At 40.3% G+C, this 57,671-nt stretch carries 57 protein-coding genes, 1 tRNA gene, 1 riboswitch and 2 other annotated features (2 of these 61 cut by a window edge); of the genes, 56 read left to right on the forward strand and 2 right to left on the reverse strand.

Annotated elements, in window-relative coordinates; all coding sequences use genetic code 11:
* The 12 genes from mutM to BCM40_RS06400 form a co-directional block, all read left to right on the forward strand.
* Positions 1 to 800 carry the 3' portion of a bifunctional DNA-formamidopyrimidine glycosylase/DNA-(apurinic or apyrimidinic site) lyase gene (gene mutM, locus BCM40_RS06345; RefSeq protein ID WP_065526669.1) on the forward strand. It extends 70 nt beyond the left edge of the window, so the window shows 800 of its 870 coding nt (coding positions 71–870); the start codon falls outside the window, past its left edge; the stop codon is at positions 798 to 800.
* 9 nt (positions 801 to 809) lie between these two features.
* The gene (gene coaE, locus BCM40_RS06350; protein ID WP_065526668.1) at positions 810 to 1,415 is read left to right on the forward strand and encodes a dephospho-CoA kinase; all 606 of its coding nucleotides are present in this window, start codon (positions 810 to 812) and stop codon (positions 1,413 to 1,415) included.
* A gap of 100 nt (positions 1,416 to 1,515) precedes the next feature.
* On the forward strand, positions 1,516 to 2,535 hold the full coding sequence (locus BCM40_RS06355; protein ID WP_065526667.1) for a glyceraldehyde-3-phosphate dehydrogenase: 1,020 nt from the start codon (positions 1,516 to 1,518) through the stop codon (positions 2,533 to 2,535).
* 315 nt (positions 2,536 to 2,850) lie between these two features.
* Positions 2,851 to 3,234, forward strand: a complete 384-nt coding sequence (gene speD / locus BCM40_RS06360; protein WP_008432245.1) for an adenosylmethionine decarboxylase — start codon at positions 2,851 to 2,853, stop codon at positions 3,232 to 3,234.
* Positions 3,235 to 3,347: 113 nt separating this feature from the next.
* Positions 3,348 to 3,824 (forward strand): transcriptional regulator NrdR, encoded by a 477-nt coding sequence (gene nrdR, locus BCM40_RS06365; protein WP_008432247.1) that lies wholly within the window; start codon positions 3,348 to 3,350, stop codon positions 3,822 to 3,824.
* Between the two features lie 11 nt (positions 3,825 to 3,835).
* On the forward strand, positions 3,836 to 5,212 hold the full coding sequence (locus tag BCM40_RS06370; RefSeq protein ID WP_065526666.1) for a replication initiation and membrane attachment family protein: 1,377 nt from the start codon (positions 3,836 to 3,838) through the stop codon (positions 5,210 to 5,212).
* Positions 5,213 to 6,148: a primosomal protein DnaI gene (gene dnaI / locus BCM40_RS06375; RefSeq protein ID WP_065526665.1), complete on the forward strand. Its 936-nt coding sequence runs from the start codon at positions 5,213 to 5,215 to the stop codon at positions 6,146 to 6,148. It begins immediately after the preceding gene.
* Positions 6,149 to 6,669: 521 nt separating this feature from the next.
* On the forward strand, positions 6,670 to 8,598 hold the full coding sequence (gene thrS / locus BCM40_RS06380; RefSeq protein WP_065526664.1) for a threonine--tRNA ligase: 1,929 nt from the start codon (positions 6,670 to 6,672) through the stop codon (positions 8,596 to 8,598).
* A gap of 57 nt (positions 8,599 to 8,655) precedes the next feature.
* Positions 8,656 to 8,796, forward strand: a sequence feature (ribosomal protein L20 leader region).
* Between the two features lie 83 nt (positions 8,797 to 8,879).
* Complete coding sequence (infC, locus tag BCM40_RS06385; RefSeq protein WP_039863440.1) at positions 8,880 to 9,386, forward strand: translation initiation factor IF-3; 507 nt, start codon at positions 8,880 to 8,882, stop codon at positions 9,384 to 9,386.
* Positions 9,387 to 9,413: 27 nt separating this feature from the next.
* Entirely contained in the window at positions 9,414 to 9,614 is a 201-nt protein-coding gene (rpmI, locus tag BCM40_RS06390; RefSeq protein ID WP_008432253.1) for a 50S ribosomal protein L35, read from the forward strand.
* 166 nt (positions 9,615 to 9,780) lie between these two features.
* Positions 9,781 to 10,140, forward strand: coding sequence for a 50S ribosomal protein L20 (gene rplT / locus BCM40_RS06395; protein WP_006831130.1), 360 nt, complete (start codon positions 9,781 to 9,783; stop codon positions 10,138 to 10,140).
* Positions 10,141 to 10,510: 370 nt separating this feature from the next.
* Positions 10,511 to 10,780, forward strand: coding sequence for a DUF1294 domain-containing protein (locus BCM40_RS06400; protein WP_065526663.1), 270 nt, complete (start codon positions 10,511 to 10,513; stop codon positions 10,778 to 10,780).
* 10 nt (positions 10,781 to 10,790) lie between these two features.
* On the opposite strand, the gene BCM40_RS06405 is transcribed toward BCM40_RS06400, so the two are convergent.
* On the reverse strand, positions 10,791 to 11,177 hold the full coding sequence (locus tag BCM40_RS06405; RefSeq protein ID WP_065526662.1) for a sigma-w pathway protein ysdB: 387 nt from the start codon (positions 11,175 to 11,177) through the stop codon (positions 10,791 to 10,793).
* A gap of 95 nt (positions 11,178 to 11,272) precedes the next feature.
* Between BCM40_RS06405 and BCM40_RS06410 the strand changes: the two genes are divergently transcribed.
* From BCM40_RS06410 to BCM40_RS06465, 12 genes are all read left to right on the forward strand, one after another.
* A complete protein-coding gene (locus BCM40_RS06410; RefSeq protein WP_065526661.1) occupies positions 11,273 to 11,758 on the forward strand; it encodes a dUTP diphosphatase in 486 nt (161 codons plus the stop codon).
* A gap of 75 nt (positions 11,759 to 11,833) precedes the next feature.
* A complete protein-coding gene (locus tag BCM40_RS06415) occupies positions 11,834 to 12,922 on the forward strand; it encodes a M42 family metallopeptidase (RefSeq protein WP_065526660.1) in 1,089 nt (362 codons plus the stop codon).
* Between the two features lie 256 nt (positions 12,923 to 13,178).
* Entirely contained in the window at positions 13,179 to 14,141 is a 963-nt protein-coding gene (locus BCM40_RS06420) for a nuclease-related domain-containing protein (protein ID WP_065526659.1), read from the forward strand.
* 444 nt (positions 14,142 to 14,585) lie between these two features.
* The gene (locus tag BCM40_RS06425; protein ID WP_065526658.1) at positions 14,586 to 14,801 is read left to right on the forward strand and encodes a helix-turn-helix transcriptional regulator; all 216 of its coding nucleotides are present in this window, start codon (positions 14,586 to 14,588) and stop codon (positions 14,799 to 14,801) included.
* The gene (locus BCM40_RS06430; RefSeq protein WP_065526657.1) at positions 14,791 to 15,291 is read left to right on the forward strand and encodes a DUF3169 family protein; all 501 of its coding nucleotides are present in this window, start codon (positions 14,791 to 14,793) and stop codon (positions 15,289 to 15,291) included. The genes BCM40_RS06425 and BCM40_RS06430 overlap by 11 nt, the downstream gene beginning before the upstream one ends.
* Positions 15,288 to 15,737, forward strand: a complete 450-nt coding sequence (locus tag BCM40_RS06435; protein ID WP_065526656.1) for a small multi-drug export protein — start codon at positions 15,288 to 15,290, stop codon at positions 15,735 to 15,737. Before BCM40_RS06430 ends, BCM40_RS06435 begins: the two co-directional genes overlap by 4 nt.
* 46 nt (positions 15,738 to 15,783) lie before the next feature.
* Complete coding sequence (locus BCM40_RS06440; RefSeq protein WP_065526655.1) at positions 15,784 to 16,551, forward strand: TrmH family RNA methyltransferase; 768 nt, start codon at positions 15,784 to 15,786, stop codon at positions 16,549 to 16,551.
* Between the two features lie 45 nt (positions 16,552 to 16,596).
* Positions 16,597 to 16,824, forward strand: a binding site (T-box leader).
* Positions 16,825 to 16,862: 38 nt separating this feature from the next.
* Positions 16,863 to 17,900, forward strand: coding sequence for a phenylalanine--tRNA ligase subunit alpha (pheS, locus tag BCM40_RS06445; RefSeq protein ID WP_008432271.1), 1,038 nt, complete (start codon positions 16,863 to 16,865; stop codon positions 17,898 to 17,900).
* Positions 17,901 to 17,914: 14 nt separating this feature from the next.
* A complete protein-coding gene (gene pheT / locus BCM40_RS06450; protein ID WP_065526654.1) occupies positions 17,915 to 20,314 on the forward strand; it encodes a phenylalanine--tRNA ligase subunit beta in 2,400 nt (799 codons plus the stop codon).
* Positions 20,315 to 20,481: 167 nt separating this feature from the next.
* A complete protein-coding gene (locus BCM40_RS06455; RefSeq protein WP_065526653.1) occupies positions 20,482 to 20,895 on the forward strand; it encodes a type IV pilus modification PilV family protein in 414 nt (137 codons plus the stop codon).
* A complete protein-coding gene (locus tag BCM40_RS06460) occupies positions 20,896 to 21,330 on the forward strand; it encodes a type II secretion system protein (RefSeq protein ID WP_065526652.1) in 435 nt (144 codons plus the stop codon).
* A gap of 12 nt (positions 21,331 to 21,342) precedes the next feature.
* Positions 21,343 to 22,302 (forward strand): hypothetical protein, encoded by a 960-nt coding sequence (locus BCM40_RS06465; protein ID WP_238323761.1) that lies wholly within the window; start codon positions 21,343 to 21,345, stop codon positions 22,300 to 22,302.
* A 147-nt stretch (positions 22,303 to 22,449) separates the two neighbouring features.
* Here BCM40_RS06465 and rnhC read toward each other — a convergent pair whose 3' ends face one another.
* Complete coding sequence (gene rnhC, locus BCM40_RS06470; protein ID WP_065526651.1) at positions 22,450 to 23,379, reverse strand: ribonuclease HIII; 930 nt, start codon at positions 23,377 to 23,379, stop codon at positions 22,450 to 22,452.
* Between the two features lie 82 nt (positions 23,380 to 23,461).
* Here rnhC and zapA point away from each other — a divergent pair, with 82 nt between their 5' ends.
* The 32 genes from zapA to hemB form a co-directional block, all read left to right on the forward strand.
* The gene (gene zapA, locus BCM40_RS06475; protein ID WP_008432279.1) at positions 23,462 to 23,722 is read left to right on the forward strand and encodes a cell division protein ZapA; all 261 of its coding nucleotides are present in this window, start codon (positions 23,462 to 23,464) and stop codon (positions 23,720 to 23,722) included.
* Between the two features lie 5 nt (positions 23,723 to 23,727).
* Entirely contained in the window at positions 23,728 to 24,264 is a 537-nt protein-coding gene (locus BCM40_RS06480; protein WP_065526650.1) for a CvpA family protein, read from the forward strand.
* Between the two features lie 56 nt (positions 24,265 to 24,320).
* Positions 24,321 to 26,030 (forward strand): DNA polymerase/3'-5' exonuclease PolX, encoded by a 1,710-nt coding sequence (gene polX / locus BCM40_RS06485; RefSeq protein WP_065526649.1) that lies wholly within the window; start codon positions 24,321 to 24,323, stop codon positions 26,028 to 26,030.
* Between the two features lie 56 nt (positions 26,031 to 26,086).
* Positions 26,087 to 28,447 carry an endonuclease MutS2 gene (locus tag BCM40_RS06490; RefSeq protein ID WP_065526648.1) on the forward strand — a complete coding sequence of 787 codons (2,361 nt, stop codon included), beginning with the start codon at positions 26,087 to 26,089 and terminating at the stop codon, positions 28,445 to 28,447.
* Between the two features lie 23 nt (positions 28,448 to 28,470).
* Positions 28,471 to 28,884: a DUF350 domain-containing protein gene (locus BCM40_RS06495; RefSeq protein WP_065526647.1), complete on the forward strand. Its 414-nt coding sequence runs from the start codon at positions 28,471 to 28,473 to the stop codon at positions 28,882 to 28,884.
* A gap of 248 nt (positions 28,885 to 29,132) precedes the next feature.
* Positions 29,133 to 30,824 carry an AMP-binding protein gene (locus tag BCM40_RS06500; protein WP_065526646.1) on the forward strand — a complete coding sequence of 564 codons (1,692 nt, stop codon included), beginning with the start codon at positions 29,133 to 29,135 and terminating at the stop codon, positions 30,822 to 30,824.
* A gap of 124 nt (positions 30,825 to 30,948) precedes the next feature.
* Positions 30,949 to 31,533: a fatty acid metabolism transcriptional regulator FadR gene (locus tag BCM40_RS06505; RefSeq protein WP_065526645.1), complete on the forward strand. Its 585-nt coding sequence runs from the start codon at positions 30,949 to 30,951 to the stop codon at positions 31,531 to 31,533.
* Between the two features lie 17 nt (positions 31,534 to 31,550).
* A complete protein-coding gene (locus BCM40_RS06510) occupies positions 31,551 to 32,324 on the forward strand; it encodes an enoyl-CoA hydratase (RefSeq protein ID WP_065526644.1) in 774 nt (257 codons plus the stop codon).
* Between the two features lie 20 nt (positions 32,325 to 32,344).
* On the forward strand, positions 32,345 to 33,118 hold the full coding sequence (locus BCM40_RS06515; RefSeq protein WP_038703568.1) for an electron transfer flavoprotein subunit beta/FixA family protein: 774 nt from the start codon (positions 32,345 to 32,347) through the stop codon (positions 33,116 to 33,118).
* A 120-nt stretch (positions 33,119 to 33,238) separates the two neighbouring features.
* A complete protein-coding gene (locus tag BCM40_RS06520) occupies positions 33,239 to 34,204 on the forward strand; it encodes an electron transfer flavoprotein subunit alpha/FixB family protein (RefSeq protein WP_065526643.1) in 966 nt (321 codons plus the stop codon).
* Between the two features lie 204 nt (positions 34,205 to 34,408).
* The gene (trxA, locus tag BCM40_RS06525) at positions 34,409 to 34,723 is read left to right on the forward strand and encodes a thioredoxin (RefSeq protein ID WP_008431421.1); all 315 of its coding nucleotides are present in this window, start codon (positions 34,409 to 34,411) and stop codon (positions 34,721 to 34,723) included.
* Between the two features lie 51 nt (positions 34,724 to 34,774).
* The gene (gene uvrC, locus BCM40_RS06530) at positions 34,775 to 36,571 is read left to right on the forward strand and encodes an excinuclease ABC subunit UvrC (RefSeq protein WP_065526642.1); all 1,797 of its coding nucleotides are present in this window, start codon (positions 34,775 to 34,777) and stop codon (positions 36,569 to 36,571) included.
* A 36-nt stretch (positions 36,572 to 36,607) separates the two neighbouring features.
* Positions 36,608 to 36,782: riboswitch (Lysine riboswitch) on the forward strand.
* Positions 36,783 to 36,908: 126 nt separating this feature from the next.
* Positions 36,909 to 38,171 carry an aspartate kinase gene (locus tag BCM40_RS06535; protein WP_065526641.1) on the forward strand — a complete coding sequence of 421 codons (1,263 nt, stop codon included), beginning with the start codon at positions 36,909 to 36,911 and terminating at the stop codon, positions 38,169 to 38,171.
* A gap of 354 nt (positions 38,172 to 38,525) precedes the next feature.
* Complete coding sequence (locus BCM40_RS06540) at positions 38,526 to 39,140, forward strand: succinate dehydrogenase cytochrome b558 subunit (protein WP_065526640.1); 615 nt, start codon at positions 38,526 to 38,528, stop codon at positions 39,138 to 39,140.
* A 45-nt stretch (positions 39,141 to 39,185) separates the two neighbouring features.
* Positions 39,186 to 40,934, forward strand: a complete 1,749-nt coding sequence (gene sdhA / locus BCM40_RS06545; protein ID WP_065526639.1) for a succinate dehydrogenase flavoprotein subunit — start codon at positions 39,186 to 39,188, stop codon at positions 40,932 to 40,934.
* Between the two features lie 22 nt (positions 40,935 to 40,956).
* The gene (gene sdhB / locus BCM40_RS06550; RefSeq protein ID WP_008431427.1) at positions 40,957 to 41,727 is read left to right on the forward strand and encodes a succinate dehydrogenase iron-sulfur subunit; all 771 of its coding nucleotides are present in this window, start codon (positions 40,957 to 40,959) and stop codon (positions 41,725 to 41,727) included.
* A gap of 194 nt (positions 41,728 to 41,921) precedes the next feature.
* Positions 41,922 to 42,389 carry an acyl-CoA thioesterase gene (locus BCM40_RS06555; protein ID WP_065526638.1) on the forward strand — a complete coding sequence of 156 codons (468 nt, stop codon included), beginning with the start codon at positions 41,922 to 41,924 and terminating at the stop codon, positions 42,387 to 42,389.
* 74 nt (positions 42,390 to 42,463) lie between these two features.
* On the forward strand, positions 42,464 to 42,916 hold the full coding sequence (locus BCM40_RS06560) for a MarR family winged helix-turn-helix transcriptional regulator (RefSeq protein ID WP_065526637.1): 453 nt from the start codon (positions 42,464 to 42,466) through the stop codon (positions 42,914 to 42,916).
* A gap of 16 nt (positions 42,917 to 42,932) precedes the next feature.
* Entirely contained in the window at positions 42,933 to 43,736 is an 804-nt protein-coding gene (gene racE / locus BCM40_RS06565) for a glutamate racemase (protein ID WP_065527729.1), read from the forward strand.
* A gap of 76 nt (positions 43,737 to 43,812) precedes the next feature.
* Positions 43,813 to 44,562: a ribonuclease PH gene (rph, locus tag BCM40_RS06570; protein ID WP_065526636.1), complete on the forward strand. Its 750-nt coding sequence runs from the start codon at positions 43,813 to 43,815 to the stop codon at positions 44,560 to 44,562.
* Positions 44,559 to 45,164, forward strand: a complete 606-nt coding sequence (locus BCM40_RS06575; protein ID WP_065526635.1) for an XTP/dITP diphosphatase — start codon at positions 44,559 to 44,561, stop codon at positions 45,162 to 45,164. The genes rph and BCM40_RS06575 overlap by 4 nt, the downstream gene beginning before the upstream one ends.
* A 144-nt stretch (positions 45,165 to 45,308) precedes the next feature.
* A tRNA-Arg gene (locus BCM40_RS06580) sits at positions 45,309 to 45,382 on the forward strand.
* A gap of 247 nt (positions 45,383 to 45,629) precedes the next feature.
* Positions 45,630 to 46,610 carry a tetratricopeptide repeat protein gene (locus BCM40_RS06585; protein ID WP_065526634.1) on the forward strand — a complete coding sequence of 327 codons (981 nt, stop codon included), beginning with the start codon at positions 45,630 to 45,632 and terminating at the stop codon, positions 46,608 to 46,610.
* Positions 46,611 to 46,713: 103 nt separating this feature from the next.
* Complete coding sequence (tig, locus tag BCM40_RS06590; protein WP_065526633.1) at positions 46,714 to 48,000, forward strand: trigger factor; 1,287 nt, start codon at positions 46,714 to 46,716, stop codon at positions 47,998 to 48,000.
* Positions 48,001 to 48,174: 174 nt separating this feature from the next.
* A complete protein-coding gene (clpX, locus tag BCM40_RS06595; RefSeq protein WP_065526632.1) occupies positions 48,175 to 49,446 on the forward strand; it encodes an ATP-dependent protease ATP-binding subunit ClpX in 1,272 nt (423 codons plus the stop codon).
* Between the two features lie 148 nt (positions 49,447 to 49,594).
* Positions 49,595 to 51,922 carry an endopeptidase La gene (gene lon / locus BCM40_RS06600; RefSeq protein ID WP_065526631.1) on the forward strand — a complete coding sequence of 776 codons (2,328 nt, stop codon included), beginning with the start codon at positions 49,595 to 49,597 and terminating at the stop codon, positions 51,920 to 51,922.
* Positions 51,919 to 52,500, forward strand: coding sequence for a ribosome biogenesis GTP-binding protein YihA/YsxC (gene yihA, locus BCM40_RS06605; RefSeq protein ID WP_065526630.1), 582 nt, complete (start codon positions 51,919 to 51,921; stop codon positions 52,498 to 52,500). Before lon ends, yihA begins: the two co-directional genes overlap by 4 nt.
* Positions 52,501 to 52,778: 278 nt before the next feature.
* Positions 52,779 to 54,152 (forward strand): glutamyl-tRNA reductase, encoded by a 1,374-nt coding sequence (gene hemA / locus BCM40_RS06610; protein WP_065526629.1) that lies wholly within the window; start codon positions 52,779 to 52,781, stop codon positions 54,150 to 54,152.
* A gap of 84 nt (positions 54,153 to 54,236) precedes the next feature.
* Positions 54,237 to 55,067, forward strand: coding sequence for a cytochrome c biogenesis protein CcsA (ccsA, locus tag BCM40_RS06615; RefSeq protein ID WP_065526628.1), 831 nt, complete (start codon positions 54,237 to 54,239; stop codon positions 55,065 to 55,067).
* Between the two features lie 17 nt (positions 55,068 to 55,084).
* The gene (gene hemC, locus BCM40_RS06620; protein WP_065526627.1) at positions 55,085 to 56,014 is read left to right on the forward strand and encodes a hydroxymethylbilane synthase; all 930 of its coding nucleotides are present in this window, start codon (positions 55,085 to 55,087) and stop codon (positions 56,012 to 56,014) included.
* The gene (locus BCM40_RS06625; protein WP_065526626.1) at positions 56,007 to 56,708 is read left to right on the forward strand and encodes a uroporphyrinogen-III synthase; all 702 of its coding nucleotides are present in this window, start codon (positions 56,007 to 56,009) and stop codon (positions 56,706 to 56,708) included. The genes hemC and BCM40_RS06625 overlap by 8 nt, the downstream gene beginning before the upstream one ends.
* On the forward strand, positions 56,705 to 57,671 hold the 5' portion of the coding sequence (gene hemB, locus BCM40_RS06630) for a porphobilinogen synthase (RefSeq protein WP_065526625.1). Its footprint extends 17 nt past the window's final position; 967 of the gene's 984 nt are visible here — the first part of the coding sequence; it begins with the start codon at positions 56,705 to 56,707; the stop codon falls past the right edge of the window. Before BCM40_RS06625 ends, hemB begins: the two co-directional genes overlap by 4 nt.

The following is a 57,671-nucleotide window of genomic DNA, read 5'->3' on the forward strand; positions in this document are numbered from 1 at the left end:
AAGCTGTAGCGGTGTCGGACGTGATCCGCTTATCAAAAGAAAATGGCAAAGAAGCTATTATTAAACGAATAGAAGCTGACGGCTTTATCAACAGCTTAACCGGTGCACAAATCGTCCGTGTAGAACGACGTAGCAAATACATTTATTTCACATTGCGTAAAGACAATGAATTTTTGTTAGTTAATCATTTAGGAATGTCTGGAGCTTGGTTTTATGTCGACCAGCTTCAGTCGATTCCTGAAGATAAATTTCGACGCCATGTCCACATTGTGTTGACTTTAAGTGATGGAAATTTGTTAGCGTTTTCAGACATTCGTCGATTCGGAGAAATGCGAGTCTTGCAAGAAGAAGGTGATTTCCCTCCTTTATTATTAATGGCTCCTGAACCTTTTCATGAAAGTGCACTTGCGCATTTTTTAGCTATGGCAGAAAGTCCGAAATATAAAAATAAAGCCATCAAAGAAATCATTATGGATGGTCAAATTATTTCTGGTTGCGGCAATATATACGCGACAGAAGCTTTGTTTAAAATGAAGATTCATCCGAAACGTGCTGCGAGTCGCATTAGCCGAAAGCGAAAAGTAGAACTATTTGAATCGATAGTTGCCATTTTGCAAGAAAGCATTAGAGCAGGAGGTAGTACAATTTCAGATTACCGTGATATTAACGGGGAATCAGGCAACATGCAAAATCGTTTTGGTATGTATGGAAAAAAACAATGTGCAGATTGTGGCACAGCGACAAAAACCTTGAAAATTGGCGGTAGGGCTTCTGTGTATTGCCCGACGTGTCAGAAATGAGGAAAAATAATGATTATAGGATTAACAGGTAGTATTGCTAGCGGAAAAAGTACTGTATCCGAAATGTTGAAAAACGAAGGCTATCCAATTATTGATGCGGACCTGGTAGCAAGATTAGTAGTCGAACCAGGTTCTGAAACACTTGAACAAATCAAGCAAGCATTTGGACCTGAAGTCATTAGTTCAGACGGTTCGATGAATCGGGCAAAAGTTGGAGAAATTATTTTTAATGATCCGGTTAGTCGAAAAACCTTAAATGATATTATTCACCCAGCAATTCGGCAAGAAATGCTCAAGCAACGCTATGAATTGCTTGAGCAAGGATATAAAACAATTATTATGGATATCCCGCTATTATTCGAAAGTCGTCTACAGTATTTAGTAGATAAAATCTTAGTCGTCAGCGTGACGGAAGAAAATCAATTTAAACGACTAGTTGAAAGAAATGGTTTTTCAGAAAAAGAAGCAAAAGCACGCATTAATTCACAGTTGCCAATGTCTGTGAAAGAAGATGGAGCAGATGCGGTTATTTACAACAACGGAACTCTTGAAGAAACGAAACAACAATTAAGTCGGATTTTAGAAAATTGGCAAGCCACTTCTGAAAAAGAATAAAAGATATGCTTTTTAAGGTTCTCTAAATAAGCAATTGTGTTATACTATATTAGAAATTAAAAACATAAGTATAACTTAATTACAAACGGGGGATTCCTACATGACAGTTTCTATTGCAATTAACGGGTTTGGCCGTATTGGCCGTATGGTTTTCAGACAGGCGATAATGATGGATGACGTTACAATTACAGCAGTCAATGCCTCATATCCAGCTGAAACCCTTGCGCATTTGATTAAGTATGACACAAATCACGGCACCTTCTTAGGTGACGTATCTTCAGAAGAAGATGCATTAATTGTTAACGGGAAACGAGTGCAGTTAGTAAGTGAACGCGACCCTTTGAATCTGCCATGGCGAGAAATGGGCATTGACATCGTAATCGAAGCGACTGGAAAGTTCAATTCGCGTGAAAAAGCGGCTCTTCATTTGGAAGCGGGAGCTAAAAAAGTAATCCTTACAGCACCAGGTAAACAAGAAGATATCACAATTGTTATGGGTGTAAATGATGACAAGTTAGATATTGAACATCACGACGTAATTTCAAATGCGAGTTGTACAACAAACTGTTTAGCGCCTGTCGTAAAAGTGTTGAATGATAGATTTGGTATTGAAAACGGTTTAATGACAACCATCCATTCGTACACAAACGACCAACAAAACTTGGACAATCCGCACAAAGATCTTCGTCGTGCTCGTGCTTGTGCTCAATCGATTATTCCCACTTCTACGGGTGCCGCGAAAGCGCTGTCATTAGTGCTGCCAGAATTGCAAGGGAAACTTCATGGCATGGCATTAAGAGTGCCAACCCCGAATGTATCGTTAGTTGACTTGGTTGTCGACTTAGAGACAGCGGTTACAATTGAAGACGTGAATCATGCTTTTGAAGAAGCATCGCAAAATAGTTTAGAAGGAATTTTAGGATTTACAATGGAGCCGTTGGTTTCAGTTGATTTTAACAGCAATCCGCAATCAGCCATTGTGGATGGTTTATCAACGATGGTGATTGGAGAACGAAAAGTGAAAGTGTTAGCTTGGTACGATAATGAATGGGGCTATTCCGCACGTGTCATTGATTTAACGAAAAAAGTAGCAAATGCGTTAGTGCTAGTATCAAAATAAAATAAAAACCCTATTTTCCGCTGTTTAAAGGGAAATATAGGGTTTTTCTTATGGATTTTTTTGGGGGAATTCAGGAATAATAAGATATTATTATTGCATTTACTATTAATACGTTTTATACTATGAATCGTAGTTGAAAAACGACTACCACTTCTGACTTTCCATCAAAGTAACTAGGAATTAGGAGCGTAAGATTTTTTATTCACATGACTGCTTAAAGGGTTAGGATCTCTTTGGACTAACTTTCCCCCGTGGTAGTCAACTTTGAATATTTTGCGCAAAAACCAAAATGATATCAAAGGGGGAAAACGAACCATGGAAACAATGGGACGTCACGTAATTGCAGAACTTTGGCAGTGTGATTTTGACAAATTAAACGATATGGATTTTATCGAACAAACTTTTGTTGATGCAGCACTCAAATCTGGAGCTGAAGTAAGAGAGGTAGCTTTTCATAAATTCGCACCACAAGGTGTTAGCGGAGTTGTGATTATCTCAGAATCTCACTTAACTATCCACAGTTTCCCAGAACACGGCTATGCGAGTGTAGATGTTTACACTTGCGGCGATCTTGATCCGACTATTGCAGCGGAATATATCGCAGAAGCACTAGGTTCAACATCACGCGAGCTTGTAGAAATACCACGCGGTATGGGGCCAGTAAGTGTTGAAAAATCCAAAGTTTCAGTAACAGCATAATCCATTTAACAAAAACACGTAAGCAGAGGATAAAATCCTCTGCTTTTTCTATTTTTCTAAAGAATTTTTGTTATACTATATAGACCAGATAGAGAAGTTAGGGAGATGTCAAAATGAAATGTCCAGCTTGCCAACATAACGGCACACGCGTTGTCGATTCAAGGCCAATAGACGAAATGAAGTCAATCAGAAGAAGAAGAGAATGCGAAGCTTGCGGATATCGCTTTACCACTTTTGAAAAAGTGGAAGAGATGCCACTGATTGTCGTCAAAAAAGATGGCTCGCGTGAAGAGTTCAGCCGCGAAAAAGTTTTACGTGGGTTAATTCGTGCGTGTGAAAAGCGGCCAGTATCTCTAGAAGTGCTGGAAGAAGTTGTATTCACAATTGAAAAAGACCTTCGACGCGAAGGCAATCCAGAGGTAAAGTCTGAAGAAGTTGGGGAGTTGGTTATGAACCGACTAGCAACCATTGACGAAGTGGCTTATGTTCGATTTGCGTCAGTGTATCGTCAATTTAAAGACATTACTGTTTTTATCGATGAACTTAAGGATTTATTAAATAAAGGACCAGAAGGCAAGAAAATCGATTGAGGTGGTGACTTATGACTGCATATTATAAAGAGTTGCAGCCTGCTGATCCATATCGTATTCGGTTGCCTTATCCATTTTCCAATTATGATCGGCAGCTTTTGACGCTATTGTATCAACCGATGATTGGTGCAGAGGCAATCGCATTGTATTTAACTTTGTGGGCTGAAGGCGAAGCATCGCGTGAAGAAACAACTCATTATACGTTAATGAATACACTAGGAAATCCCATCGCCAAAATATTTGATGCGAGAATTCAACTTGAAGCTATTGGGTTGTTAAAAACTTATAGAAGTAATGAAGGCGAACGCTCATTTATTTATGAGTTGTGCCCCCCGCTTGATCCGAAAACATTTTTTATGGATCCTTTGTTGTCGATGTTCTTGTTTAGTAAAATTGGAGAATCCTCTTACCGAAGAGTGCGGAATCGCTTTTTAGTGTACACCGAAATTCCAACGGATTACGAAGAAGTATCTCGTACATTTACGGACATATTTCAACCAGTACATGCCAAAGCAGGCTATCCATCTGTCAAAAAAGATTTACAAGAACGCAAAAAAGGCAATTATGAAGCCGATTCGGAATTTGATTTCGATTTACTAAGACAGGGCTTATCCGAGCAGTTAGTGCCTAAAAAAGTGTTGACCGCCACCATTAAAGATTTCATTACGAAACTGTCTTATTTATATAGTTGGGGACCGCTAGAAATGCAAAAAGTCATTTTATTAGCCATTGAGGACGATTATAAATTGACGGTAGAAGGTTTGAAAAAGTCGGCATCTGAGTATTATAAACTAACGGTATCTACGACTGCACCACAACTTGTTCAAGTGCATAAAACTGCTGAAAAACAAGAAGTCTCAACAGAAGCGCCGAAAACTAAACAAGACGAGTTACTCGTTTATTTAGAAACCGCTCCACCGATTCAAGTGTTGCGTGATATTGCCAATGGCAGTGAGCCGTTACCTGCTGATGTGGAGCTGGCCAATCAATTAGTCATTACGCATGGCATGAAGCCAGCGGTCGTTAATGTGCTACTACAGTATGTATTATTGCGTACGGATATGAAGTTAACAAAAGCATATGTAGAAAAAATTGCTTCGCATTGGTTGCGAAAAAATGTCACCACCGCAAAAGAAGCGATGGAAATTGCGCGTGTCGAGCATACTCAATACATGAAGTGGAAATCAGAAGGATCTCCGACGACTGTAGCAAAACCATTTACGGGCAGTGGAAACCGCAAGCCGGTGCGCGAAGAAAAGCTACCAGAATGGTTCCATAAAAAAGATCAAACAGCAGCTCCTAAAGTTGAACCGAAAAATGAAAGTTTAGAAGTAGAGAAACAAAAGCTCCTAGCAAAACTGGCGCTGAAGAAAGGAAAAGGTGGTTAAATGGAACCGATTCGCGAAACCTTAAAACGTGTGGTCAATGCGCCTGCTTTTTCTGAGCGTTATAGTGAAATGCGTAAAGAAGTGCTAGCGCATCCTGGCGTTCAAAAATTTCTTGAAGATCATTCAGAAGAAATCGATGCCCCAACGATTGATCGCGGGCTCGGGAAATTGTATGAGTATATCGATCAATCCCACCACTGCAATAAATGTCCGAGCTTAGATACTTGTATTAATCATCTTAAAGGCTTTGAACCAAATTTAGTGTTAGAACGTGGAACAATCGGAATTTCTTATACAAAATGCCGCCTGAAAGAAGCGAATGATAACAAACGTCACGCTTCTTCATTAATCCACAGCATGTATATGCCAAAAGAAGTGATGCAAGCAACGCTTTCAGGCTTTGATTTGGATGATAGCCGTATGGCTGCGTTCCGTGCTGTTGGAGATTTCCTTGATCAAGCAACAGGACCTGACAATTTACCTGAAAAAGGATTGTATCTTTACGGGCAATTCGGTATCGGGAAATCGTATTTATTAAGCGCAGTGGCAAATGAACTGGCTGAAATCAATGTCAAATCCGTTCTGGTGTTTGTACCAGAATTTATGCGGGAAATGAAACAAGCAATTGGCGATCAAACTTTGCAAGAAAAAGTAGATTACGTGAAAAAAGCAGATGTTTTGATGCTAGACGATATTGGCGCTGAAGCGATGTCGAGCTGGACACGTGATGAAGTACTCGGCACCATTTTGCATTACCGCATGTCAGAGAAATTGCCGACATTTATGTCTTCTAATTTTAGTTATTCGGAACTGGAATATCACTTAACATATTCACAGCGCGGCGAAAAAGAAGATTTAAAAGCAGCGCGTATTATGGAACGAATTCGCGCGTTAACTACGCCAGTAAAACTAGATGGTCGTAACCGACGAAATTAACCGCGGAACTATTGCCTTTTGGAACAATTCGGTTTATAGTAATAACAATCGAACCAAGATTTTACATGCTTTGACGAGGACATGAGTGGACATATACGACTTTCAGAGAGAGAAGCCTTGGCTGTGAGCTTCTTAAGTATCGTTTTTCCATTTACCCCCTTTGAGCAGCAGCTGTGAACAGTTTTCTAACTAGCAGCTGACGGTACCGGCCCGTTAGCCGATGCAGAGCTTCTTTCAAGATAGACTTGTCTATGTTGAAGTGAAGAAGGGTGGAACCACGAGCTAAAGCTTCGTCCCTTTTGGGATGGGGCTTTTTTCTGTGGAAAAAAAGAAAAGCGGAAATGGCCGTTTTGCTCTGACAGGCATAAGGTGGACTTCCGAAGCGGCATGTTTTGGCCGCACAGGAAGGACAGTTTATGACCCGAGGAGCAGGCCATTGCAGCTAGACAAGAATAAAGAAATGTCTACCAGACCCTGTGGTTTAGGCATTTCACTAGATTTAATTAAAAGGAGAGATTGGCATGGCAGACATGATTCAACTAAAGTTCCCTGATGGGGCAGTAAAAGAATTTGAGCAAGGCGTGACAACTGAAGAGATTGCACAATCGATCAGCCCAGGATTACGCAAAAAAGCATTAGCTGGTAAAGTAGACGGCAAGTTAGTCGATTTGCGTACGCCGTTAACTGAAGATGGTGAAATCGCCATTGTGACACCAGAATCAGATGAAGCATTGGAAATTTTACGTCACAGTAGTGCGCATTTATTGGCTCAAGCGATCAAGCGCATGTACCCAGATGCAAAACTTGGCATTGGTCCAGTGATCGAACATGGTTTTTATTACGACATCGACACAGAAACAGCGATCACTTCAGAAGACTTGCCGTTGATCGAAAAAGAAATGAAACAAATCATTAACGAAAATGTTGAAGTTATTCGTCATGACGTAACTCGCGCAGAAGCACAAGAGCGGTTTGCAGCAATTGAAGATCCTTATAAATTAGAACTGCTTGAAGCGATTCCAGAAGGCGATCAAGTGTCAATTTATGAACAAGGCGACTTTTTCGATCTTTGCCGCGGCGTGCACGTGCCATCAACTGGTAAATTAAAAGAATTTAAATTGCTAAGTGTGGCTGGTGCCTATTGGAGAGGGAACAGTGATAACAAAATGCTTCAACGCATTTACGGAACTGCTTTTTTCAAAAAAGAAGATTTAAAAGCGCATCTTGAAATGTTAGAAGAAGCAAAAGAACGCGATCACCGCAAAATCGGGAAAGAATTGAATTTATTCATGAACTCCCAAAAAGTTGGCCAAGGCTTGCCAATGTGGCTTCCAAAAGGCGCAACAATTCGTCGTATTATCGAGCGCTATATCGTGGATAAAGAAGAACGTTTAGGCTACGACCACGTGTACACTCCAGTAATGGGGAGCGTAGAATTGTATAAAACAAGTGGACATTGGGATCATTACCAAGAAGACATGTTCCCGGTAATGAAAATGGACAACGAGGAATTGGTATTGCGTCCTATGAACTGCCCGCATCACATGATGATTTTCAAACAAGGCATTCATTCGTATCGTCAAATGCCGGTTCGTATTGCCGAACTTGGTCTTATGCACCGTTATGAAATGTCAGGCGCATTATCAGGACTTCAACGTGTTCGTGGGATGACATTAAATGACGCGCATTTATTTGTTCGCCCAGACCAAATAAAAGAAGAATTTAAACGTGTTGTTAATTTAATTGTGGAAGTTTATAAAGACTTTAATATCAACGATTATTCGTTCCGCTTGTCATACCGCGATCCAGAAGACAAAGAAAAATACTTTGATGACGATGCAATGTGGAATCGTGCACAAGCAATGTTAAAAGAAGCAATGGATGAATTGGATGTTGACTATATAGAAGTAGAAGGCGAAGCAGCATTTTACGGACCTAAAGTCGATGTTCAAGTGAAAACAGCTCTTGGCAAAGAAGAAACATTGTCGACTGTTCAACTAGACTTCCTACTACCAGAGCGTTTTGACTTGTCGTATATCGGCGAAGATGGCAAACAGCATCGTCCAGTCGTTATTCACCGCGGAGTCGTTTCAACAATGGAGCGCTTTGTTGCATTCTTAATCGAAGAATACAAAGGGGCATTCCCGACATGGCTAGCACCCGTTCAAGTGGAACTGATTCCAGTATCGCTTGATGCGCATAGTGACTATACAAAAGAACTTCAAGAAAAATTACAGTCTCACAAAATTCGCGTAGATATTGATGAGCGCGATGAGAAGTTAGGCTATAAGATTCGTGAAGCACAAATGCAAAAAGTACCGTACATGTTAGTGCTTGGCGATAAAGAATTAGAAGATGGTTCTGTAAATGTTCGTAAATACGGCGAGCAGAAATCAGAAAGCATGCCGTTTGAAGACTTTGTGAAACTGGTTCAAAGCGAACTTCGTTAATCAGCTTGACAGTGTTTGCAACACATGATACTATGAATAAGGTTATAGAATACTTATATGTGCAAGCAGGAGCACCCGCTTCTCACCTGATCGACCGATTGTTGGCAGGTATACACGATTGACTTTTACACGCAGAAAGACGCGTGTTGTCATATTTGCGGGTGAACCTCTGTGGTTCACCCGCTTTTGTTTTGATCGGAACCCTGTAAACCGGTTCGGCCGGTTCACACATTTAAGCTATTCGCGACACTATCCGGAGGTGGATTACTATTAGCAAAGACATTAATGTAAATGACGGTATTCGTGCACGTGAGTTGCGAGTTATTGATCAAAACGGTGAACAACTTGGCATCAAAACACGTATCGAAGCACTTGAAATTGCAGCTCGTGTCAACTTGGATCTTGTTCTTGTGGCTCCTCAAGCTAAGCCGCCGGTTGCTCGGATCATGGACCATGGTAAATTCAAGTTTGAGCAGCAAAAGAAAGATCGTGAAATCCGTAAAAATCAGAAAGTGATTGTCGTCAAAGAAGTACGCTTAAGCCCTTCAATTGACGATCACGATTTCAACACGAAACTTCGCAATGCAATCAAGTTCCTTGAAAAAGGCGACAAAGTGAAAGCTTCTATTCGTTTTAAAGGCCGTGCGATTACGCACAAAGAAATTGGACAACGTGTACTTGAACGTTTCGCAGAAGCGTGCAAAGAAGTTGCGACAGTTGAGCAGCGCCCGAAAATGGATGGTCGCAGCATGTTCTTGATGCTTGCACCAGTTAACGAAAAAGAATAAGAGATCATTGTTTAGGAGGAATTCGAAATGCCGAAAATGAAAAGCCATAGCGGTGCATCAAAACGTTTCAAAAAAACGGGTACTGGTAAAGTAAGACGCCACAGCTCACACACTAGCCACTTATTTGCAAACAAATCTACAAAACAAAAGCGTAAACTTCGCAAAGGGAAACTTGTTTCTTCAGGCGACTTGAAACGCATCAAATCATTAATCTATAACATGAAATAAGAAAAGCTAATGCACCCGTGTAGATTCGACGGGTATAAGGCGAAGGGGCAAAGCGGCGTTTTTGCCGCACAGCCACTTTGACTTATGACCCCGAGAATCTGGGTGCTTGAGTCTAGACATGCAACAAAAAATCGAATTATTTATATTCAGCAGGAGGTAATGTGATATGCCACGCGTAAAAGGTGGAACAGTGACGCGCCAGCGTCGTAAAAAGGTCATTAAATTAGCAAAAGGTTATTATGGTGCAAAGCACATCCTTTTCAAAGTAGCAAACCAACAGGTAATGAAGTCAGGTAACTATGCTTACCGTGACCGTCGTAACAAAAAACGTGATTTCCGTAGACTTTGGATCACACGTATCAACGCAGCAGCTCGTATGAACGAAATTTCATACAGCCGTTTAATGCACGGATTAAAAGTTGCAGGCATCGACATCAACCGCAAAATGTTAGCTGAAATCGCTGTATCTGATGCAGCTGCATTCACAGCATTGGTTGACCAAGCGAAAAAAGCAGTAACTAAGTAATTAAAAGCGAAAGTGCCTGTTCAGATCCGACAGGCTTAAGACGGACCACCGAAGCGGCGTTTTTTGCCGCACAGGTGGGCTGACTTAAGTCCCGAGGATCTAGGCACTGCAGCTAGATAATAAAAGCGGAAATGACCGTTTTGCTCCGATAGGCATAAGATGAACTTCCCTAGTGGCTTTAGCCGCGTAGGAAGGGCAGCTTATGGCCCGAGGAGCAGGTCATTGCAGCTAGATATTAAAAGCGATAGTGCCTGTTCATTGCAGTCCATAGACCTCACACAACTAGAAAGCTGCAATGCATAGGCATTTAACGCAACAATAAAAAAGACTGACGATTTTTCGTCAGTCTTTTCTTATGGAGGAAAATCCGATGTTTTTAATTATCTTAATATATATGGCGATTTTAACAATGATGGCTTTTGTGATGATGAAAATTGATAAACACCAAGCGCAACACCGGGGACAACGAATCCCTGAAAAAAACTTGTGGACAGTTGCCATTTTTGGTGGCGGGATCGGTGCGTATCTCGGCATGATGATTTTTCGTCATAAAACCAAACACACCAATTTTCGTATAGGTTTTTTAGTGTTAGCGCTACTTGATGGTGCATTGTTAATTTGGAGTTATCAAAATTTCTAAACTAAACACCTTAATCTTCTTGTTTCATTAATCGCTCAATTGGGTTTTTCCAGCTAATGTGCGCTTCTGGGTAGTTCATCAAAATTTCCTTTTCAAGAAAACGGAAATCTTCTTTTGTGAAACCCTGCAATTGGTCGGGATCCGCGACCCACACAAAAATCGATACCACTTCAAAAGATTGATCTGTCGTGCCTAAGTATTTTTCGCCTTCAAACAAGACACCACGAAGAGCGATAAAGAAGTTTTTTTGTACGTTTTTTACATCATCCAAAAAATAATAATTTCCGGCTTCCAGTGCGGCATCCAACTTTCTTTTGGGATCCACGATATAACGGATCAATCGATAAAATAAATAGATAATTATTGCCAATACAATGAGGCGGATGAGAAAAGCCATTTGAATTACCTCCTGTTTTACATATTTCTACTAATTAGTATACGAGTTGAAAGTAAATTGGTTTCACGATTTAATAGAATAAAGGGGAGATTCGTATGAAACTACAAAAATTGTTTAATATGCAAGAAGAACTCGATCGCTTTATCCAATCAAATCAAAATATTAATGAAGATGTATTCCGTAAAAAAGGATTGGCTTTATTAGTGGAGCTTGCAGAACTTGCGAATGAAACACGCTGCTTTAAATTTTGGAGCACGAAAGGCGCATCAGAACGCTCTGTTATTTTAGAAGAATACGTGGATTCTATCCATTTCTTGCTGTCACTCGGCATTGAGAAAAACTTGAATACGTTAGAAAGCTGGCCAGACCCAATAGCCGAAAAAGAACTGACCGAGTTATTCCTTCGCACACAACAGGCTATTCAAAAATTTCTTGAAAATTACTCGATGTCTAACTATATGGAAGTATGGAGTTGCTACGGTGGATTAGCTCGGGCACTTGAATTTAACTATGAAGACGTCTTGGAAGCATATATTCAAAAAAACAAAACCAATTACGATCGCCAACATGACGGCTATTAATAAACGAATGTTTTGATAATTGGTAGTTATTCCTTTATAATAAACAGGCAATGGATTATTTAGGAGGTCGAAATAATGACAAAATTGGATGAAACACAATTAATGTTAAAAGAATTGACCGACGCCAATGGCATACCGGGGAATGAACGCCAATCGCGCGAAGTAATGAAGAAATACATAGAACCATATGCTGATTCAATTGAAACAGACGGCCTTGGAAGTTTAATCGCTAAAAAAGAAGGATTAGCTGGTGGACCAAAAATTATGGTAGCGGGTCATTTAGACGAAGTAGGCTTTATGATTACGCAAATCGATGAAAAAGGCTTTTTAAAATTCCAACCAGTAGGCGGTTGGTGGTCACAAGTCATGTTAGCGCAACGAGTGACGATTACAACTCGTAGCGGAAAAGAAATTACGGGTGTCATTGGTTCAAAACCGCCTCACATTCTAACTCCTGAAGCACGTAAAAAACCTGTTGAAATTAAAGATATGTTTATTGATATCGGGGCGTCTTCTCGTGAAGAAGTAAAAGAATGGGGTGTAACGCCAGGAGATATGGTCACACCTTATTTTGAATTCACAGTGATGAACAACGACAAACTATTGATGGCAAAAGCTTGGGATAACCGCATTGGCTGTGCTATCGCAATTGACGTATTAAAAGGACTGAAAGGTGTAGAACACCCGAACGTAGTATACGGAGTTGGCACAGTGCAAGAAGAAATTGGTTTGCGCGGGGCAAAAACTGCAACTGCTAAAATCCAACCAGATATCGGATTTGCGGTTGATGTAGGGATTGCTGGAGACACGCCAGGAATTACGAGCAAAGAATCCACTAGTAAAATGGGGGATGGCCCACAACTATTACTTTTCGATGCTTCTATGGTCTCTCATCGCGGCTTACGCGAACTTGTGGTCGATACTGCTGAAGAAGCGGGTATTCCATATCAATTTGAAACGATTGCAGCCGGTGGAACAGACGCTGGATCGATTCACTTAACAGCGAACGGCGTTCCTGCTCTTGCAATTGGTGTAGCAACACGTTACATTCATTCGCATGCAGGCATACTGCACCGTGACGATTACGAAAACGCGGTGAAGTTAGTCATTGAAGTGATTAAAAAACTCGACAAAGACACAGTCGCACGTATTACATTCGAATAAAATTGGAAAACCCCTTCGCTTCGAAGGGGTTTTTTATGTTTTGCAAACAAAGTAGTATTATGCGCAAACAAAGGCTCACTTGCTGCAAACAAACACTGTGGTAGCGCAAAGAACATTGGCTATACCGCAAACAAATCACTCAATCCCACAAATAACCAAAGATTTTTCGCTTTTCGCTTGCGAAAAGCATCCAATTTGAGATTTTCAGGTTTTCAAAAGAATGCTATACTCTATTTATTCTGATAGGAGGTGCTCTATGCACAAAAAAGGACTCGTTTTACTCACTCAAACAGAGTCACTCGAAAGGTTATTATATCGATTGCCTGAACATCACCCGCAACGCCAATTTCTGCAAATCGAGTTGTACCGAAGTGCTGCAGGAAAGCGAGGAGAGGACAGGCTCGTACGAAAGTTAGTTGAATTTAGTCCAGATGAAAATTACCGTTTTATGCAGAATGTTTGTTTGTCGCTTGGCGATTGGAAAATCCAAATAGACGGATTATTGCTGACAGAACGTGGCGCGATTGTTATAGAGTCAAAAAACATTAGCAGCCAGCTGTATTTTGATAATCTAACAGGCGAATTCGCTCGGACCGATTTAGAAGGTGTACGTACGGTGATGGAAGATCCCACGACTCAATTAAACAAGAATATTCGCTTTCTTACAAAATTCTTTAAAATCCACAAAATCAATTTGCCAATCAAAGGAATCGTCGTTTTCACTTCCAAACAATGTGAATTTGTTGCGAAGCCGCAAAATAACCTAGTTTGCAAAACCTATCAATTGATTGATTATTTATTCAACATACTCAACTCTTTCCCCGAAATGACTACCCAACCCCATTTGTCAAAAATCGAAAAGATTCTTCAAAAACATCAATCTCCCTATAAACGCATTCCTTTGTGTCAGTTGTATACGATCGCTTTTTCTGAGCTACGCACCGGTATTTATTGTGCTACTTGCAAAAATCATCAGATGATCAGGAAAAAACGATGCGGCTGGATATGCGAGGTGTGCCAATCGGTAGACCCACTCGCGCTGGAAATTACGGTTCAAGAATACTTTTCGCTCGTTCATACTCAATTGAGTAATAAGCAATTAAGGCAGTTTTGTAATCTAGAATCTCCATATGTAGCCTCACGTTTGTTGTCAACTTTTGATTTTGAAACGACTGGGGCATTACGCAACCGAACTTATCAATTAAAGAATAAAAACTAGCTTTTCACTCCGGTGAAAAGCTTTTTTGCGTTTTGCAAACAAAGTGTCGGATTGCGCAAACAAACTATCATAAGTTGCAAACAACCGGATAGATAGCGCAAACAACGGCGTTTATCCCGCAAACAAACTCACTCATCCCGCAAACAATGAAATTCTCAAATTAGAATTGATAGAGATTGCGCAATAGAGCCTATCAAGTAAGAGTAAAGACAAATTATTTTTGCGTTTTGCAAACAAAGTGTCGGATTGCGCAAACAAACTAGCATAAGTTGCAAACAACAGAAAAGATAGCGCAAACAACGGCGTTTATCCCGCAAACAAACTCACTCATCCCGCAAACAAACAAATCCTAAATAAAAAATGTACATAATTATTGACTTTATGTTAAGTATAATATACATTATGTTATATAAACCGAACATGAAAGAAGGAAGGATGAAGCAGATGCTCAAAAATCGTGTAAAAGAACTCAGGGCTCGGTACGGCTTCACACAAAGTGATCTTGGCAAACAAGTAAATGTCACACGGCAAACCATTGCTTTTATTGAAAAAGGGGAATTTTCACCTTCCATTACACTTTCGTTAAAACTAGCAAAAGCGTTACAGACAAATGTAAACGACTTATTTTGGTTAGAGGAGGACGAGGAACATGAAAAGTGATTTTCGCATGCAGTATCCACTGTGGATGATGGGATTTATTGTGGTACTAGGAATGTTCTTATTTGGAGTCAGTTCTCCAACGACAACTATTGTCAATTCGGAAAGAGAGCAGAGTTTTTTGCTCGAGCTTGGACCAATCGGCGGATTGTTCGCTATTGGAGCCGTCATCCTATACTTCCTGATGATGATTGTTTTTTATACCCAATTAAAACGTCATAACAAAAAGAATCCTTCAGAAAAAATATCAATTTTTCCAATCCGTCCTCCTGAATATTTAGAACAAGATGAAGGGATGACACACATTACACGAAAAGCATCTCAAAAAGTATATACTTTTATGTCTTGGAGTTTGCCGCTTCTTGCAGTATTTGCAATGTTTTCACCTTTTACTCGTATTTACACCGTTTTTGCGATTTTAGTGATCGCTTTAATTCAATACGGCATTTATTACCGAGAAATTCGCAAGCATTTAAAGGAGGAAGATGAATGATTACTGAATACTTCCTAGTTTTTTTAGGAGCAGCCATTCCTTGGTTTGAAATCGCCGTAGTTATTCCGCTTGGCATCGTTTGGGGCTTGTCGCCCTTTTGGGTAATGGTTTTGGCGTTTGTCGGCAACATGGTAACAGTGCTCGCTTTGATAATTGGTTTTGACCGATTCAAGATTTGGTACACGAAACGCCAAGAAGCAAAAGGCAAAGCAGTATCGAAAAAAAGTGAGCGCGCTAAAAAAATCTGGAATCGATATGGCTTGCCTGGTCTTGCGTTGCTTGGTCCCATTTTAATCGGCACGCATATTGCCGCGTTTATCGGGATGACACTTGGTGCAACCAAAAAGAACACGACTGTTTGGTTGACGATCAGCATTGCTGCGTGGACGCTAGCGTTTGGACTATTAACAGCACTAGGTTTTGATTTCTTCACGGATAAAATCTAAGCTGTGCTATACTTGAGCTATTCTGAAATAAAGGCGTGAACGTATAATGAAAAGAATTGAATCAAATCAAAACTCACTCGTTAAGCATTGGAAAAAGCTTAGCACTACACGGAAAGAGCGCGATAAATTCGCGGAATTTTTAGTAGAAGGATTTCATTTAACCGAAGAAGCACTGCGTAAAAAAGATCTTGTGAAATCACTAATCGTGCGCGAAGGCGTCGACATTCCAGAAGGCTGGGATATAGAAGGCGTTGCACATTATTCGGTGACTGCTGCTGTGGCGAAAGAAATTTCGGAAACCGAGCATACGCAAGGAATTTTCGCACATTGCGCGCAACCCGAATTTACTGAAGACGAACAAAAGTCATGGACAAAGCTATTGATGATTGATGCGGTTCAAGATCCAGGCAATATCGGCACTATGATTCGCACAGCTTCAGCGAGCGGTATTGACGCAGTGATACTTGGTAAGGGCTGCGCAGATCCGTACAACCCAAAAACGGTTCGTTCGGCACAAGGTTCGCATTTCCAGATTCCCATCGTAAAAGGGGAGTTGATGGAATGGACCGAACAAACAAAAGCGAGCGGCATTCCTATTTTCGGGACAGCGCTTCAAAACTCTACGCCGGTTCATGAAGCAAAAACGCTTGAGCAGTTTGCGTTAATTGTTGGCAATGAAGGCAGTGGGGTGGATCCGGTTCTCCTGCAACAAACCGATCAAAACTTAATGGTTCCGCTTTACGGCAGTGCAGAATCGTTAAATGTGGCAGTCGCTACAGGGATTTTATTGTATAGCTTAGTTCCGAAAAACTAAGTTTGATAAAACCAGAGAACTTTCGTATAATGAAGAGGTAAATAAGTAAAAGCGAAGAACGGGAAAAGTACGTTGCGCCCTTACATCACAGAGATTCTGCACCTTGACTGGAAGTGTGGATATGTAAACGCCTCAGAAGTTCACCCCGCGAGCTGCCCAACGGGACCAGTAGTGATACTGTAAAGATGGGCCGGTGAAGAGCCGTTATGTAAATGAGTGATTGCTATTTTGCAATAACTAGGGTGGTACCGCGAATAATGCCTCGTCCCTTTTCTGGGATGGGGCTTTTTACTGTCTAAGGAGGAGAAAAAATGGAAGCACAATTGCAGGAATTGAAAACACAAGCGCTTGAAAAAATTGCCGAAGCATCAACGGTTAAAGAACTTAATGATGTTCGTGTGGCGTATTTAGGGAAAAAAGGACCGATTACGGATTTATTGAAAGGCATGGGAAAACTTCCAGCTGAAGAACGTCCGAAAATGGGTGCTTTAGTCAATGTAGTACGTGAAGAAGTAACAACGCAACTAGAAGCTCGCATGGTTCTTTTAGAAGAAGAAGCAATCAATGCGAAATTGCAAAGTGAAACAATTGATATCACATTGCCAGGACGTCCTGTGAAAACAGGGAACGCACATCCGTTAACGCGTGTTGTCGAGGAAATTGAAGATTTATTCATTTCAATGGGTTACGAAGTGGCAGAAGGTCCAGAAGTTGAAAAAGATTATTATAACTTTGAAGCGCTAAACTTACCGAAAGGTCACCCGGCTCGTGATATGCAAGATTCCTTCTATATAACAGAAGATGTTTTACTGCGTACGCATACTTCTCCTGTACAAGCACGGACAATGGAAGCAAAAGGCGGAGAGCCGATTAAAATTATTTGTCCGGGTAAAGTATACCGCCGCGATAGCGATGACGCGACGCACTCACACCAATTCACACAAATCGAAGGATTGGTGATTGGAGAAGATATCCGCATGAGCGACTTGAAAGGAACACTTTCTGTGTTTGCTAAGAAAATGTTCGGCGATGATCGTGAAATTCGTCTTCGTCCAAGTTTCTTCCCATTCACTGAGCCTTCTGTTGAAATGGACATTTCATGCTTTAAGTGTGGCGGCAGTGGTTGCAACGTCTGCAAAAAAACAGGCTGGATTGAAATTCTGGGCGCTGGAATGGTACATCCAAATGTTCTTGAAATGGCCGGATATGACTCGAAACGTTTAACTGGATTTGCTTTTGGTATGGGTCCAGAACGTATTGCAATGTTAAAATATGGCGTCGAAGATATCCGTCATTTCTACACAAACGATGTTCGCTTTTTATCTCAATTCCAACGTACAGAACTTTAAGGAGGAAATAAAACATGCTCGTATCCATAAATTGGTTGAAAGACTACGTAAACACACAACAATTACCACCTGCTGAATTAGGTGAAAAAATCACACGTTCAGGTATCGAAGTAGATGCAGTGATTGATCGTTCACACGGCATGACAAATGTCGTTGTGGGTTATGTTGAATCTTGTGTTAAACACCCTGAAGCTGATAAATTATCAATTTGCCAAGTAGATGTTGGAGAAGAAACAACGCAAATTATTTGTGGCGCTCCCAATATTGCAGAAGGCCAAAAAGTCATTGTGGCACGTCCTGGAGCGAAACTTCCAGGTGGCATAAAAATTAAAAAAGCGAAACTTCGCGGAGAAGAATCAAATGGCATGATTTGCTCGCTTCAAGAACTAGGCATCGAAGGCAAACTAGTACCAAAAGCTTACGCTGAAGGTATTTACGTATTACCAAAAGATGCAGAAACAGGTTCAGACGTTATTGCAAACTTCAATTTAGACGATACGGTTCTGGAACTTGGGTTAACACCAAACCGTGCAGATGCGATGAGCATGTTAGGTGTTGCTTATGAAGTGGGTGCCATTTTATCTGAAGACGTTAAATTACCGGAAATCAGCTACAAAGAAGCGACAGACACAGCGGCTTCTATGTTGACATTAACGGTTGATGCGCCTGAAGCCAATCCGTTGTATGTTGCTAAAGTGGTCCGTAATATTAAAGTACAAGAATCGCCAATGTGGCTGCAACAACGTTTAATGGCTGCAGGGGTTCGTCCGCATAATAATGTAGTCGACGTTACAAACTACGTATTAATGGAATATGGTCAGCCTCTTCACGCATTTGACTATGATTTGTTGGGCACAGGCAATATTACGGTTCGTCACGCTAAAGAAGGCGAAATGATTACAACTTTAGACGACGCGGAGCGTAAATTATCTGCTCATCAATTAGTTATTACAAATGGTGAAAAACCAGTTGCGATTGCTGGCGTTATGGGCGGGGCAAACTCAGAAGTAAGTGATGAGACAACAACTGTTGTAATCGAGTCTGCTTATTTTGAGTCGGGATCTGTTCGTCAAACTTCAAAAGATCACGGTCTTCGTAGCGATGCAAGTTCACGTTTTGAAAAAGGTGTAGATCCAAATCGTGTCATTCCAGCAGCTGAACGTGCAGCACAGTTATTGTCTGAACTAGCTGGTGGCGAAGTATTGTCTGGTTCTGTTGTATTCGATAAAGTGTCAAAAGAAGAAAAAATCGTTAAAGTATCTCCAGACTTTATTAATAGCCGTCTAGGTATGAAAATTGCCTTTGAAGAAATGTTAGACATTTTAAACCGTTTGAAATTCACGACAGAAGCCGTCAACGGTCAATTGGTCATTTCTGTACCAACGCGTCGTCAAGATATTCAAATTCCTGAAGACGTCATTGAAGAAATTGCGCGTTTGCACGGCTATGACGAAATTCCTGCCACATTACCAGAAGCGGAAACAACTCCTGGTGGCTTGACACCTTATCAAGCAAAACGCCGCATTGTTCGTAACTTTTTAGAAGGCGCAGGGTTGTTGCAAGCAACGACGTATTCGTTAACGTCTGAAAAGTCGGCAAAACAATTTGCGTTGGAAAAAACAGAAACGACACGTTTATTGATGCCAATGAGTGAAGAGCGTAGCATTTTGCGTCAAAGCTTATTGCCGCATTTATTGGAATCAGTTACGTATAATACGGCTAGAAGAATGGATTCGGTAGCGTTATATGAAACGGGAGCGGTATTCTTAAAAGGCAACGACGAACTATTAAACGAACAAGAACATTTAGCAGTGGCAATCACTGGACTGTGGCTCGACAATAGCTGGCAAGGCGAGAAAAAACCAGTCGACTTTTTCGTGCTGAAAGGCATTGTAGAAGCTCTTAGTGCGAAACTTGGCGTTGAGCTAACATTCGAACGCGGTCAAATGGACGACTTGCACCCAGGCAGAACTGCGTTTGTTGTATTGAATGGCCAACGTATTGGCGTCATCGGTCAATTGCACCCGTCTGAACAAAAAGCGCGTGACTTGAAAACGACAGTAGTAATGGAATTAAACTTAGCAGCTTTGTTGAATCTTGAGACAGAAGCGTTAGTTTACACACAAGTTCCACGTTATCCGTCTATGTCACGCGACGTTGCATTAGTTCTTTCTAAATTTGTAGAAGCTGCAACGATCGAAAATGTTATCCGCAGCGCAGGCGGTAAACTATTAAAAGATGTTCGCGTATTTGACCTTTACGAAGGTGACAAAATGGAAGAAGGCAAAAAGTCAGTAGCCTTCTCGTTAACGTACTTTGATCCTGAAAAAACATTGACGGACGAAGAAGTAACAAAAGCACATGAAAAAGTATTAGCCGCTTTAACAGAAGTTGGAGCAGAACTAAGAAGTTAAAGTAAGTTTGAGTATTATATAAAAAAGGATGAATCCAATTGGATTCATCCTTTTTTTAGTATTTTAAGCATGATGGTATAATAAATTTACTTTTTATAGGACTTTATTGCTTCAAGATGCGAAAAATGTGGTAGTATTTATCTAATACGAATTACGGGGGTACTCTTATGAAGAGGCTAATAAAAAACGAAAGAGGGATATCTTTAGTAGAAATACTAGCTGCAGTGGTGATTTTAGGAATTGTCCTTGTTAGCGTCATGACTTTTTTCACTCAATCCGCAAAGTTTACTGCAAGCAATCATGAAACTTTAACGGCGGTTCAAGTTGGAGAAGAAGTGGTTTCTAAAGTAAGAGGGGTTAAATCTTTGACTGAGTTAACGGTTTCTCCGCAAAAATTTACTGGCAACGCTACAAAAGTTACTTCTACAACTTTGCATCCAGAATACACAATTACAATAGAAAAAACACAAGGTGTTGTTAAATCAAAATTACAAAAAGTGAGAATAGTGGTATTGGCAAAGAATAATGCCAGTAAGCCTAACTCTGCATTTACAACCGAAATGTTTTATGAGGTGAACTAGATGAGAAACGAAAATGGAATTACATTAGTAGAACTTCTAGGTGTCTTAGTAATAACAAGTATCATTATGGTTGTTATAATGTCTGTTTTTTCAACTGGGGCGAATTCATCTGAACGCACTGCGAGTCGACAGCAACTTCAGCAAGAATCTAATTTAATCGTTGAACAAATACGAGCGAGTTATTTGAAGAACGAAAAGGATAGTGCGGTCGAGCGACAATTTAAAGTTAGAGTTGATGGAAGTAAATTGTTAATTTCTAGAATTGATGGATCAAATGAAAATATTATATCGACAGGCTATCAATATAGTATGGGAACAGGAACGGGGCCAGCTGTTGTCGTTTTTGATAGAACTAAAGTTTCACCATTTTATTTGAAAACTTGCTCAAACAATCAGTGTTTTGAAGTGCAAACTTCGTTTAGTAAATTGAAATAGGAGGTGGGCTAATTGAAGTCAATTCGTAATGAGAAAGGTTATGCTTTATTATTTGTTATGCTTCTCGTTGTTCTTTTTACAATTATGGGGATGGGCTTATTCACCATGAATATGAATGCAGCAAAACAATTTAGTACAAAAGAAAAGCAAGTTGGCGCAAGACACCAAGCGGAAATGGGCGTTTTGCATTTTAAAGCGGAGCTTAGTGAAACAATAAAATTAAACCCTCGAAAAGTAAATCTTTCATGCGCGGATTTAACAAAAGCAGTATCAGGAACATCAGATGATGGCAAATCTGGTTATGTAGTAAATACAGCAAATGTGCAATGTAGTATAACAAATGGAGATTTTTCAATTTCTGTACTGAGTAAAGGAACTTACTTGGATCGAGAAGATAAAATCAAGGCGAAACTATATGTGAAAAATATGCGAGGCAGTACCTTAAATTCGGGAGAAATACCAAAACCTATTGATTATGATGATACTTTAAAAGTACTAAATTCAAGTGGGATATTTATGAATGGCGTATATCGACAAACTGAAAAAAGTCTTCAAGTAAAGGGGGAAGTACGAGGGGAAACTGGAAATTCTGGTGGTGGTAATGACATATTAATTCAAAGGAATTTGTATGTAGACAAAGATATATATTTTCATAATCACGGTTGTTTAGTAGTTAGAGGTGACTTAGTTGTAACTGAAGGAATTAGTAGTGGTAATAAGGTTTATATTTTTGTATATGGAGATATTTACTTTAATTCTTATACTTATACATCTAGCAATAACAGATTATTCGTCACAGGTAACGAGTATGTAAACGGAGTAAAAGTAACGAAAAAATTTGCTAAAGTTCCTTCAGGAAGCAAGTATTCCTATAGTGGAGGAGATTGTACTTTATCTAGCCCGAATACGGGAGTACTAACGCCAATATGGGATTTTAATGGTGAAACTGAAGTAGATTATTTTGTAGACTGATGACTCGTTCTACGTAGGAATATGTGCAGTAATTTTATATTATAGAAAACAGAAAAGTTCTCTTGCCCAAACCAAATACCAGCTCGTAAGATTGAAGCTGGCGCATTTGGTTTAATGTCCAAGAGAGCTTTTTCTATTTGTAACTCTTTATTTTCTTCGTTTTTCAGCTAACACAATCGCTTTTTTCGTATTCGCAAAATGAAATTTTGTTAACCCTTTCAAATAATCTTCTCCATGCTTTAATAAAATCTTCGCAGCCGCTTCATCTACAATCTTTCCAGCACCTTTTGGCAATGTGACGCCAGCTTCTGCACTCATCCGGTCCATTTCATCGAGAAACGCAACACGGGCAATAATCGATGCACAAGCAACGGATACGTGTAGTCCTTCTGCTTTTGTAGAGAATAAGACATTTTCACGAACAATTTCCGTTTCGTCTTTAATGTGCTTATAGTAAATCGCTCGTTCAGCAAATTGATCGATCAAAATCGCATCTGGTTTCTCGGGTGCGATTTTAGCAAGTACGTGCTTGAGTGCTTGGTTGTGAAGAAGTGCTTTAATCTTTCCTTGCGACCAACCTTGTGCTTGAACTTTGTTGTATTTGTCGTTTTTTAACGTAAGCACACTATGAGCAAAAGCTCTTTTTAAGTCTGGTGCAACTTTGCGCATCCAGTCATCCGTTAATTGTTTAGAATCTTTTACACCAAGTTCGTAAGCGAGTTCGACTTTATCAGCGGGGACAAAGCAAGCTGCGACTGTGATGGGGCCGAAAAAATCACCCGTACCGGTTTCGTCAGATCCAAGAACAGACTGTTTGGCAAAACCTTCAGGTAGTTTATCGCCTTTTGTGGAAACAATTTTCGTTGAAGCAGGAACAGTTCCCCATTTTGCGGCTTCACGGTCTGCACCGTTTCCTTGAAACATGACTTTTCCAGATGTATATACGGTCACCACAGTGTCTGGTAATTTTGCGCTGAAACGCGCATATGGATTTTTGGATGCCACTTTGTTTTTTTGGTAATGGTCAATCACTTGGAGAAGACGTTCCTCGGATAGTTTCAGAACTGTGTTAGACATGGACGAGTCACCTTTCTTTGATTCACAATCGGCTTGTGTTCATGGTATGATGGATTATAGAATTCCAAAGGGGGATATTGCATTGTCAGAGCAACATAAAATTCACACGGTCGTTGACATCTATGGCAACACCTATAAAATGGTTGGAACCGAAACTTCTGGTCATATGCGTCTTGTAGCATCGATGGTCGATAGCAAAATGCGCGAGATTAATGCTTTGAATCCATCACTAGATCAAGCGAAGCTTGCTGTCTTGACGGCATCAAATGCGGTACATGACTATCTTAAACTGAAAGAGCAAGTAGAACAATTAGAAAATGAATTGAAAAAACTGAAAGGTTGACGTGAATGCTTAATATACTTTTACTCGTCTTACTGATCGGTGGCATCATCGTGGGCGCAAAAAGAGGTTTTGTTGTCCAGTTGATTCATATGGTTGGCTTTGTAATTGCTTTAGTCGTGGCTTATAAATACTATAAACCTTTATCTGAATACTTTGTTCTATGGATTCCATATCCAGCTATCAATGAAAATTCCCAGTTTACGCTAGTAGTCGATCAATTGGACTTAGACCAAACATTTTATCAACTATTAGCATTCGCGGTTATTTTCTTTGTGGTTAAGTTTGCGTTGCAATTGCTTGCATCCATGTTTGATTTTTTAAAGTATTTACCGGTACTTGGCTTTTTCAGCAAAATACTTGGTGCAGCATTAGGGTTTATCGAAGCATACATACTATTATTTATTTTCGTTTATGTATTTGCGTTGCTTCCAATGGATGCAGTGCAAAACCAATTAGAGAATTCCGGAATTGCCCAAGCGATGCTTGAGCATACACCTTATTTCTCGGAGAAAGTAAAAGAATGGTGGTATATTTATATGTAGTAGGAACTTCTCTCTTACGAGGGAAGTTTTTTTAATCGAAACGGGGAGGGCTTTTGGTGAATAAGAAAATCATCATCAGAACACTTGAAAAAATTGCGTTATATATGGAACTTAAAGGGGAAAACCCGTTTAAAGTGTCGGCTTTTCGAAAAGCTGCACAGGCACTAGAGTTAGATCAGCGAAGCTTAGATGAAATTGAAGATGTGACAAAACTAAAAGGCATCGGCAAAGGTACAGGTGATGTGATTCTTGAACTGATCAACGACAATAAATCCACTGTTTTAGAAGAGCTTCAAGAAGAAGTGCCAAAAGGGCTCGTTCCCATGATGAAGCTTCAAGGCTTAGGCGGAAAGAAAATTGCCAAGTTATACAAAGAACTAGGCATCGACTCGATGGAAGCGTTAAAAGCAGCTTGTGTAAATGAAGAAATTCAAAAGTTGCCAGGGTTCGGTCCAAAATCAGAAGAAAAAATTTTAAAAGAGCTAAATGAATTTGAAACAAAACCTGATCGCCAACCTATTTGGAAAACAGAAGAAACTGTGGCGTTTATCAAAGACGTCTTAACTTCGATTGCAGAAGTCACGGAGTTTTCAGTTGCTGGCAGTTTCCGTCGAACAAAAGAAACGAGTAAAGATATCGATTTTATTATTGCTACGGGTGAACCGGCAAAAGTTAAAGAACAATTGCTGGCAGCCTTGCCAATTCAAGAAACCATTGCGTCTGGAGACACAAAAGTGTCTGTCACTGTAGAAGTTTTAGAACCAATTGATGTTGATTTCCGATTGGTAGCCCCAGAAGAATTTGTAACTGCGCTGCATCATTTTACCGGATCAAAAGATCATAACGTAAAAATGCGTCAATTAGCCAAATCGCAAAACAAAAAAATTAGTGAATACGGTGTCGAGCAAGAAGACGGCAGCATCCAGACGTTTTCGACTGAAACCGAGTTTTTCGCTCATTTTGGTTTGCCTTTTATTCCGCCATCAGTTCGTGAAGATGGACGAGAACTCGACCGATTAGAAGAATTGCCCGAATTGGTGACGATTGAAGATATTGTAAGTGATTTGCATATGCACACAACGTGGTCAGACGGGGCCAATTCATTAACCGAAATGATCGATGCGTGTGTAGCAAAATCGTACCAATACATGGTCATTACCGACCATTCACAATACTTGAAAGTGGCTAACGGGTTAACACCAGAACGGTTAACTGACCAAAATGGCCAAATTCGTGAATTAAACAAGAAATACTCAGAAATTGAAGTGTTCTCAGGGACAGAAATGGATATTTTACCGGATGCAACTTTAGATTTTGATGATGAGATGCTTCAAAAATTGGACTTTGTCATTGCTAGTATTCACTCGAGTTTCCAACAACCACAAGAACAAATTATGGATCGCATTTTAACGGCGATGAAAAACCCAAATGTGCACATGATTGCGCATCCGACAGGGAGAATAGTAGGACAGCGTGAAGGGTATAATCCAGACGTTGAGCAGATTTTGGATTGGGCAAAAGAATACGGCAAAATTGTTGAGTTAAATGCCAGCCCGTATCGTTTAGATTTGGCGGTTCCGTATTTAGTGATGGCGCAAGAAAAAGGGGTGCCAGTCGCTATTAATACAGATGCTCACGCAATTGAAGGATTAGAAGTGATGGAGACAGGGGTTAACCATGCTCAAAAAGCGTGGTTGAAAAAAGACACTGTAGTCAACACATGGTCACTGGAAAAATTCAAAGCATTTATCAATAAGTCGAAATAACAAATCAGTTACCCAAGATAAGATTTATCACATATACAAAGTTAGGAGGTTCTTAAATGATCGCTGAACGCGCATTAAGAACACTTGAGTTTTATAAAATTCGAGACGAAGTGGCTCGTTACTGTACTTCGTCACTCGGAAAAGCACATGTAGACAATTTACTACCGTCTACGGATATCAATGAAGTCAATCGACTGTTAGAGCAGATGGACGAAGGCGCACAAGTGTTGCGAGTGAAAAACAATGTCCCAATGGGCGGTATTTTTGATATTCGCCTTCAAGCGAGAAGAGCGCAAATTGGGGGTAGCCTAAGCCCGATGGAATTAATGGAAGTTTCATCGACTGTTCGTGCAAGCCGTATTTTGCGTCAGTTTTTTGAAACGATTCAAGAAGAAGGCGTTGTACAAATTCCTCATTTCTTAGAGAAAAAAGAATCAATGCCCATTTTAACGGCACTTGAACACGCGATTAATGTATGTATCGATGACAATGGTGGTGTTTTAGACAGTGCCAGTACCGAGTTGCGTTCGATTCGCCAACAATTACGAACGCAAGAAAGCCGTGTGCGTGAACGTTTGGAAAGTTTAGTGCGTGGGAAAAACGCATCGAAAATGCTATCGGACTCAATTGTAACCATACGGAATGATCGATTTGTAATTCCGGTCAAACAAGAATACCGTAGTCACTACGGTGGCATTGTTCATGACCAATCTTCATCTGGTCAAACATTGTTTATCGAACCCGACTCCGTCGTACAAGCTAATAACGAAGTACGTCGTTTGAAAATGAAAGAAAAAGAAGAAATCGATCGTATTTTAATGATGCTGTCAGCACAAGTGCAAGAAGTTGCTCACGAGCTATTTGTATTAGTAGATGTGCTCGGAGAAATTGACTTGATCTTGGCGAAAGCAAAATACGGTTCTGCGCATAAAGGTACCAAGCCTACAATGAATACTGAAGGCTATATAAACTTGAAAAAAGCGCGCCATCCGATGATTCCGAAAGATGAAGTTGTGCCGAACGATATTGAATTTGGTCGAGACATCACAGCGATTGTCATTACTGGACCAAACACAGGTGGTAAGACGGTAACGTTGAAAACTGTGGGCCTTGCAACGTTAATGGCGCAATCGGGTTTACCAGTGCCGGCACTAGACGGTTCAGAACTTGCAGTATTTGATCAAATTTTTGCAGATATTGGTGACGAGCAGTCAATCGAGCAAAGTTTAAGTACTTTTTCATCTCATATGGTCAATATTGTTGATATTTTAACGAAGTTTGATGAAAATTCGTTAGTGATTTTTGATGAACTGGGAGCAGGGACAGATCCTCAAGAAGGAGCGGCACTCGCCATTTCGTTATTAGATGAAGTTCACGGTAGAGGAGCGCGTGTGATCGCAACCACGCATTATCCTGAACTAAAAGCATATGGCTTTAACCGTCCGGGTGTTGCTAATGCGAGTGTCGAATTTGACGTGGAAACATTAAGTCCGACTTACCGGTTATTAATCGGTGTACCGGGTCGAAGCAATGCATTCGAAATTTCAAAACGGCTTGGATTGCCAGAACATATTATTAGCCACGCAAAAAGCTTTACAGGAACCGATAGCAAAGCAGTTGATACGATGATTGCCTCTCTAGAGAAGAGTCGCCGTGAAGCAGAACAAGATGCAGAACGTACACAAGAAGTGTTGTTAGAATCTCAACAAGTGAAAAAAGAATTGGCTCAGCAGCTTGAAGAATACGAAAAACAAAAAGAACAACGAGAAGAAAAAGCCAAAGAAAAAGCACGGAAAATCGTGGACGAGGCTAGAGCTGAAGCGGAATCCGTCATATCGGAATTACGTAAAATGCAACTCAATCAAGGCTCATCAGTTAAAGAGCATGAATTGATCAACGCGAAAAAACGATTAGAAGACGCGATGCCTCAAAATCGTATTTTAAAAAAGGCAGCTAAAGATAATGCGGCAAAGCCTTTACAGCCAAATGATGAAGTCAAAGTTATTTCTTTTGGACAAAAAGGCACTTTGGTCGAAAAAGTATCGAAAACTGAATGGATTGTTCAAATTGGTATTTTGAAGATGAAACTACCTGAATCTGATTTGTCATTTACAAAACCTGAAAAGCAAAAAGAAACGCGAACGATGGCCACACTTAAAGACCGTGATAGCCATGTGAAAATGGAATTGGATTTGCGTGGTGAACGATACGAAGATGCATTGGCACGTGTTGAAAAATACTTAGACAATGCGTTACTATCAAACTACCACCAAGTATCGATTATTCACGGAAAAGGAACAGGAGCTTTGCGTCAAGGTGTTCAACAGTATTTGAAAAAGCATCCGCGCGTGAAAAGCTATCGTTTTGGTGAAGCAGGAGAAGGCGGCTCTGGTGTTACTGTCGCTGAGTTAAAGTAAGTTTCCGAAGAGGAGCATAAGAAATGACAGAAACAGGATTTTGGACACACCCTTTAGTGGAATCGGCCGGCTATTTTAGTGTCGTCGTATTATGTTTAATCGTAGCTATGGTTATTTTTGAAATGGTCACAAAATACAATAACTGGGAACAAATTAAAAAAGGTAATTTAGCAGTAGCAATGGCTACAGGCGGAAAGATATTTGGAGTCACTAATATTTTTCGTTTTTCAATTGAGCAACATAATTCTTTGTTTGAAATGGTCGCATGGGGATTATACGGTTTTACATTGCTGATCTTTGCTTATATTTTGTTTGAGTTTTTGACACCAAAGTTTAAAGTAGATGATGAAATTGAGCAAGATAATCGCTCAGTTGGATTTATATCGCTAACTATTTCTGTCGGTTTGTCGTTTGTGATAGGCGCTAGTATTCAATAGGAGTTGGACGTTGTGGAAAATCTCATTAAAATATTATTTGTTTTTTGTGCAATCTTTATGATTGTAGGGGTTATTTTCTTGTTTCTTTTATAATGATTAAAGCCAGCTGTTTAGCTGGCTTTTTTTATATGCAACGAAAAGTATTTTTACTAGCTTAAAGAAATATTGTTGTAAGCGGTATCATAATTCTCTATAATGAAAAATAGGAATATTCGCACGATTCTATCAAAAATTAGGAGGTCAAAAGAATGACTGAAAAGCCTTGGCTCGCGCATTATCCACCAGAAGTGCCCCATACGCTCACCTATCCAAGTATGCCTGTGCAAGAATATTTGACACAAGCTTACAAAAAATACCCTCAAAAAGTAGCGGTTCACTTTATGGGGAAAGAACTTTCATACGAAGAACTCTATCAGTCATCTATGAAATTCGCCAACTATCTACAAAAGCTCGGCATAAAAAAAGGAGACCGTGTTTCGATTATGTTGCCAAACTGCCCACAAGCAGTGATAAGCTTTTATGGTATTTTGTATGCCGGTGGTATTGTCGTAATGACGAACCCGCTTTACACTGAGCGCGAAATCGTCTATCAAATGAATGATGCTGGAGCAAAAGCGATTATTAGTTTAGATATTTTGTTCCCAAGAATTTCAAAAGCATTAAAAGAAACGCAATTGGAAAATGTGATTATAACAGGGATTAAAGATTACTTAACTTTCCCGAAAAATCTCGTTTATCCGTTTATCCAGAAAAAACAATACGGCATGACAGTCAAAGTTGAACATAGAGGCATAAATCATTTGTTCACTGAGATTATGAAAACAGCTCAACCTACTGTAGTCGAGACACCTTTTGATTTTGAAGAAGATTTAGCTTTGTTGCAATATACAGGAGGAACGACCGGTTCGCCAAAAGGTGTTATGTTAACGCACAAAAACTTGATTTCTAATGCAACAATGTGTGATAGCTGGTTGTATAAGTGCAAGAAGGGCGAAGAAACCATTATGGGAATTATCCCGTTATTCCATGTATATGGTTTAACGACTGTCTTAATTCTTTCCGTTATGCTAGGAAATAAAATGGTTCTCTTACCAAAATTCGATCCAGAAACAGCTTTAAAAACGATTAATAAGCAAAAACCTACATTGTTCCCAGGTGCCCCAACATTGTATATTGGGTTAATGAATCATCCAGATATTGCGAAATACGATTTATCATCAATAGAAGCTTGTTTGAGTGGTTCAGCGCCATTACCGGCAGAAGTACAAGAAAAATTTGAAGCATTAACAGGTGGTAAATTGGTTGAAGGTTATGGGTTAACAGAAACTTCTCCAGTTTCGCATTCCAACTTGGTGTGGGGAGAGCGGACAAAAGGGTCGGTTGGGTTACCTTATCCGGATACAGATAGTAAGATCTTCCAAACAGGTACGACAACTCCAGTTCCAAATGGTGAAATCGGTGAAATTGCGATTAAAGGGCCACAAGTGATGAAAGGATATTGGAACAAGCCAGAAGAAACAGCTGCTACCATTGTGGACGGATGGTTACTCACTGGAGATCTTGGATATATGGATGACGAAGGACATTTCTTTATCGTCGATCGTAAAAAAGACATGATCATCGCAGGTGGTTTTAATATATACCCACGAGAAATTGAAGAAGTCCTCTATGAACACGAAGCGGTGCAAGAATGCGTAGTAGCCGGAATACCAGATCCGTATCGTGGTGAAACAGTAAAAGCATACATTGTGTTAAAAGAAGGGTATACTGTAACAGAAGAAGAACTTAATGCGTATTGCCGCGAGCAGCTAGCGTCATTTAAAGTGCCACGCATATACGAATTCCGCAAAGAATTACCGAAAACAGCAATTGGTAAAATTCTGCGCCGTTCGTTAGTAGACGAAGAAGTTGCAAAACAAAACGAAGCAGTACCGTCATAAAGTATCTGTAACGGTACATCGTGTATAAGCGGATAAAACTTGACACTTTATAAAATAAATTATAATATGAAAATATGAATGAATAGCCATTCATATTTTCATATTTTTTTGGGTGGTGACATTAATGGAGAAAAGAAATAAGCCGAAATATAAGCAAATTATAGATGCGGCAGTTATTGTCATTGCTGAAAATGGCTATCATCAATCGCAAGTTTCGAAAATAGCTAAACAAGCAGGAGTTGCCGACGGAACAATTTATTTGTATTTTGAAAACAAGGAAGACATTTTAATTTCTGTATTTCAAGAAAAGATGGGCGTTTTCGTCGATAAGCTCGAGCAAATTATCGCACGTGATTTGAATGCTTCAACTAAGTTAGGTTTAATGATCGAAAGTCATTTTGATCTGTTGGCAAGTGATATTCACTTAGCAATTGTTACACAATTAGAGTTGCGCCAGTCAAATCATGAGTTACGTACAAAGATTAACAACGTATTGCGAGAGTACTTAAAGCTAATGGATAAAATTTTGGTTCAAGGTATGAATAACGGAGAACTTGATAAAAATATGGATATTCGTTTAGCTAGACAGATGGTTTTTGGTACAATGGATGAGACCATAACTACTTGGGTCATGAATGAACATAAATACGATTTAGTTGACCTCGCACCAAAAGTTCAACGTTTGTTGCTGAAGGGCATGCAAGCTTAAAGAAAGGGGCTCATTAGATGGAATTTATTAGCTGGAAAAAAGAAGATGGTGTAGCGGTGGCAACAATTAATCGTCCACCGGCAAATGCGCTATCGCGTTCACTTATTTTGGAAGTTGATGAATTATTGAACCAAGTAGAGAACGATGATGAAGTCCGCGTTGTTGTCTTGCACGGAGAAGGACGATTCTTTTCTGCAGGAGCAGACATCAAGGAATTTACACAAGTATCTTCAGGAGAAGAATTTTCGAAATTATCAGCGAGTGGTCAGGAAGTTTTTGAGCGAGTTGAAACTTTCCATAAGCCCGTCATAGCGGCAATTCATGGAGCCGCTTTAGGCGGTGGATTGGAATTAGCGATGAGTTGTCACATGCGATTTGTCACTGATAATGCTAAACTAGGATTACCGGAGCTTCAACTAGGGTTGATTCCCGGGTTTGCTGGAACACAGCGCTTGCCAAGATATGTAGGGGCAGCAAAAGCAGCTGAGATGTTGTTGACGAGTGATCCAATCTCAGGAACAGAAGCCGCGCACTATGGCTTGGCTAACCGTGCTTACGCAGAAGAAGACTTGCTTTCGGAAACGCTTACAATCGCGCGTAAAATTGCGAAGAAAAGTCCTGTTTCAGTGAAAGCGGCAATTCAAATGTTGCAGTACACAAAACCTGCATCTTATTATGAGGGTGTAGATGCAGAAGCGCAGTCTTTTGGAACAGTATTTGTTTCAGAAGATGCAAAAGAAGGAATCCAGGCGTTTCTGGAAAAACGTGAAGCACAATTTAAAGGGAAATAATACTTGGGAGGTTTACGTTCATGAACATTTATGTATTAGTAAAACGTACGTTTGACACAGAAGAAAAAATCGTTGTTTCAGGTGGAAAAATCCAGGAAGACGGTGCGGAATTCATCATTAATCCTTACGATGAGTACGCAATTGAAGAAGCAATCACTGTCCGCGATGCACACGGCGGCGAAGTAACAGTAATCACAATCGGTAACGATGAAGCAGAGAAACAGCTTCGCACAGCACTAGCAATGGGTGCTGACAAAGCCGTATTAATCAATACTGAAGACGATGTTGAAGAAATGGATCAATTTACTTCTGCATACATACTGGCTGAGTATTTAAAAGACAAAGAAGCAGATTTGATTTTAGCAGGAAACGTAGCAATCGATGGTGGATCTGGTCAAGTTGGACCACGTGTTGCTGATTTACTTGGCATCAACTATGTGACGACAATTACTAGCTTAAGCATTGACGGCGAAAAAGTATCAATCGTTCGTGACATCGAAGGCGATTCAGAAGAATTAGAAACTTCATTGCCACTTTTAGTAACAGCTCAACAAGGCTTAAATGAACCACGTTACCCATCACTTCCAGGAATCATGAAAGCGAAGAAAAAACCGCTTGAAGAATTGGAATTGGATGATTTAGATATCGAAGAAGACGATGTAGAAGCGAAAACAGAAACAATCGAAATCTATCTGCCACCGAAAAAAGCGGCTGGCCGTATTCTTGAAGGCGATCTTTCTAACCAAGTAACTGAACTAGTTGGCTTGCTACGTAACGAAGCGAAAGTTATTTAATAAATTTCAAAACTCTTAAAGATTCATTATAAATTCTAAATAGAAATTCATAGTTGCTATGAATTTCGATCTCGTAAAATCGGGAACAGTTTTCACATCTACTTAGGGGGTAAACGGACTATGGCGAAGAAAGTATTAGTTTTAGGCGAAACGCGCGAAGGCGCTTTACGTAATGTTTCATTTGAAGCAATTGCGGCTGCTAAGAAAATTTCTGGCGGCGGTGAAGTTGTAGGTGTTTTAATCGGCGATGCTGTTGAAGAATTCGGTGCAGAGTTAATTGCATATGGTGCTGATCGCGTGGTTACGGTTGAACATCCACATTTGAAATCATATACATCTGATGGGTATGGTCAAGCATTTATGGCAGTTGTTGAACAAGAAAAACCAGAAGGACTTGTTTTTGGTCATACAGCTGTTGGTAAAGACTTGGCACCAAAAATTGCTTCTAAGTTACAAGCTGGATTAATTTCGGACGTAACGGACATTGAAGGCGAAGGCGACGATGCTGTATTTATTCGCCCAATCTTCTCTGGTAAAGCATTTGAAAAAGTAAAACTTAAAGACGGTATTGACTTTATCACAGTACGTGCGAACAACATCGCACCACTTGAAAGACAAGAGCGTTCAGGGGATGTAAGTTCTCTTTCTGTTGATATCACAAACTTGCGCACAATTATTAAGAACGTTGTCCGCAAATCAACTGAAGGTGTCGATCTTTCGGAAGCGAAAGTTATTGTAGCTGGAGGGCGTGGTGTCAAGAGTACGGAAGGATTTGAACCTTTACAAGAGTTAGCCAATCTTCTTGGTGGTGCTGTTGGTGCATCTCGTGGAGCTTGTGATGCGGATTATTGCGATTACTCACTTCAAATTGGGCAAACAGGCAAAGTCGTAACGCCTGATTTGTATATTGCAGCTGGTATTTCAGGAGCAATTCAGCATATGGCAGGTATGTCCAACTCGAAAGTTATTGTAGCCATCAACAAAGACCCGGAAGCAAACATCTTTAAAGTAGCAGACTACGGAATCGTTGGTGACTTGTTCGACGTTATCCCGATGCTGACAGAAGAGTTTAAAAAAGTAATGTAATCTGAAGTTAAACAGGCGGAAAAAGTTTTTTAACTTTTTCCGCCTGTTTTTGTTTGGCAGTTTTCAAGATCTGTAAAAGCGAAGAAGCCTTCGTTTAATAGAACAATTTAAGGGTATTAAAAGAGTAGGCAAAAAAATAGCTAGTGTTTTTGGCACATGCTATACTCTGTATATAGTTTGGTTAATCATAAGGAGGAATTATTCATGGCAATTGTACACGGTACAGATCAGAACTTTTCACAAGAAGTATCAGAAGGACTCGTTTTAGTAGATTTTTGGGCAACTTGGTGCGGACCATGTAAAATGATCGCTCCGGTGCTAGAAGAATTAGATGCTGAAATGAGCGATAAAGTTAAAATCGTAAAAGTTGATGTCGATCAAAACCAAGAAACAGCTGGAAACTATGGCATTATGTCAATTCCAACTTTACTATTGATGAAAGACGGAGAAACAGTTGATAAAGTAGTTGGTTTCCGACCAAAAGAAGCATTAGCTGAATTGGTTGAAAAACACGCATAATTCTTAACCGGGTCCAGTGATGGTGCCCGGTTTTTTAATAGGGTGATAAACATGGCAAACGAATTGATTCGACATAAATTGGCAATATTGCCTGACCAGCCCGGCTGTTACTTGATGAAAGATCGACAAGATACAGTCATATACGTCGGGAAAGCTAAGGTTTTGAAAAATCGTGTTCGCTCATATTTTACGGGCAGTCACGATACGAAAACGCAGCGCTTGGTTAACGAAATTGTAGATTTTGAATACATTATTACGTCTTCTGATAAAGAGGCGTTGATTCTAGAATTGAATTTGATCAAGAAATACGATCCGAAATACAATATTATGTTAAAAGATGATAAAAGCTATCCGTATTTAAAAATTACGGGAGAACGTCATCCAAAACTGATTACAACAAGACAAGTGAAAAAAGACAAAGGCAAATACTTTGGTCCTTACCCCAATGCTTATGCAGCGGCAGAAACTAAAAAGTTATTAGACCGTTTATATCCATTGCGCAAATGCCATACAATGCCAGACCGCGTATGCTTGTATTACCATTTGGGCCAGTGTTTAGCACCTTGTGTAAAACCGATTGAAAAAGAGACTTACCAAGAATTGATCGATGGAATTACAAAATTCTTGAATGGTGGATTCCGTGAAGTAAAAGAGCAATTGGTCGAAAAAATGTCTGAAGCAGCAGAAAACCTGGAATTTGAACGTGCGAAAGAATACCGTGATCAAATCAATATGATTGAAACCGTTATGGAAAAGCAAAAAATGGCGATGAACGATTTTACCAATCGCGATGTATTTGCATATGCTGTTGATAAAGGCTGGATGTGTGTACAAGTCTTTTTTGTGCGGCAAGGGAAATTGATCGAACGAGATGTCTCACTATTTCCGCTTTATAGAGATCCCGAAGAAGAGTTTTTGACTTTTCTTGGTCAATTTTACGAAAAAGCCAATCACGTAAAGCCAAGTGAAATCTTAATTCCAGAAGCGGATGATCCGGACATGTTGAAAGAATGGCTTGGTGTTCGCGTACTTGTGCCGCAGCGTGGTAAGAAAAAAGAATTAGTGGCATTAGCGAAAAAAAATGCAGAAGTAGCAATCAAAGAGAAGTTCCAGTTGTTAGAGCGCCAAGAAGAACGGACAATTGGTGCATGTGTAGATTTAGGAGAAGCAATGAATATCGAAACGCCATTACGTATTGAAGCTTTTGATAACTCGCACATTCAAGGTGCAGATGCTGTTTCCGCAATGATTACGTTTATTGACGGGAAACCATCTAAAAAAGACTACCGTAAATACAAAACACGAAACGCATCAAAACCGGATGATTATGCAGCAATGCGTGAAGTGATTCGTCGACGCTATTCACGTGTTTTAAAAGATGGTTTACCTTTACCAGATTTGATCGTTATCGATGGTGGGAAAGGACAAATGGAGTCGGCGCGTGAAATTTTAGAAGATGAACTTGGTTTGTCGATTCCTATTGCGGGACTTGCAAAAGACACCAAGCACCAAACTTCACAATTATTATACGGTTCACCAGCTGAAATTGTACCGCTTAAACGAACGAGTGAAGCTTTTTATTTGTTGCAACGAATACAAGACGAAGTTCACCGATTTGTTATTACGTTTCATCGTCAATTGCGTGGTAAGAATTCAATACAATCCGCACTAGACGGTCTGCAAGGCGTAGGGCCGAAACGGAAACAGCAATTGCTAAAGCATTTTGGATCTGTCAAAAAAATTAAAGAAGCATCTGTAGAGGAAATTAAAGAAGCGGGAATGCCGGAAGCTTTGGCACAGTCCATCGAAAAGCATTTCACAGAAGATACATTGCCAAGTGAATCATAACGTGGTATTGTAGTGAATAATTAAATCACTTGGAAAAGTGATGATAGAGGCGCGGACGTCAATAGTAAGCATTCGGAGATTTGCAGAATCTGAGATGGATGGTGAAAGGGGCGATCGCCGAAGTGTGCGTTTTACTGCTATTGCGCATGCTGGTTCTGCATTTAAGAAGTGCAGGGCTGTCAGAGTCAATCTCTGGAGGGCTATCTCACATGGACGTTTTTCGTACATGATAAAAGAGGTAGTTTGCCGCGTATGCGGTGGGCTGCCTTTTTTCGTGTCTAGTTGAAAAATCACTAGTCATTTTGAGGGCCACATACTAAATGTGGGAGTGGATAGAATGGAAACAATTGTTATGAAATTTGGTGGAACATCTGTTGCGACACCGGAAAAAATTATTGGTGTGGCGAAAAGAGCAATTCGTGAAAAAGAAAAAGGCAAACGCGTTGTCATTGTTGTTTCGGCGATGGGCAAAACAACCGATACATTACTCGGGTTAGCTGGGGAAATTTCATCAAATCCGCCAAAGCGTGAGATGGATATGTTATTAGCCACAGGAGAGCAAGTAACGATTTCTTTATTGGCGATGGCTTTTAAAAAATTGGGTCATGAAGCTTTATCATTTACCGGTTGGCAAGCTGGAATCGAAACCGAATCGGTTCCGCGCAACGCACGCATCGAACAGATTCATACAGAACGCCTTGAACGTGTATTGGATAAAGGCTATTTTTGTGTAGTGGCTGGTTTCCAAGGCGTAGACAAAATCGGCAATATTACCACACTTGGTAGAGGTGGATCAGATACGACAGCAGTAGCGCTTGCAGCTGCTTTAAAAGCAGAGAAATGTGAAATTTATACAGACGTTAATGGCGTTTATACATCTGATCCAAGATATGTCACGGGTGCGCGTAAACTCCAGCAAATTTCTTATGACGAAATGTTAGAGCTGGCCAATCTTGGGGCGGGTGTACTGCATCCGCGAGCAGTCGAATTCGCAAAAAACAATCATGTACCATTATCTGTCAGAGCAAGTTATTCAGACGAGCCTGGCACAATCATACAAGAGGTGATCACTGTGGAAACAAACTTAATCGTTAGAGGCGTGGCATTTGAACCTGGAGTCGCGCGTGTAACTGTCACTTATAAAAAACCGTTTAATGGCTCGCTTGCTAATATTTTTAATAAGCTAGCAGAAAATCAAATTGACGTTGATATCATCGTTCAAAGTATTAGCGACGAGTTTCCGCCTTCGGTTTCTTTTTCGATCAGTCAAGAAAGTCTCGAAGAAACGCGCCGTGTTCTAACTGAAGCACAAGAAGAAATTGGGTTCCTATCATTAAATGTGGAAGTTGGTTTGTCAAAAGTTTCAATAGTAGGATCAGGCATGGTGTCAAACCCAGGGGTTGCTGCACGTATGTTTGATATTTTAAGAACAAAAGAAATACCAGTTAAAATGGTCAGCACATCAGAGATAAAGATTTCTGTCGTAGTACCCGAAATTGATATGACAAAATCAGCAAATGCTTTGCACGAAGCTTACGGTTTGTCTGAAGAAGAGTTGATTGAAGCAACACAAAAGTTTTCTTTAAATACTAGTTCGTGAAATTATTCACAAAATGTTCAAATTCTCAATTGTAATTTGTTAACAATAGCGGCATGAGTGAACCTAGCAGTTTAGTTGGAAAAAGCGATTCTCAATTAGAGAATCGCTTTTTAACGGAAATCTATTAAAACGTTTACATATCGAGACGATTTAGAAGGAATCGCTTGTGTAATGCCGGTAAAAGCCGTAATAACTATCTGATTAAAAGCGATTCGTTGCCTTGACGCTCCTAAAGGGGGGGAGTACAATAAATATGTCATATTATTGTATCATGATGGTGCGTGGCTTCAGGTGCTTTCACCATAAACGTCTGCTCTGAACGCTACCAATTAAAGTTTTGAGGGGGGTAAAATTTTGGATAACAATCGTGAATTTTTAATGCGCAGGCTGCACTCATTGTTGGGAATTATTCCTATTGGTTTATTCTTAACGCAGCACTTAATCGTCAACCATTTTGCAACACAAGGTGAAGAGGCATTCAATACTGCATCTCATTTCATGGCAAATCTTCCATTCGTTATTTTCTTGGAGATCTTTGTCATTTACTTGCCGCTCATGTATCATGCGTTTTACGGTCTATACATAGCGTTTACTGCGAAGAACAACCCTGGACATTATAGCTATATGCGCAATATGTTATTTATTGCACAACGTTATACAGGTGTCTTCCTAGTAGTCTTTATCGCTTGGCACGTCTTTGAAACAAGATTCCAAGTGGCAATTGGAAATGCGGCTGAAGCAGATTTTAACATGATGGAAAACATCTTAAGCAATCCATGGATGTTAGCATTCTACATCGTAGGTGTGTTGTCAGCAACTTTCCACTTATCAAACGGACTTTGGTCTTTCCTTGTTACTTGGGGAATTACGCAATCTGCAGCAGCACAAAAAAATGCAACTTATTTCACGCTTCTAGTATTTATTGTGTTATCGGTTATTGGTATCAGAGCATTGTTTGCGTTCGTTTAAGAATGTTTCAATCATTGGTGAACTAAAAGAGGAGTGAATACTAACATGGCGAAGGGCAAAATTTCTATCGTCGGAGGCGGCCTTGCTGGATTAATGGCAGCAATCAAAGTTGCAGAAGCAGGCTCTCCCGCCGATTTATTTTCAATCGTTCCCGTTAAACGGTCCCACTCAGTATGTGCACAAGGCGGGATTAACGGAGCGGTCAATACAAAAGGTGAAGGGGATTCCCCGGACATTCACTTTGATGATACTGTCTACGGAGGCGACTTCTTAGCGAATCAACGTCCCGTAAAAGCAATGGCAGACGCGGCACCTGGAATTATTCGTATGTTCGATCGTATGGGCGTTATGTTCAACCGTACGCCGGAAGGTCTTTTGGATTTCCGTCGTTTTGGTGGCACAATGTACCATAGAACTGCGTTTGCTGGTGCAACTACTGGTCAGCAATTATTATATGCATTAGATGAGCAAGTTCGTCGCTACGAAGTAGCTGGACTTATCACGAAGTATGAAGGTTGGGAATTCCTTGGACTTGTTCTTGATGAGCAAGGCGTAGGTAAAGGAATCACTGCTCAAAATATGACGACGATGGAAATTAAATCGTTCCGCGCAGATGCTGTTATTATGGCAACTGGTGGTCCGGGAATTATTTTCGGGAAATCGACAAACTCTGTTATTAACACAGGTTCAGCGGCTTCTATCGTTTATCAACAAGGTGCATACTACGCAAACGGCGAATTTATCCAAATTCACCCAACAGCGATTCCAGGAGACGATAAACTGCGCTTAATGTCAGAATCGGCTCGTGGAGAAGGTGGACGTATTTGGACGTATAAAGACGGCAAACCTTGGTATTTCCTTGAAGAAAAATATCCTGCTTACGGTAACTTAGTTCCACGTGATATTGCAACACGTGAAATTTTTGATGTTTGCGTTAACCAAAAGCTCGGCATTAATGGCGAGAACATGGTTTATTTGGATCTTTCACATAAAGATCCGAAAGAGCTTGATATTAAACTTGGTGGAATCATCGAGATCTATGAGAAATTCACTGGTGATGACCCACGCAAAGTACCAATGAAAATTTTCCCGGCTGTTCACTATTCAATGGGTGGACTGTGGGTTGATGATCATCAAATGACAAGCATCCCTGGTGTTTTAGCAGCAGGGGAATGTGATTATTCTCAGCATGGCGGTAACCGTTTAGGTGCAAACTCATTGCTTTCAGCAATTTATGGCGGTATGGTCGCAGGACCAAACGCTCTTGATTATATTAAAGGCCTTGATGTTCTAGCGGAAGATCTTCCTTCAACAATTTTTGAACAACATGAAGCAGAAGAAAAACGCAAATGGGAAGAAATTTTAGCATTAGACGGTACAGAAAACGCGTATGTTCTTCATAAAGAACTTGGCGAATGGATGACGGATAATGTAACAGTGGTACGTTACAACGATCGTTTACAGAAGACGGATGAAAAAATCCAAGAACTTCTTGAACGTTTCAATCAGATTAGCATTACAGATACGCAACTTTGGAGTAACCAAGGCGCAATGTTTACACGTCAATTGCGCAATATGCTTCATTTAGCGCGAGCAATCACTATCGGTGCACTTAAGCGTAACGAAAGCCGTGGAGCTCATTACAAACCGGACTTCCCGGAGCGTAACGACGAGGAATTCTTGAAAACGACAATGGCTAAATTTAATGGCAATGACGCACCTATCTTCCATTACGAAGAAGTCGATACGTCGTTAATTCCGCCACGTAAACGTGATTATTCAGCAAAAGCATAATTATGAAGGGAGCTAATTTACCATGGGTGAAGCAGCAAAAACGGTAATATTTGAAATCGAACGCAGAAACTCTACGGATGAAAATTCGTATTGGGAAAAGTTCGAATTGCCATATAAGATGAACATGAATGTCATTTCGGCATTGATGGAAATCCGTCGTAACCCTGTCAACATGGACGGGAAAAAAACCACGCCTGTAACTTGGGACATGAACTGTCTTGAGGAAGTGTGTGGAGCATGCTCTATGGTTATCAACGGCAAAGCGCGTCAATCGTGTACGGCTTTAGTTGATCAATTAGAACAGCCAATTCGCTTGCAGCCGATGAAAACATTCCCTGTTGTTCGTGACCTTGTCATTGACCGCAGCCGTATGTTCGATTCGTTGAAGAAAGTAAAAGCTTGGGTGCCAATCGATGGTACGCATGACCTTGGAGAAGGACCACGTATGCCTGAGCGTAAACGCCAATGGGCATATGAGCTATCTAAATGTATGACTTGTGGCGTATGTCTTGAAGCATGCCCGAACGTCAACGATAAATCTGACTTTATCGGTGCTGCGCCACTTTCACAAGTTCGCTTAATGAACGCCCACCCAACCGGTGCTATGAACCGCGATGCTCGCTTGAACGCGATCATGGGTGAAGGTGGATTAGCAAGTTGTGGTAACTCTCAAAACTGTGTTGAATCTTGTCCAAAAGGAATTCCTTTGACAACGTCAATCGCAGCATTAAACCGCGATACAACAGTTCAAATGTTCCGTAACTTCTTCGGAAGCGACAGAATGGTTGACTAGTAACTGATTAAAACCCCGCTCATGCGGGGTTTTTTCTTTTTGTCTAATGAAAACGCCTGTCCTTTTTAAAAGTTTTTGATATACTATTCAAATGAAATAACTAATTTAAGTACGGTTTAGTTTTTATTCTTAAATAAGCTGCGCTTTCTTGTTTGAGTATTATCGATAAATAAGCCGAATTTCTGGAGGTCGTCATGAAAGCAAATTACATTGAGAATTTTGAAGAGTGGAAGCGAGAATTTTTCTTTTCTGCTCCTGTGCAAGTGCGTTTTTCAGAAACCGATATGTTTGGGCATGTGAATAATACAGTGCCGATCGCTTATTTCGAGTTTGCACGGATTGAATTTATGAAAGAAATGGGCTTAATGCAACGTTGGCTCGAAACTGGAAATGAGTTGTTTCCGGTTGTAGCGGATATGCAAGTCGATTTCGTCCAACAAGTCTTTTTTGATGAAAAACTAGACGTTCATGTTAAAATCGCACGAATTGGCACGTCATCTATGGATGTTCATTATTGGACCACCAATGAAAAAGGTGAAACTTGTTTTACTGGTAGAGGAGCGATTGTTCAAGTTTCTAAGCAAACAAATAGAGGCTTTCCTTGGACAGCAGAAGAAATTGAGTTGCTAAAAGCACAACAAGTAGCTGTTGCAAAAAAGTAAGGAGCTCTTGCTATATCGGTAAAAAACCTGCACTATAGAAATATGATAGGGTTTTTGAGGAGTGGTAATTAGTTATGAAGGAAGATTACAAAGACACAACACATGATTTAGAACGTATCGCATTTATGGAAAAAGAATTGCGTTATATTTCGGGGATTATTAAGCAAAAAGGGCGAGAAATATTAAATTCCTATACGATTACACCGCCTCAGTTTGTTGCTTTGCAATGGCTGTTCGAACATGGAGACATGACAATTGGTGATTTGTCGAACAAAATGTACTTAGCATTCAGCACCACAACCGATTTGGTTGATCGCATGGAAAAAAATGAAATGGTTGTCCGTATACGAGAAGAACAAGATCGTCGTGTTGTCCGGATCAAATTATTAAAAGAAGGCGAACGGGTAATTGAAGAGGTAATTCGAAAGCGGCGTGAATATTTAAGCACGGTTTTAGAAAATTTTTCAGAAGAAGAATCAGAACAATTTGCAGCATTGCTTGAAAAACTGCATACCAACATGAAATAGGATAGAGGCGATGACGTTGAATGCGCCAATTGGAGTAATTGATTCGGGAGTCGGTGGACTCACCGTTGCAAAAGAAATAATGAAGCTATTGCCGAACGAGCAAATTTGCTATATTGGTGATAATGCGCGTTGTCCGTACGGGCCGCGTCCGTTATCGGAAGTTCGGACCTATACGTGGCAAATGGCAAATGCGTTGATGAAGAAAAACATAAAAATGCTAGTCATTGCTTGCAATACGGCAACTGCAGCTGCGTTGTACTCGCTACAAAAGAACTTGCCAATTCCTGTAATCGGGGTTATATTTCCCGGAGCCCGAGCTGCGGTTAAATCTTCCACAACCAATAAAATAGCTGTTTTAGGTACTTCGGGAACAGTGAAAAGCGGAGCTTATGAAAAAGCGGTTTTATCGTTGGTTTCTTCTGCTCATGTGATCCAGCTAGCTTGTCCGCGTTTTGTTCCTTTAGTAGAAAGTGATGAATACGAAGGAGAATTTGCTCATCGCATCGTTCAAGAAACATTGGCGTCAATCGCCTACGAGGAATTCGATACAGCTATTTTAGGGTGTACCCATTATCCATTGTTACAAGGTTTTATCGAAGAAGTGCTAGGGGATACTGTTCATGTTCTTTCGTCAGCAGAAGAAACGGCGAAAGATGTGGAGCGCTATTTAAATTACAAAAATCAGTTTGCCAACCGTGAAAAACCACCGGTCCATCGTTTTTATACATCGGGGTCTACACAAATCTTTGGTTCGATTGTCCGCAAGTGGTTAGAGATTGATGAACCGATAATTCATTCCATTCGATTCCCGAAAACCTGATAGCTCTCGCTGTCAGGTTTTTGTCGTTATGTACGAAATATGGTAAGCTATTGAGCATATATTAAGGAGGATTTTAATGACACGCATAGATAATAGACAAACAAACGAATTGCGTCCCGTTACCGTGGACGTTGAGTACTTGATTCACCCAGAAGGTTCGGTACTAATCACAGTAGGCCAAACAAAAGTAATTTGTACCGCAACGATCGAAGAAAAAGTTCCTGGATTTTTACGTGGTCAAGGTAAAGGTTGGATCACGGCAGAGTATTCGATGTTACCTCGTGCAACAAATAGCCGAAACCGCCGAGAAGCTTCAGCGGGGAAAATCGGTGGACGGACTATGGAAATTCAACGTTTAATCGGCCGTGCATTGCGCGCAGTTGTGGACTTAGAGAAACTAGGTGAACGTACGCTATGGATCGATTGTGACGTCATCCAAGCAGATGGTGGAACACGTACAGCATCAATCACAGGAGCCTTTATCGCCATGACGATGGCTATTGGTAAACTTGAGTTACCTGATTTTCCTGTAACCGATTTTCTTGCAGCTACGAGTGTAGGCGTCACTGCAGAAAACGGACCGATTCTAGATTTGAACTATGTTGAAGATTCAAGTGCAGAAGTGGATATGAACTTAGTGATGACTGGAGCAGGACATTTTGTTGAACTTCAAGGAACAGGTGAAGAGTCAACATTTACGCGCGCTCAGTTGAATGAGTTGCTAGATCTTGGAGAAGCTGGGATTCGTCAATTGATTGCGATGCAACAAGATGCATTAGGTGAACTAGCTGAACGAATTGGCGAAAGGGTGCCAGCAGAACTATGAAACAAATAGTAATTGCAACTCAAAACAAAGGGAAAGCGAAAGATTTTGAAGCGCTTCTTGCGCCACTCGGATATGAAGTATTAACACTTCTAGATGTGGCACAAGATATGGACGTGGAAGAAACGGGTGTAACCTTTGAAGAGAACGCCATCTTAAAAGCAGAAGCGGTAGCAAAAGCACTAAATATCCCGGTTATATCTGACGATAGTGGTTTGGAAATTGATGCGTTAAACGGTGAACCAGGTGTATACTCTGCACGTTATGCAGGTGGCGAAAAAAGCGACAGTGCAAATATTGATAAAGTGCTTGAAAAATTAGCTGGCGTGCCAGAAAACGAACGCACAGCGCGTTTCCGTTGCGTACTAGCAGTTGCAGCTCCAGGACAACAAACACAAACTTTCTCTGGGTCATGTGAAGGCAAGATATTGGATGCACGCCGAGGCGAGAACGGTTTTGGCTATGATCCGATTTTTTACGTGCCGAGCTTAAAGAAAGCGATGGCGGAACTATTGCCACAAGAAAAAGCAGCCATTTCTCACCGAGGCAATGCATTACGTGAACTGAAACAAAGCCTTCCCAACTGGTTAAACGAACAAAGCTAAATCATTCAAAATTAATTTTAATGTTTTTTTAAAATAGCATTGACTTTTCTTTAAATCATTTCTATAATTAAAATTGTCTTTCAATAGAAAAGCAAAGTCGCAAGCGAAAGCCGGCGCCACCGTCTAGACTTGAAGAAAGCTTTCGTCTCAGTAGCTCAGCTGGATAGAGCAACGCCCTTCTAAGGCGTCGGTCGGGGGTTCGAATCCCTCCTGGGACATTATAGGAATGTACATAATCCGTAAAAAACCTTCTCCTTGTTCAGATGAACGGGAGAAGGTTTTTTGTATGCGTACAACGAACCCTGAAACCATTACACACTCAGGACGTATTATATTTTAGAAGATAGTTCTAAGCACTTTCTAGCAATAGAGAAAAGCCTTTTCGCTAATTACGTTGTCTCGAGGTTACTGTTTTCTACATAAAGGGAATATGATATGATTATGAAACACAAATGAGGTGGTAGAATGCGAAAGAAATACCGGGATTTGAAACGTAAGGGGAATGTTATTGTCTTTCCGACCACAGTGGAACGTTTACTGGCAGAAGGGATGACATATTTAAAAGAAGAAAAGTACGAAGATGCTCGGGACAGTTTGTATCAGGTACTTAGTTACGAACCTGAACACGCAGCTGCGCTGGGAGGCTATACATATTGTTTGTATGAGCTAGGAGAGTTTGGGGAAGCTCTAGAAGTGTGCAGAGAATTGTTGCAAATTGGTCCAATCCATTACTTGGAGACGATGGAGCTATACATAAGTATTTTAATGCAAGTCCGTGAATTTGAAGAAGCGGAAAAGATGATTGAGGTTTTAATAGAAGAAAAAGTTTTGCCTGAAGAGCGATTAGAGCAATTTCAACAATTGCGCGAACTAAACGAACGCATTGCAGCGAATGCAACGTCGGAAAAAGTTGATGCATCGCTTTATGCGATTGAAAATTTTCTAGCATTACATCCTTCAGAGCAAGAACAATTGATTCTATCGTTGCCGACAACTTCTTATCAAGCACTCAAAAAAAAGCTATTAGCTATTATTGAACATGTAGAAGCGGATTTGTTGACGAAAACATACATATTATTTATGCTGTCTCAAGAAAAGATTGATGCAGAAGTAAGAGTTCAAAAGTTCCATTATAAAGGGGTATTCATGATTAGTGAATTACCTGATCCAGTAAATGATGGACGTATCCAAAAAATCTCCGCTATTATGGAAGAAGCTTTAGAAAAAGACCCAACGCGACTAGAGTTGGTAAAGGAATTGTTTGAACGTCATATTTACTTGCTTTATCCGTTCATGTGGGATGACTTTAATGAAAAAGAAATAGCACAAGCGTATATGGAGTATACAGCTGGGTTATTTACTGGAAAGAGCTCCTTTGATGAAGATGAGAAGCTATTAGAGTTGATTCAACAGGCCGAACTTTGGTTTGAGATGCGGAATGGGTAGAAATAGTTGAACCTGTGTGCATCTGTGCTATAATATTGAAGTTGTCAAAAATCGTAGAGAACGTAAAATGACTTTTAAGAAAATGTTTGGAGGGCTTATAATTATGTCAGCAAAATGGGAAAAACAAGAAGGTAACACAGGGATTTTAACAGTAGAAGTTCCTGCAGAAGAAGTAAACGCAGGTCTTGATAAAGCGTTTAAGAAAGTTGTTAAAGAAATCAACGTACCAGGATTCCGTAAAGGGAAAATGCCGCGTCAAATGTTCGAAAAACGTTTCGGTGCTGAGTCACTTTACCAGGATGCATTAGATTTCATCTTACCTGACGCATACGCAAACGCTGTTGAAGAAGCAGGGATCAACCCAGTTGACCGTCCTGAAATCGACATCGAAACTATCGAAAAAAACCAACCACTAGTATTTACAGCTAAAGTAGTTGTAAAACCTGAGGTTGAGCTTGGCGAATACAAAGGTCTTGAAGCATCAAAACCTGATACAGAAGTAACTGACGAAGACATCGAAAAACAATTGAAAGAAAACCAAGAACGATTGGCTGAGTTGACTGTTAAAGAAGACGAAGCAATCGTTGAAGGCGATACTGCTGTTATCGATTTCGAAGGATTTGTAGATGGAGAAGCATTTGAAGGCGGTCAAGGAAATGATTATTCTCTTGAAATCGGTTCAAACTCATTCATCCCAGGATTTGAAGAGCAATTGGTAGGCGTTAAAGCTGGAGAAGAAAAAGACGTTGAAGTTACTTTCCCAGAAGAATACCACGCTGCTGAACTTGCAGGAAAAGCTGCAACGTTCAAAGTAAAAGTAAACGAAGTTAAAGGCAAAGAACTTCCTGAGCTTAACGACGAATTGGCAAAAGAAATTGACCCAGAAGTTGAAAGCTTAGAAGCGCTACGCACAAAAATGAAAGATAGCTTAGTTGCTGAGAAAAAAACAGCTGCTGATGCAAAACTTCGTGACGAATTGGTTCAAAAAGCTGCAGAAAACGCAACAATCGATATTCCTCATGCAATGATCCACACTGAAATGGACCGCATGATGAGCGATTTTGAACAACGTTTAACGCAACAAGGCATGAACCTTGAGTTATACTTCCAATTCTCAGGTCAAGACGAAGCTGCACTTCGTGAGCAAATGCACGGTGATGCTGAAACACGCGTACGCGTTTCAATGACACTTGAAGCAATTGCTAAAGCGGAAAACATGCAAGTTACTTCAGAAGACATCGATAAAGAACTTGAAAAAATGGCTGCTCAATTCAACATGGACATTGAACAGATCAAAACAGCTTTAGGTGGAACTGAAATGCTTGAAAATGATATCCGTATGCAAAACACAGTTGAGTTCCTAGTGGACAACGCTAAAATTTCTGAATAAGACATAAGCAATATATAAGTATTAGGGAAAACAAGGTGCGGAAACGTACCTTGTTTTCCACTACATAGAAGACCCATTTTATATGTACGTAGCAGCAAAATTGACGTTGAATCTAATTAGTTGCTACAATTACGATAATCTTGTAAGATAATTGCTTGAATAGGGGTGAATACATTGTTCAAATTCAATGACGAAAAAGAGCATTTAAAATGTTCGTTTTGCGGTAAACCACAAGAGCAAGTTCGTAAACTGGTGGCAGGACCAGGTGTTTATATTTGTGACGAGTGTATTGAGCTTTGTACGGAAATCGTAGAAGAAGAGCTTGGTACAGACGAAGAAGTAGAATTTAAAGAAGTACCTAAGCCAAAAGAAATTTTAGACATTTTAAATGGCTATGTAATTGGTCAGGAAAAAGCGAAAAAATCATTGGCTGTAGCGGTTTATAATCACTATAAACGCGTAAATTCTAATAGCAAAATTGACGATGTAGAATTGTCGAAATCGAATATCGTATTGATCGGACCTACAGGAAGCGGGAAAACTTTGCTAGCGCAAACTTTAGCTCGTATTCTAAACGTACCATTTGCAATTGCAGATGCCACTTCATTGACTGAAGCTGGATATGTAGGTGAAGATGTAGAAAATATTCTATTAAAGTTAATTCAAGCCGCAGATTATGATGTGGAACGTGCAGAAAAAGGGATTATTTATATTGATGAAATTGATAAAGTAGCCCGTAAATCTGAGAACACATCGATTACACGTGATGTATCTGGTGAAGGCGTGCAGCAAGCACTTCTGAAAATCTTAGAAGGCACAACAGCTAGCGTACCTCCTCAAGGCGGACGTAAGCATCCACATCAAGAATTTATCCAAATCGATACGACGAATGTTTTATTCATCGTAGGTGGAGCTTTTGACGGAGTTGATCAGATTATTAAACGCCGTCTAGGCAATAAAATCATCGGTTTCGGTGCAGATCCGAACAAAGAAGAAGTCGACGAAAAGTCGTTGCTTAGCCAATTGATTCCGGAAGATTTACTGAAATTCGGATTGATTCCAGAATTTATCGGCCGTTTGCCTGTCTTGGCAAGTCTTGAACAATTGGATGAAAAAGCGTTAGTTGAAATTTTAACTGAGCCTAAAAATGCATTGATCAAGCAATACCAAAAAATGATGGAGCTTGATGGCGTCAAGTTAACATTTGAACCAGAAGCACTTGTAGCAATTGCGCAACTTGCAATTGAACGCAAAACGGGTGCGCGTGGACTTCGTTCAATTATTGAGAACACGATGCTTGAAGTAATGTTCGATTTACCTTCTCGTGAAGATATTGTCGAATGTGTCATTACAAAAGAAACTGTTGCCGATAGCGTGCCACCTAAACTAATCTTAGAAGATGGTTCAGAGTATGTTAGCGACAACGATGAGAAAACATCCGCGTAATGAGTGGAATTTCACCCAGTAGGCAAAGTTTACTAGGTGAACGCTAAACCAATCAAAAGGATGATACGGGCTGACTCTGATCGTGCGCATCCGCACTTTCTGAGTTAGCCCGTTTTTGTTAAAAATATTCCCGGAGGTGACTTCACAGATGGCGAAGAAAAAAGGAACAAAACATGTGCCATTATTGCCGTTGCGTGGACTTCTTGTGTTTCCGACAATGGTACTGCATATAGATGTTGGTCGCGATCGTTCTGTGGCGGCATTAGAAAAAGCACTGCTAGAAGACAACATTGTCTTTTTAGCAACGCAAAAAGACATGAGCGTTGAGGAGCCGAAAAGAGCAGATCTTCACAAAATCGGGACATTGGCTTATGTAAAACAAATGTTAAAATTGCCAAACGGAACAATTCGTGTATTGGTTGAAGGATTAGAGCGTGGGCAATTAAAAAATTATGAAGAAGAAGAAAACTTCACGACAGTAGAAGTAACTCCTTTTGCAGATGAAACAGAAAGAGATGCCGAACAAGATGCGTTAATGCGTTTGTTGCTAGAGCATTTTGAGAACTACGCAAAAAGTTCGAAAAAAGTTAGCAATGAAACGTATAATACGGTAGCGGATATTGAAGAGCCTGGCCGTTTAGCAGATATGGTCGCTTCTCATTTATCGATGAAAGTAGCTGCAAAACAAGAAGTTTTGGAAACGTTTGATATTAGCAAGCGTTTAGAATTGCTAATCACGCGGTTACATAGCGAACAAGAAGTGATTGACCTTGAAAAAAAGATTAACCTTCGTGTTAAAAAAGCTATGGAACAAACACAAAAAGAGTTTTATTTGCGCGAGCAAATGAAAGCTATTCAATCCGAGCTTGGTGATAAAGACGGAAAATCAGCTGAAATTGTCGATTTAAAAAAACGAATTGAAGATGCAGACATGCCGGAATCAACGAAAAAAACGGCACTTAAAGAACTTGATCGTTACGAAAAACTCCCAGCAGCAGCTGCAGAAAGTGGCATTATTCGCAATTACATTGAGTGGCTTGTGACTATTCCGTGGTCTGAAGCAACAGAAGACCGTTTGGACATTAACTATGCCGAAGAAGTTTTAAACCGTGATCATGATGGTTTAGAAAGTGTGAAAGAACGTGTGCTTGAGTATTTAGCTGTACAGCAAATGACCAATTCTTTACGTGGACCGATTCTTTGTTTAGTTGGACCTCCAGGAGTCGGGAAAACTTCATTAGCAAAATCGATTGCTGAGTCACTCGATCGTAATTTTGTGCGCGTGTCACTCGGTGGCGTTCGTGATGAATCCGAAATTCGTGGTCATCGTCGTACATATGTCGGGGCGATGCCAGGCCGAATTATTCAAGGGATGAAAAAAGCGGGAACGGTGAACCCGGTATTCTTATTAGATGAAATCGATAAAATGTCAAACGATTTCCGTGGCGATCCATCTTCAGCAATGCTCGAAGTATTGGATCCAGAACAAAACAATTCATTTAGTGATCACTATATTGAAGAAACTTATAACCTCTCAAATGTTCTTTTTATTGCGACGGCAAATGATTTGGGGTCTATTCCAGGTCCGTTACGTGACCGGATGGAAGTTATCACGATTGCCGGTTATACAGAAGTCGAAAAACAAATGATTGCAAAAAATCATTTGGCGCCAAAGCAATTAAAAGAGCATGGATTATCTGCAGAGCAATTACAGTTTGAAGACGATGCTTTGTTAAATGTTGTGCGTTATTATACGCGTGAGGCAGGAGTCCGCGGTCTCGAACGTCAAATTGCGTCGATTTGCCGAAAAGTAACCAAGCAAATTGTATCTAAAGAAGAAGAACAAGTGATTGTTGGGGAAAAAGAAGTCGAGGCATATCTTGGGAAGCGAAAATTCCGCTATGGCATAGCAGAATCGGAAAACCAAGTAGGTGTGGCGACGGGACTTGCTTATACGACAGTTGGCGGAGATACACTTCAAATTGAAGTGTCGTTGTCTGCAGGGAAAGGCAAACTGCAGTTGACTGGTAAACTAGGAGATGTCATGAAAGAGTCTGCTCAAACAGCTTTGTCCTTCGTTCGAGCTCGCGCAGAATCCCTCGGCATCGATCCGAAATTCCATGAGTCGCATGACATTCACATTCACGTTCCAGAAGGCGCTGTTCCAAAAGACGGACCATCAGCGGGAATTACAATTGCAACAGCTTTAGTGTCTGCGTTAACGAAACGTCCAATTCGACGTGAAGTTGGCATGACTGGCGAAATCACTCTCCGTGGCCGCGTTTTACCAATCGGTGGCATTAAAGAAAAAACATTGAGTGCGCATCGTGCAGGGTTAAAAACCATCATTTTGCCAATCGATAATGAGCGAGACCTGGAAGACATTCCAGAGACAATCCGCAATGAGATGACGTTTAAATTAGTCTCTCAAGCAGATGAGGCATTGGAAATTGCCTTAGAAGGAGAAAACGAATGAAAGTTAATAATGTAGAACTAGTTATCAGTGCCGTTCGCCCGGATCAATACCCAGAAGACGGCTTACCAGAGTTCGCTCTTGCAGGCAGATCAAACGTTGGTAAATCATCTTTTATCAACAAAATGATCGGCCGTAAGAGCATGGCACGCATTTCCTCAAAACCAGGTAAGACACAAACTTTGAACTTTTATAAAATTGAAGAAAAATTGTTTTATGTCGATGTACCAGGTTACGGTTATGCGAAAGTGTCAAAAAGTGAGCGTGAAGCATGGGGCAAAATGATCGAACGGTATATTACTGACCGCGAGCCATTGCGTGCTGTTATTCAAATTGTTGACTTGCGTCATCCGCCAAGTAAAGATGATATCGCGATGTATGAGTTTATGAAGCATTTTGAAATCCCATGTATCATTATTGCAACAAAAGCGGATAAAATTCCAAAAGGTAAATGGGACAAGCATAAAAAAATTGTTCGTACAACTTTGGATATGGATAAAACCGACCCCCTCATCGTTTTCTCGTCTGAAACCGGATTAGGAAAAGATGCAGCATGGCAAGAAATTGAAAGCAGAATGTAAAACAACAAGCGTAGCCTTCGGGTTACGCTTTTTTGATTTTAGTATAGTAAAGTGTTGAAAAGGTTATAATCGTCCCAATTCACTTCACTATTAACAGTTAATTCCGACTAAGAGCGTTATGCTTGTGACGTGGAAAACTGTTTGCTAGTATTAATTTATAATAATTATAATTAGCGGTTAGGTTCATGCCTTGTTCACAATTTTAGAGCCAACATTATGCATAAAAGTGTTATACTTAATAAAGATGAAATATTGAACGTGAAAGGTGTTTTGTACCCATGCACACATTAGTGGTCGGTGTGAATTATCGCTCTGCACCTGTGGAGATTCGTGAAAAGCTATCATTTATCGAAACTGATTTACCACAGGCAATGGAAGCGTTAAAACAACAAAAAAGCATATTGGAAAATGTGATTGTTTCCACCTGCAACCGGACGGAAATTTATGCAGTCGTGGATCAACTTCACACAGGTAAGTACTATGTGAAACAGTTTCTTGCGGATTATTTTGACTTGCCGAAAGAAGAAATTTCACAGTACTTATTTATTCATGAGCAAGATGCAGCGATTGAGCATTTGTTCCGTGTAACAGCTGGTATCGATTCCATGGTATTGGGCGAAACACAAATTTTGGGCCAAGTAAGAAATAGTTTTCTTGCTGGACAAGAACATGGGACAACTGGGACTGTTTTTAATCAATTGTTCAAACAGGCTGTAACTTTAGCGAAAAAGGCACATTCGGAAACAGCAATTGGTGAAAATGCTGTTTCCGTATCGTATGCAGCTGTTGAACTCGGTAAGAAGATTTTTGGTAGCCTAAAAAACAAACATGTTGTTATTTTAGGTGCCGGAAAAATGGGCGAATTGGCGATCAAAAATTTGCAAGGTAGTGGAGCGGACCGAATAACGGTTATTAACCGGACGTTCGAAAAAGCTGAACTACTGGCAGATAAGTTTGGTGGCAATGCAAAACCGCTAAGCCAATTGCAATGTGCATTGTTAGAAGCGGACATCTTAATATCTTCTACAGGTTCAACTGATTTTGTCATTGACCTTGAATTGATGCAGTTTGTAGAGAAACTTCGCAAAGGCAAACCGTTGTTTATGGTTGATATCGCAGTACCACGCGATATGGATCCTCGCATCGGCGATTTACCAAATGTCTTCTTATACGACATTGATGACATGCAAGGAATTGTAGAAGCGAATTTAGCAGAGCGCGAACGTGCAGCGGGTGAAATCATGACAATGATCGATCAAGAAGCAATTCTGTTTAACGAGTGGCTATCAACGCTTGGCGTGGTTCCAGTAATTTCTGCACTTCGACAAAAAGCGCTTGGCATTCAGGCGGAGACGATGGCAAGTATCGAAAACAAAATGCCGGATTTGACGGATCGTGAAAAGAAAATTCTTAACAAACACACCAAATCGATTATCAACCAATTATTGAAAGACCCAATTTTGCAAGCGAAAGAAATGGGCGGTGCCCCTAAATCGCGTGAACAGCTAGAGTTGTTTATGCAAATTTTCGGGATCGAAGAGGAAGTTGAAAAAGAGATAGAAAAGCAGTCGAAAGCTCCACAGAAGAAAACAGATAAAGACGTTCTTCAAACCGAAAATTCATCAACTGAAACTCCCGGGTATTCATTTTAAGCTTATTAAAAGAGGCGTTTTCGAATCTATATGTTAAAATGTAGAGACGAAACGCCTTTAATTATGGAGATGAAGGGGAATGGGATGGCAGATTTAACAATGGCAAGGCTGCATGAAGCTATGGTTATTCTATATGCTGTCAGTCTTGTTTTTTATTTTATAGATTATTTATATAAAGAGAAAAAAGCGATTCGGATCGCGATGAGTTTACTAGGCCTTGTGTGGGTATTGCAAACGATCTTTCTAGGATTGTATATTTTTGAAACCCAACGCTTTCCGGTGTTGACGTTGTTCGAAGGGATTTATTTCTATGCCTGGTTGTTAGTAACATTGTCGATTGTTTTAAGGATATTTTACCGATTTGATTTTGTGGTGTTTTTCATCAATGTCATTGGGTTTATCTTTATGACCATCCATACATTTTCCCCAGTGCAAATCGAACGCTCACCTGTGGGGGATGCATTAGTATCGGAACTATTGTTTATCCATGTGAGTTTTGCGATTTTATCGTATGTGGCATTTTCGTTATCCTTTGTGTTTGCGACACTCCACATGGTGTTGTATCGCATGCTGAAAAAGAAAAAATGGACAAAACAATGGTCAAATTTACCGTCACTCGGCCAAACGCAGCAATTTATGACGATATCCATTTTAGTCGGGATTTCTTTATTGTTTGTGTCACTGGTACTGGGATTACAATGGGCGATTATTTCATTGCCAGAGTTTTCATTATTGGATATGAAAATTATAGGATCTTTTATTTTACTTGTTTTATACAGCTTGGTTCTTTGGCGACATCGCAAAGGATCGTTAAATGGTATGAATTATGCATTAGCTCATACGTATTTGTTTTTAGTGCTGCTCGTCAATTTCTTTTTAGGCAGCCGGTTATCTGATTTTCATTTTTGGTATTAAAGAGAGGTAGGATATAGTTGAGAAAAATTATTGTAGGTTCGAGAAGAAGCAAGCTAGCGTTAACACAAACTAACCAGTTTATCGATAAATTAAAAGCAGCAGGGGCACCTTTTGAATTTGAAATTAAAGAAATCGTGACTAAAGGCGATCGAATTGTCGATGTTATGCTTTCTAAAGTTGGTGGAAAAGGCTTGTTTGTAAAAGAAATCGAGCAAGCACTTTTTGATCGCGAAATCGATTTTGCCGTTCACAGCATGAAAGACATGCCTTCTGTGTTGCCTGAAGGTTTGGCAATTGGATGCATTCCAGAACGTGAAGACCCACGTGATGCGTATATCGCAAACGACCACGTGAAATTATTAGACTTGCCAGTTGGAGCAGTTGTTGGAACAAGTAGCTTACGCCGTAGTTCACAATTGTTATTGTTGCGTCCAGACCTTGATATTCAATGGATTCGCGGCAATATCGACACGCGTCTAGCAAAACTAAAATCAGGAGATTTCGATGCCATTATTTTAGCTGCAGCTGGGTTAAAGCGAATGGGCTGGAAAGATGATTTAGTAACCGAATTTCTTGAAGTGGATGAATGTCTACCTGCCATTGGACAAGGATCACTCGGAATTGAATGCCGCGTGGAAGATACAGAACTTCTTAGTGAATTAGCAAAACTAAATCATGAAGATACCGCTTTAGCAGTAAACGCTGAACGTAAATTCCTTAAAGATATGGATGGCAGCTGCCAAGTGCCTATCGCTGGATATGCTACCGTGAAAGATGGAGAAGTTACATTTACAGGACTTATTTCTTCACCTGAAGCTGACCAAGTGTTTAAAGAAATGGCGATTAGCCATGATCCAATCGAAGCAGGACGAATTGTTGCTGAAAAAATTAGTGCTCAAGGCGGTTATGACTTAATTCAACGCGTCAAAGCTGAAAGCAATGTCTAATAGCAAAAAACTGCTCGAAGGAAAAACAATCGTTTTTACCGGTTCTAGAAAACCGGTAGAAGCGATTTCTCATGCACAATCATTTGGAGCCAACACAAAGTATTTGCCACTTGTTGAGACAATAGTTCGCCAGTCAGAAAAGCCGGATTTCACGGAATATGACTGGCTCATTTTCACTAGTCGTACTAGTGCCGAAGTGTTTTGTTCGTTCAATGAAACGGTTCCTGTTAAAATTGCAGCAGTCGGTACTCAAACCGCAGCAGTTTTAGAAAAACATGGTCATCAAGTGGATTTTATCCCGAAAATGTTTAGTGCAGATCAGTTTATCCAAGAATTTCCACCTGTCTCAGGAAAAGCGAAATGTTTGTTTATCAAAGGACAAATGGCGAAAAACACTATTTCCACTATGTCCATGCAAGTCGATGAATGGACGGTTTACGATACGGTGTTAAATAGTGAAAACGCAAAAACTATTACACAATTCAAAGACGTGATCATTTTGTTTGCTAGTCCTTCTGCGGTAAGAGCATATCGTCAAGCAGGGGGCAATTGGTCGAACATCCAAGTCGCTGCAATTGGTCACGTAACGAAAAAAGCCATTATAGAAAATGGTGGTACAGTGGATTTTATGCCTGAGAGATATACGTATATTGAAGTGATCAATGAAATAGCGAAAGGAAGTTTGTCGACATGAAAGAATTGAATTTTAATCGTCATCGCCGTTTACGCGGTTCAGCTAATCTTCGTTCAATGGTTCGTGAAACAAGTTTACATAAAGAGGATTTTATTTATCCGATTTTTGTAGTTGAAGGAGAAAATGTGAAAAACGAAATTTCATCTATGCCTGGCGTATTCCAATTTTCGATGGATAACTTAGGTACTGAACTGGATGAAGTAGTAGACCTTGGTATTCCTTCTGTTATTCTTTTTGGCGTACCAAATGAAAAAGATGCAGTAGGAACGCAAGCTTATCACGATCATGGCATTACGCAAGAAGCCATCCGTTTTGCGAAAAACCGTCATCCTGAATTAGTCGTTATTGCAGATACATGTCTTTGTCAATATACCGACCATGGCCATTGTGGCGTAATCGAAGACGGTGTCATCTTAAATGACGAGTCACTTGATTTATTGGCGCGTACTGCTGTGTCTCAAGCAAAAGCTGGAGCTGATATTATTGCACCGTCAAACATGATGGATGGTTTTGTTGCAGCAATTCGTTACGGACTAGACCAAGCAGGATTTGAAAATACGCCAATCATGTCTTATGGTGTTAAATATTCATCTGCGTATTACGGGCCTTTCCGCGAAGCAGCTCACAGTACACCTCAATTTGGAGACCGAAAAACCTACCAAATGGACCCGGCAAATCGTATGGAAGCGCTACGTGAAACTGCTTCTGACGTTCAAGAAGGCGCAGATTTCATGATTGTGAAACCGGCATTGTCGTATTTGGATATTATTCGCGAAGTTCGTGATAATTTTGATATCCCAATCGTTGCCTATAACGTTTCAGGTGAATACGCAATGGTCAAAGCAGCTGCAGCAAATGGCTGGATTGATGAGAAGAAAATTGTTTTGGAAACTTTATTAAGCATGAAGCGCGCAGGAGCGGATATCGTGATGACGTATCACGCAAAAGACGCAGCACGCTGGT

The sequence above is a fragment of the Planococcus donghaensis genome (assembly GCF_001687665.2).
In the GTDB taxonomy this organism is placed as follows: domain Bacteria; phylum Bacillota; class Bacilli; order Bacillales_A; family Planococcaceae; genus Planococcus; species Planococcus donghaensis.

What these genes read in the sequence shown, in the direction of transcription:
- hemA (WP_065526629.1), top strand. Translation starts at nt 52,779, where the DNA reads ATGCACACATTAGTGGTCGGTGTGAATTATCGCTCTGCACCTGTGGAG.
- BCM40_RS06415 (WP_065526660.1), top strand. Translation starts at nt 11,834, where the DNA reads ATGACAAAATTGGATGAAACACAATTAATGTTAAAAGAATTGACCGAC.
- thrS (WP_065526664.1), top strand. Translation starts at nt 6,670, where the DNA reads ATGGCAGACATGATTCAACTAAAGTTCCCTGATGGGGCAGTAAAAGAA.
- speD (WP_008432245.1), top strand. Translation starts at nt 2,851, where the DNA reads ATGGAAACAATGGGACGTCACGTAATTGCAGAACTTTGGCAGTGTGAT.
- BCM40_RS06455 (WP_065526653.1), top strand. Translation starts at nt 20,482, where the DNA reads ATGAAGAGGCTAATAAAAAACGAAAGAGGGATATCTTTAGTAGAAATA.
- BCM40_RS06535 (WP_065526641.1), top strand. Translation starts at nt 36,909, where the DNA reads ATGGAAACAATTGTTATGAAATTTGGTGGAACATCTGTTGCGACACCG.
- BCM40_RS06420 (WP_065526659.1), top strand. Translation starts at nt 13,179, where the DNA reads ATGCACAAAAAAGGACTCGTTTTACTCACTCAAACAGAGTCACTCGAA.
- sdhA (WP_065526639.1), top strand. Translation starts at nt 39,186, where the DNA reads ATGGCGAAGGGCAAAATTTCTATCGTCGGAGGCGGCCTTGCTGGATTA.
- sdhB (WP_008431427.1), top strand. Translation starts at nt 40,957, where the DNA reads ATGGGTGAAGCAGCAAAAACGGTAATATTTGAAATCGAACGCAGAAAC.
- BCM40_RS06490 (WP_065526648.1), top strand. Translation starts at nt 26,087, where the DNA reads ATGATCGCTGAACGCGCATTAAGAACACTTGAGTTTTATAAAATTCGA.
- dnaI (WP_065526665.1), top strand. Translation starts at nt 5,213, where the DNA reads ATGGAACCGATTCGCGAAACCTTAAAACGTGTGGTCAATGCGCCTGCT.
- rplT (WP_006831130.1), top strand. Translation starts at nt 9,781, where the DNA reads ATGCCACGCGTAAAAGGTGGAACAGTGACGCGCCAGCGTCGTAAAAAG.
- ccsA (WP_065526628.1), top strand. Translation starts at nt 54,237, where the DNA reads ATGGCAGATTTAACAATGGCAAGGCTGCATGAAGCTATGGTTATTCTA.
- rnhC (WP_065526651.1), bottom strand. Translation starts at nt 23,379, where the DNA reads ATGTCTAACACAGTTCTGAAACTATCCGAGGAACGTCTTCTCCAAGTG.
- BCM40_RS06515 (WP_038703568.1), top strand. Translation starts at nt 32,345, where the DNA reads ATGAACATTTATGTATTAGTAAAACGTACGTTTGACACAGAAGAAAAA.
- BCM40_RS06575 (WP_065526635.1), top strand. Translation starts at nt 44,559, where the DNA reads ATGAAACAAATAGTAATTGCAACTCAAAACAAAGGGAAAGCGAAAGAT.
- coaE (WP_065526668.1), top strand. Translation starts at nt 810, where the DNA reads ATGATTATAGGATTAACAGGTAGTATTGCTAGCGGAAAAAGTACTGTA.
- BCM40_RS06560 (WP_065526637.1), top strand. Translation starts at nt 42,464, where the DNA reads ATGAAGGAAGATTACAAAGACACAACACATGATTTAGAACGTATCGCA.
- BCM40_RS06430 (WP_065526657.1), top strand. Translation starts at nt 14,791, where the DNA reads ATGAAAAGTGATTTTCGCATGCAGTATCCACTGTGGATGATGGGATTT.
- BCM40_RS06555 (WP_065526638.1), top strand. Translation starts at nt 41,922, where the DNA reads ATGAAAGCAAATTACATTGAGAATTTTGAAGAGTGGAAGCGAGAATTT.
- BCM40_RS06435 (WP_065526656.1), top strand. Translation starts at nt 15,288, where the DNA reads ATGATTACTGAATACTTCCTAGTTTTTTTAGGAGCAGCCATTCCTTGG.
- nrdR (WP_008432247.1), top strand. Translation starts at nt 3,348, where the DNA reads ATGAAATGTCCAGCTTGCCAACATAACGGCACACGCGTTGTCGATTCA.
- BCM40_RS06480 (WP_065526650.1), top strand. Translation starts at nt 23,728, where the DNA reads ATGCTTAATATACTTTTACTCGTCTTACTGATCGGTGGCATCATCGTG.
- BCM40_RS06460 (WP_065526652.1), top strand. Translation starts at nt 20,896, where the DNA reads ATGAGAAACGAAAATGGAATTACATTAGTAGAACTTCTAGGTGTCTTA.
- lon (WP_065526631.1), top strand. Translation starts at nt 49,595, where the DNA reads ATGGCGAAGAAAAAAGGAACAAAACATGTGCCATTATTGCCGTTGCGT.
- BCM40_RS06370 (WP_065526666.1), top strand. Translation starts at nt 3,836, where the DNA reads ATGACTGCATATTATAAAGAGTTGCAGCCTGCTGATCCATATCGTATT.
- tig (WP_065526633.1), top strand. Translation starts at nt 46,714, where the DNA reads ATGTCAGCAAAATGGGAAAAACAAGAAGGTAACACAGGGATTTTAACA.
- pheT (WP_065526654.1), top strand. Translation starts at nt 17,915, where the DNA reads ATGCTCGTATCCATAAATTGGTTGAAAGACTACGTAAACACACAACAA.
- BCM40_RS06410 (WP_065526661.1), top strand. Translation starts at nt 11,273, where the DNA reads ATGAAACTACAAAAATTGTTTAATATGCAAGAAGAACTCGATCGCTTT.
- trxA (WP_008431421.1), top strand. Translation starts at nt 34,409, where the DNA reads ATGGCAATTGTACACGGTACAGATCAGAACTTTTCACAAGAAGTATCA.
- BCM40_RS06440 (WP_065526655.1), top strand. Translation starts at nt 15,784, where the DNA reads ATGAAAAGAATTGAATCAAATCAAAACTCACTCGTTAAGCATTGGAAA.
- BCM40_RS06400 (WP_065526663.1), top strand. Translation starts at nt 10,511, where the DNA reads ATGTTTTTAATTATCTTAATATATATGGCGATTTTAACAATGATGGCT.
- BCM40_RS06500 (WP_065526646.1), top strand. Translation starts at nt 29,133, where the DNA reads ATGACTGAAAAGCCTTGGCTCGCGCATTATCCACCAGAAGTGCCCCAT.
- BCM40_RS06405 (WP_065526662.1), bottom strand. Translation starts at nt 11,177, where the DNA reads ATGGCTTTTCTCATCCGCCTCATTGTATTGGCAATAATTATCTATTTA.
- rph (WP_065526636.1), top strand. Translation starts at nt 43,813, where the DNA reads ATGACACGCATAGATAATAGACAAACAAACGAATTGCGTCCCGTTACC.
- BCM40_RS06520 (WP_065526643.1), top strand. Translation starts at nt 33,239, where the DNA reads ATGGCGAAGAAAGTATTAGTTTTAGGCGAAACGCGCGAAGGCGCTTTA.
- BCM40_RS06510 (WP_065526644.1), top strand. Translation starts at nt 31,551, where the DNA reads ATGGAATTTATTAGCTGGAAAAAAGAAGATGGTGTAGCGGTGGCAACA.
- BCM40_RS06585 (WP_065526634.1), top strand. Translation starts at nt 45,630, where the DNA reads ATGCGAAAGAAATACCGGGATTTGAAACGTAAGGGGAATGTTATTGTC.
- BCM40_RS06505 (WP_065526645.1), top strand. Translation starts at nt 30,949, where the DNA reads ATGGAGAAAAGAAATAAGCCGAAATATAAGCAAATTATAGATGCGGCA.
- BCM40_RS06355 (WP_065526667.1), top strand. Translation starts at nt 1,516, where the DNA reads ATGACAGTTTCTATTGCAATTAACGGGTTTGGCCGTATTGGCCGTATG.
- pheS (WP_008432271.1), top strand. Translation starts at nt 16,863, where the DNA reads ATGGAAGCACAATTGCAGGAATTGAAAACACAAGCGCTTGAAAAAATT.
- BCM40_RS06625 (WP_065526626.1), top strand. Translation starts at nt 56,007, where the DNA reads ATGTCTAATAGCAAAAAACTGCTCGAAGGAAAAACAATCGTTTTTACC.
- uvrC (WP_065526642.1), top strand. Translation starts at nt 34,775, where the DNA reads ATGGCAAACGAATTGATTCGACATAAATTGGCAATATTGCCTGACCAG.
- yihA (WP_065526630.1), top strand. Translation starts at nt 51,919, where the DNA reads ATGAAAGTTAATAATGTAGAACTAGTTATCAGTGCCGTTCGCCCGGAT.
- BCM40_RS06495 (WP_065526647.1), top strand. Translation starts at nt 28,471, where the DNA reads ATGACAGAAACAGGATTTTGGACACACCCTTTAGTGGAATCGGCCGGC.
- BCM40_RS06425 (WP_065526658.1), top strand. Translation starts at nt 14,586, where the DNA reads ATGCTCAAAAATCGTGTAAAAGAACTCAGGGCTCGGTACGGCTTCACA.
- rpmI (WP_008432253.1), top strand. Translation starts at nt 9,414, where the DNA reads ATGCCGAAAATGAAAAGCCATAGCGGTGCATCAAAACGTTTCAAAAAA.